This is a genomic window from Streptomyces sp. NPDC005393 (genome assembly GCF_040606675.1).
Lineage (GTDB): Bacteria > Actinomycetota > Actinomycetes > Streptomycetales > Streptomycetaceae > Streptomyces.
Genome location: NZ_JBEXFG010000042.1, coordinates 1 through 54,562, shown reverse-complemented (window position 1 = coordinate 54,562; position 54,562 = coordinate 1). Strand labels below are relative to the sequence as shown.

Annotated in this window: 56 protein-coding genes, 2 tRNA genes and 2 pseudogenes (1 of these 60 cut by a window edge); 21 read left to right on the top strand and 39 right to left on the bottom strand. The window is 71.2% G+C overall.

Going from position 1 to position 54,562, the window contains the following annotated elements:
- From ABZS71_RS27810 to ABZS71_RS27750, 13 genes are all read right to left on the bottom strand, one after another.
- Positions 1-520 carry the start of a beta-ketoacyl synthase N-terminal-like domain-containing protein gene (locus ABZS71_RS27810; RefSeq protein ID WP_356214491.1) on the bottom strand. The gene continues 620 nt to the left of window position 1, outside the view, so only the first 520 of its 1,140 coding nucleotides appear in the window; it begins with the start codon at positions 518-520; its stop codon lies beyond the left edge, outside the window.
- Between the two features lie 188 nt (positions 521-708).
- A complete protein-coding gene (locus tag ABZS71_RS27805; protein ID WP_356214489.1) occupies positions 709-1,140 on the bottom strand; it encodes a hypothetical protein in 432 nt (143 codons plus the stop codon).
- A 3-nt stretch (positions 1,141-1,143) separates the two neighbouring features.
- Positions 1,144-1,551 (bottom strand): hypothetical protein, encoded by a 408-nt coding sequence (locus tag ABZS71_RS27800; RefSeq protein ID WP_355855861.1) that lies wholly within the window; start codon positions 1,549-1,551, stop codon positions 1,144-1,146.
- Positions 1,551-1,877, bottom strand: coding sequence for a hypothetical protein (locus ABZS71_RS27795; protein ID WP_356214487.1), 327 nt, complete (start codon positions 1,875-1,877; stop codon positions 1,551-1,553). The genes ABZS71_RS27800 and ABZS71_RS27795 overlap by 1 nt, the downstream gene beginning before the upstream one ends.
- Before the next feature lie 16 nt (positions 1,878-1,893).
- Positions 1,894-2,685, bottom strand: a complete 792-nt coding sequence (locus ABZS71_RS27790) for an SDR family oxidoreductase (RefSeq protein WP_356214485.1) — start codon at positions 2,683-2,685, stop codon at positions 1,894-1,896.
- Positions 2,686-2,710: 25 nt separating this feature from the next.
- Positions 2,711-3,727, bottom strand: coding sequence for a beta-ketoacyl synthase N-terminal-like domain-containing protein (locus ABZS71_RS27785; RefSeq protein WP_356214483.1), 1,017 nt, complete (start codon positions 3,725-3,727; stop codon positions 2,711-2,713).
- Positions 3,727-4,950, bottom strand: coding sequence for a beta-ketoacyl-[acyl-carrier-protein] synthase family protein (locus ABZS71_RS27780; protein WP_356214481.1), 1,224 nt, complete (start codon positions 4,948-4,950; stop codon positions 3,727-3,729). The genes ABZS71_RS27785 and ABZS71_RS27780 overlap by 1 nt, the downstream gene beginning before the upstream one ends.
- Positions 4,950-5,942, bottom strand: coding sequence for a hypothetical protein (locus ABZS71_RS27775; RefSeq protein WP_355855846.1), 993 nt, complete (start codon positions 5,940-5,942; stop codon positions 4,950-4,952). The genes ABZS71_RS27780 and ABZS71_RS27775 overlap by 1 nt, the downstream gene beginning before the upstream one ends.
- Positions 5,942-7,042: a beta-ketoacyl synthase N-terminal-like domain-containing protein gene (locus ABZS71_RS27770; protein ID WP_356214479.1), complete on the bottom strand. Its 1,101-nt coding sequence runs from the start codon at positions 7,040-7,042 to the stop codon at positions 5,942-5,944. The genes ABZS71_RS27775 and ABZS71_RS27770 overlap by 1 nt, the downstream gene beginning before the upstream one ends.
- Positions 7,039-8,184: a beta-ketoacyl synthase N-terminal-like domain-containing protein gene (locus ABZS71_RS27765; protein WP_356214477.1), complete on the bottom strand. Its 1,146-nt coding sequence runs from the start codon at positions 8,182-8,184 to the stop codon at positions 7,039-7,041. Before ABZS71_RS27765 ends, ABZS71_RS27770 begins: the two co-directional genes overlap by 4 nt.
- The gene (locus ABZS71_RS27760) at positions 8,181-9,416 is read right to left on the bottom strand and encodes a beta-ketoacyl-[acyl-carrier-protein] synthase family protein (RefSeq protein ID WP_356214475.1); all 1,236 of its coding nucleotides are present in this window, start codon (positions 9,414-9,416) and stop codon (positions 8,181-8,183) included. Before ABZS71_RS27760 ends, ABZS71_RS27765 begins: the two co-directional genes overlap by 4 nt.
- Positions 9,417-9,464: 48 nt before the next feature.
- Positions 9,465-9,716 (bottom strand): acyl carrier protein, encoded by a 252-nt coding sequence (locus ABZS71_RS27755; protein ID WP_355855833.1) that lies wholly within the window; start codon positions 9,714-9,716, stop codon positions 9,465-9,467.
- A 266-nt stretch (positions 9,717-9,982) separates the two neighbouring features.
- On the bottom strand, positions 9,983-10,732 hold the full coding sequence (locus ABZS71_RS27750; protein WP_356214473.1) for a LuxR C-terminal-related transcriptional regulator: 750 nt from the start codon (positions 10,730-10,732) through the stop codon (positions 9,983-9,985).
- A 341-nt stretch (positions 10,733-11,073) separates the two neighbouring features.
- Here ABZS71_RS27750 and ABZS71_RS27745 point away from each other — a divergent pair, with 341 nt between their 5' ends.
- The 4 genes from ABZS71_RS27745 to ABZS71_RS27730 all read left to right on the top strand — a co-directional run bounded on the left by ABZS71_RS27745 (position 11,074) and on the right by ABZS71_RS27730 (position 15,981).
- Complete coding sequence (locus ABZS71_RS27745) at positions 11,074-12,639, top strand: MFS transporter (RefSeq protein WP_356214471.1); 1,566 nt, start codon at positions 11,074-11,076, stop codon at positions 12,637-12,639.
- A gap of 74 nt (positions 12,640-12,713) precedes the next feature.
- Positions 12,714-13,730, top strand: a complete 1,017-nt coding sequence (locus tag ABZS71_RS27740) for an alcohol dehydrogenase catalytic domain-containing protein (RefSeq protein ID WP_356214469.1) — start codon at positions 12,714-12,716, stop codon at positions 13,728-13,730.
- A 242-nt stretch (positions 13,731-13,972) separates the two neighbouring features.
- Positions 13,973-14,755: an LLM class F420-dependent oxidoreductase gene (locus ABZS71_RS27735; protein ID WP_356214467.1), complete on the top strand. Its 783-nt coding sequence runs from the start codon at positions 13,973-13,975 to the stop codon at positions 14,753-14,755.
- Positions 14,752-15,981, top strand: a complete 1,230-nt coding sequence (locus tag ABZS71_RS27730) for an MFS transporter (protein ID WP_356214465.1) — start codon at positions 14,752-14,754, stop codon at positions 15,979-15,981. The genes ABZS71_RS27735 and ABZS71_RS27730 overlap by 4 nt, the downstream gene beginning before the upstream one ends.
- A 483-nt stretch (positions 15,982-16,464) precedes the next feature.
- Here ABZS71_RS27730 and ABZS71_RS27725 read toward each other — a convergent pair whose 3' ends face one another.
- The 6 genes from ABZS71_RS27725 to ABZS71_RS27700 form a co-directional block, all read right to left on the bottom strand.
- Entirely contained in the window at positions 16,465-17,514 is a 1,050-nt protein-coding gene (locus tag ABZS71_RS27725; protein WP_355855814.1) for an ABC transporter substrate-binding protein, read from the bottom strand.
- A gap of 25 nt (positions 17,515-17,539) precedes the next feature.
- Positions 17,540-18,103, bottom strand: coding sequence for an ABC transporter permease subunit (locus ABZS71_RS27720; RefSeq protein WP_355855894.1), 564 nt, complete (start codon positions 18,101-18,103; stop codon positions 17,540-17,542).
- A 492-nt stretch (positions 18,104-18,595) separates the two neighbouring features.
- A complete protein-coding gene (locus ABZS71_RS27715) occupies positions 18,596-19,441 on the bottom strand; it encodes a DNA-binding response regulator (protein ID WP_355855811.1) in 846 nt (281 codons plus the stop codon).
- A 44-nt stretch (positions 19,442-19,485) separates the two neighbouring features.
- Positions 19,486-20,280: a hypothetical protein gene (locus ABZS71_RS27710; RefSeq protein WP_356214463.1), complete on the bottom strand. Its 795-nt coding sequence runs from the start codon at positions 20,278-20,280 to the stop codon at positions 19,486-19,488.
- 395 nt (positions 20,281-20,675) lie between these two features.
- The gene (locus tag ABZS71_RS27705; RefSeq protein WP_356214461.1) at positions 20,676-21,071 is read right to left on the bottom strand and encodes a hypothetical protein; all 396 of its coding nucleotides are present in this window, start codon (positions 21,069-21,071) and stop codon (positions 20,676-20,678) included.
- Between the two features lie 51 nt (positions 21,072-21,122).
- Positions 21,123-21,524, bottom strand: coding sequence for an ATP-binding protein (locus ABZS71_RS27700; protein WP_356214459.1), 402 nt, complete (start codon positions 21,522-21,524; stop codon positions 21,123-21,125).
- 153 nt (positions 21,525-21,677) lie between these two features.
- Here ABZS71_RS27700 and ABZS71_RS27695 point away from each other — a divergent pair, with 153 nt between their 5' ends.
- Both ABZS71_RS27695 and ABZS71_RS27690 read left to right on the top strand, forming a co-directional pair.
- Positions 21,678-22,562, top strand: a complete 885-nt coding sequence (locus tag ABZS71_RS27695) for a DUF5753 domain-containing protein (protein WP_355855799.1) — start codon at positions 21,678-21,680, stop codon at positions 22,560-22,562.
- Positions 22,563-22,579: 17 nt separating this feature from the next.
- Positions 22,580-22,795, top strand: coding sequence for a DUF397 domain-containing protein (locus ABZS71_RS27690; protein ID WP_355855796.1), 216 nt, complete (start codon positions 22,580-22,582; stop codon positions 22,793-22,795).
- 48 nt (positions 22,796-22,843) lie between these two features.
- Here the strand turns inward: ABZS71_RS27690 and ABZS71_RS27685 are convergent, their stop codons facing one another.
- Positions 22,844-23,437, bottom strand: coding sequence for a lytic polysaccharide monooxygenase (locus ABZS71_RS27685; RefSeq protein ID WP_356214457.1), 594 nt, complete (start codon positions 23,435-23,437; stop codon positions 22,844-22,846).
- Between the two features lie 166 nt (positions 23,438-23,603).
- On the opposite strand from ABZS71_RS27685, the gene ABZS71_RS27680 reads away from it, so the two are divergent.
- A tRNA-Lys gene (locus ABZS71_RS27680) sits at positions 23,604-23,677 on the top strand.
- A gap of 58 nt (positions 23,678-23,735) precedes the next feature.
- On the opposite strand, the gene ABZS71_RS27675 is transcribed toward ABZS71_RS27680, so the two are convergent.
- Positions 23,736-24,323: a choice-of-anchor C family protein gene (locus tag ABZS71_RS27675; protein ID WP_356214455.1), complete on the bottom strand. Its 588-nt coding sequence runs from the start codon at positions 24,321-24,323 to the stop codon at positions 23,736-23,738.
- Between the two features lie 436 nt (positions 24,324-24,759).
- Between ABZS71_RS27675 and ABZS71_RS27670 the strand changes: the two are divergent.
- The 5 genes and pseudogenes from ABZS71_RS27670 to ABZS71_RS27650 form a co-directional block, all read left to right on the top strand.
- A pseudogene (locus tag ABZS71_RS27670) lies at positions 24,760-25,092 on the top strand (Scr1 family TA system antitoxin-like transcriptional regulator); the annotation flags it as partial.
- Between the two features lie 138 nt (positions 25,093-25,230).
- Complete coding sequence (locus ABZS71_RS27665) at positions 25,231-25,407, top strand: DUF397 domain-containing protein (protein WP_356214501.1); 177 nt, start codon at positions 25,231-25,233, stop codon at positions 25,405-25,407.
- Positions 25,408-25,471: 64 nt separating this feature from the next.
- Complete coding sequence (locus ABZS71_RS27660) at positions 25,472-26,152, top strand: FadR/GntR family transcriptional regulator (protein WP_355855784.1); 681 nt, start codon at positions 25,472-25,474, stop codon at positions 26,150-26,152.
- Between the two features lie 133 nt (positions 26,153-26,285).
- A pseudogene (locus ABZS71_RS27655) lies at positions 26,286-27,439 on the top strand (hypothetical protein).
- 3 nt (positions 27,440-27,442) lie between these two features.
- Positions 27,443-29,410, top strand: coding sequence for a kelch motif-containing protein (locus ABZS71_RS27650; protein WP_356214453.1), 1,968 nt, complete (start codon positions 27,443-27,445; stop codon positions 29,408-29,410).
- 53 nt (positions 29,411-29,463) lie between these two features.
- Here the strand turns inward: ABZS71_RS27650 and ABZS71_RS27645 are convergent, their stop codons facing one another.
- The 4 genes from ABZS71_RS27645 to ABZS71_RS27630 form a co-directional block, all read right to left on the bottom strand.
- The gene (locus tag ABZS71_RS27645; RefSeq protein WP_356214451.1) at positions 29,464-30,507 is read right to left on the bottom strand and encodes a glycoside hydrolase family 6 protein; all 1,044 of its coding nucleotides are present in this window, start codon (positions 30,505-30,507) and stop codon (positions 29,464-29,466) included.
- 159 nt (positions 30,508-30,666) lie between these two features.
- Positions 30,667-31,389, bottom strand: a complete 723-nt coding sequence (locus tag ABZS71_RS27640; RefSeq protein WP_356214449.1) for a class F sortase — start codon at positions 31,387-31,389, stop codon at positions 30,667-30,669.
- A 5-nt stretch (positions 31,390-31,394) separates the two neighbouring features.
- Complete coding sequence (locus ABZS71_RS27635; RefSeq protein ID WP_356214447.1) at positions 31,395-31,955, bottom strand: hypothetical protein; 561 nt, start codon at positions 31,953-31,955, stop codon at positions 31,395-31,397.
- A 102-nt stretch (positions 31,956-32,057) separates the two neighbouring features.
- On the bottom strand, positions 32,058-32,840 hold the full coding sequence (locus ABZS71_RS27630; RefSeq protein WP_355855769.1) for an HAD-IIA family hydrolase: 783 nt from the start codon (positions 32,838-32,840) through the stop codon (positions 32,058-32,060).
- A 241-nt stretch (positions 32,841-33,081) separates the two neighbouring features.
- Here ABZS71_RS27630 and ABZS71_RS27625 point away from each other — a divergent pair, with 241 nt between their 5' ends.
- Positions 33,082-33,270 (top strand): antitoxin, encoded by a 189-nt coding sequence (locus ABZS71_RS27625; protein ID WP_356214445.1) that lies wholly within the window; start codon positions 33,082-33,084, stop codon positions 33,268-33,270.
- A gap of 33 nt (positions 33,271-33,303) precedes the next feature.
- On the opposite strand, the gene ABZS71_RS27620 is transcribed toward ABZS71_RS27625, so the two are convergent.
- Both ABZS71_RS27620 and ABZS71_RS27615 read right to left on the bottom strand, forming a co-directional pair.
- Positions 33,304-35,244, bottom strand: coding sequence for a hypothetical protein (locus tag ABZS71_RS27620; protein ID WP_356214443.1), 1,941 nt, complete (start codon positions 35,242-35,244; stop codon positions 33,304-33,306).
- A 144-nt stretch (positions 35,245-35,388) separates the two neighbouring features.
- Positions 35,389-36,483, bottom strand: a complete 1,095-nt coding sequence (locus ABZS71_RS27615; RefSeq protein WP_356214499.1) for an ROK family protein — start codon at positions 36,481-36,483, stop codon at positions 35,389-35,391.
- Positions 36,484-36,551: 68 nt separating this feature from the next.
- Here ABZS71_RS27615 and ABZS71_RS27610 point away from each other — a divergent pair, with 68 nt between their 5' ends.
- Positions 36,552-37,655 carry a Gfo/Idh/MocA family oxidoreductase gene (locus ABZS71_RS27610; protein ID WP_355855760.1) on the top strand — a complete coding sequence of 368 codons (1,104 nt, stop codon included), beginning with the start codon at positions 36,552-36,554 and terminating at the stop codon, positions 37,653-37,655.
- Positions 37,652-38,140 carry a heme-degrading domain-containing protein gene (locus ABZS71_RS27605; protein ID WP_355855757.1) on the top strand — a complete coding sequence of 163 codons (489 nt, stop codon included), beginning with the start codon at positions 37,652-37,654 and terminating at the stop codon, positions 38,138-38,140. The genes ABZS71_RS27610 and ABZS71_RS27605 overlap by 4 nt, the downstream gene beginning before the upstream one ends.
- Here the strand turns inward: ABZS71_RS27605 and ABZS71_RS27600 are convergent.
- Positions 38,119-39,114, bottom strand: coding sequence for an ArsR family transcriptional regulator (locus tag ABZS71_RS27600; protein WP_356214441.1), 996 nt, complete (start codon positions 39,112-39,114; stop codon positions 38,119-38,121). The genes ABZS71_RS27605 and ABZS71_RS27600 overlap by 22 nt on opposite strands.
- Before the next feature lie 174 nt (positions 39,115-39,288).
- On the opposite strand from ABZS71_RS27600, the gene ABZS71_RS27595 reads away from it, so the two are divergent.
- Positions 39,289-39,720 (top strand): hypothetical protein, encoded by a 432-nt coding sequence (locus tag ABZS71_RS27595; RefSeq protein WP_356214439.1) that lies wholly within the window; start codon positions 39,289-39,291, stop codon positions 39,718-39,720.
- Positions 39,721-39,966: 246 nt separating this feature from the next.
- On the opposite strand, the gene ABZS71_RS27590 is transcribed toward ABZS71_RS27595, so the two are convergent.
- Positions 39,967-41,298 (bottom strand): DUF445 domain-containing protein, encoded by a 1,332-nt coding sequence (locus tag ABZS71_RS27590; RefSeq protein ID WP_356214437.1) that lies wholly within the window; start codon positions 41,296-41,298, stop codon positions 39,967-39,969.
- A 278-nt stretch (positions 41,299-41,576) separates the two neighbouring features.
- Here ABZS71_RS27590 and ABZS71_RS27585 point away from each other — a divergent pair, with 278 nt between their 5' ends.
- Complete coding sequence (locus ABZS71_RS27585; RefSeq protein ID WP_356214435.1) at positions 41,577-42,884, top strand: SGNH/GDSL hydrolase family protein; 1,308 nt, start codon at positions 41,577-41,579, stop codon at positions 42,882-42,884.
- On the opposite strand, the gene ABZS71_RS27580 is transcribed toward ABZS71_RS27585, so the two are convergent.
- The 4 genes from ABZS71_RS27580 to ABZS71_RS27565 are packed head-to-tail and all read right to left on the bottom strand — an operon-like array spanning position 42,881 to position 46,250.
- A complete protein-coding gene (locus tag ABZS71_RS27580; RefSeq protein ID WP_356214433.1) occupies positions 42,881-43,621 on the bottom strand; it encodes a DUF1707 domain-containing protein in 741 nt (246 codons plus the stop codon). The two genes, ABZS71_RS27585 and ABZS71_RS27580, sit on opposite strands and share 4 nt — an antisense overlap.
- Positions 43,622-43,659: 38 nt before the next feature.
- On the bottom strand, positions 43,660-44,625 hold the full coding sequence (locus ABZS71_RS27575) for an ATP-binding cassette domain-containing protein (RefSeq protein WP_355857466.1): 966 nt from the start codon (positions 44,623-44,625) through the stop codon (positions 43,660-43,662).
- A gap of 13 nt (positions 44,626-44,638) precedes the next feature.
- Positions 44,639-45,403 (bottom strand): ABC transporter permease, encoded by a 765-nt coding sequence (locus ABZS71_RS27570; RefSeq protein WP_355857484.1) that lies wholly within the window; start codon positions 45,401-45,403, stop codon positions 44,639-44,641.
- 46 nt (positions 45,404-45,449) lie between these two features.
- Entirely contained in the window at positions 45,450-46,250 is an 801-nt protein-coding gene (locus tag ABZS71_RS27565) for an ABC-2 family transporter protein (RefSeq protein ID WP_356214431.1), read from the bottom strand.
- 279 nt (positions 46,251-46,529) lie between these two features.
- Here ABZS71_RS27565 and ABZS71_RS27560 point away from each other — a divergent pair, with 279 nt between their 5' ends.
- Complete coding sequence (locus ABZS71_RS27560) at positions 46,530-48,878, top strand: transglycosylase domain-containing protein (RefSeq protein WP_356214429.1); 2,349 nt, start codon at positions 46,530-46,532, stop codon at positions 48,876-48,878.
- 66 nt (positions 48,879-48,944) lie between these two features.
- Here the strand turns inward: ABZS71_RS27560 and ABZS71_RS27555 are convergent, their stop codons facing one another.
- Both ABZS71_RS27555 and ABZS71_RS27550 read right to left on the bottom strand, forming a co-directional pair.
- A complete protein-coding gene (locus ABZS71_RS27555; RefSeq protein ID WP_049719557.1) occupies positions 48,945-49,247 on the bottom strand; it encodes a co-chaperone GroES in 303 nt (100 codons plus the stop codon).
- A gap of 103 nt (positions 49,248-49,350) precedes the next feature.
- Complete coding sequence (locus ABZS71_RS27550) at positions 49,351-49,716, bottom strand: DUF3618 domain-containing protein (RefSeq protein ID WP_356214427.1); 366 nt, start codon at positions 49,714-49,716, stop codon at positions 49,351-49,353.
- Between the two features lie 137 nt (positions 49,717-49,853).
- On the opposite strand from ABZS71_RS27550, the gene bcp reads away from it, so the two are divergent.
- Positions 49,854-50,321, top strand: a complete 468-nt coding sequence (gene bcp, locus ABZS71_RS27545; RefSeq protein WP_356214425.1) for a thioredoxin-dependent thiol peroxidase — start codon at positions 49,854-49,856, stop codon at positions 50,319-50,321.
- 184 nt (positions 50,322-50,505) lie between these two features.
- Positions 50,506-50,589, top strand: a tRNA-Leu gene (locus ABZS71_RS27540).
- A 64-nt stretch (positions 50,590-50,653) separates the two neighbouring features.
- Here the strand turns inward: ABZS71_RS27540 and rdgB are convergent.
- From rdgB to ABZS71_RS27520, 4 genes are all read right to left on the bottom strand, one after another.
- Positions 50,654-51,289, bottom strand: coding sequence for an RdgB/HAM1 family non-canonical purine NTP pyrophosphatase (gene rdgB / locus ABZS71_RS27535; protein ID WP_356214423.1), 636 nt, complete (start codon positions 51,287-51,289; stop codon positions 50,654-50,656).
- A 22-nt stretch (positions 51,290-51,311) separates the two neighbouring features.
- Positions 51,312-51,710, bottom strand: a complete 399-nt coding sequence (locus ABZS71_RS27530; RefSeq protein ID WP_355857448.1) for a hypothetical protein — start codon at positions 51,708-51,710, stop codon at positions 51,312-51,314.
- A gap of 117 nt (positions 51,711-51,827) precedes the next feature.
- Positions 51,828-52,559 (bottom strand): ribonuclease PH, encoded by a 732-nt coding sequence (rph, locus tag ABZS71_RS27525; RefSeq protein WP_356214421.1) that lies wholly within the window; start codon positions 52,557-52,559, stop codon positions 51,828-51,830.
- A gap of 97 nt (positions 52,560-52,656) precedes the next feature.
- Positions 52,657-52,896, bottom strand: a complete 240-nt coding sequence (locus ABZS71_RS27520) for a PTS glucose/sucrose transporter subunit IIB (protein ID WP_355857443.1) — start codon at positions 52,894-52,896, stop codon at positions 52,657-52,659.
- A 225-nt stretch (positions 52,897-53,121) separates the two neighbouring features.
- On the opposite strand from ABZS71_RS27520, the gene ABZS71_RS27515 reads away from it, so the two are divergent.
- Positions 53,122-54,372 carry a PTS transporter subunit EIIC gene (locus ABZS71_RS27515; RefSeq protein WP_356214419.1) on the top strand — a complete coding sequence of 417 codons (1,251 nt, stop codon included), beginning with the start codon at positions 53,122-53,124 and terminating at the stop codon, positions 54,370-54,372.
- The last annotated feature ends 190 nt before the right edge of the window (positions 54,373-54,562 follow it).

The following is a 54,562-nucleotide window of genomic DNA, read 5'->3' as shown; positions in this document are numbered from 1 at the left end:
TGGTGTTGGGGCCCTTGAGCCCGTGCCAGATGGCGGACTGGCCGGCCGCGCAGTTCATGACCGTATTGGGGAACCGGGCCGGGTCCACGAAGAAGGGCTTCTCGCCGACCAGCGAGTCACGGGTGAAGTCCATGATGCTCTGGGCGGATCCGGTGCTGGTGCCGAGCGCGAGACCGGTGTGCTCGCCCACGCCGGGCAGCCGCTCACCGGCCCCCTCCCCCTCGCGCCCGTCGTCCCCTGGCCCGTCGCCGTCGAGCAGCCGGCGGATCGCGGTGACGGCGAGACCGGTGGCCCGGTCCATCGAACGGGTGCCCTTACGGCCCAGGATCTGCCGGATGTGGAAGTCGGGCACGAGACACGCCTCGCGGAACGGCACGGACCACTCCTCGGGATCCAGCGGCCGACCGGCTGTGCGGCCCGACCGCAGCCCGGCGGTGAAGTCCGCCCCGTGCGGTCCCAAGGGCGATACGGCGGTCCAGGCGGAGATGACCGGGCCGCCCGCGGCGGGTGCGTTGACCATGGGTCCGTGGGCTCCTTCGGTGATGGCGTCAGTGGTACGGAGGCCGCGGGCGGCAGTACGGGGGCCGTGGGCGGCAGTACGGGGGCCGTGGGCGGCAGTACGGGGGCCGCGGGCGGCAGTACGGGGGCCGCGGGCGGCAGTACGGGGGCCGTGGGCGGCAGTACGGGGGCCGTGGGCGGCGGGCGCGGTCACAGGAACCACACCTGTTCGTAGGAGGGCCAGCGCGCCGCGAGGCCGTCGCCCTCGACGACGCGTACGCCCGGCAGCAGCCGGTCTGTGGCGGTGGGCCCCAGCGCGGCCAGATCGGCCTCCTCGACCAGCACGGTGACCCCGGCGGCGAGCAGCTTCCGCACCGAGGCGCGCGGATCGGGCAGGGTGTCGAGGGTCCGGGCGCCGATGCGCAGCGACGGCGAGGCGTCGGTGCCGGTGCCGGTGCCGGTGCCGAGGGCGGTGCCGGTGCCGAGGGCGTAGCTAGCGGCGGGGCCGCGCAGCGCCAGATCGCAGCCGCCGCTCTGCCGGTGCAGATCGGGGACACAGTAGAGCGCGTCGGCGAACTGGGTCTCGATCGAGCCCCGATACGCCTTCTCCATGATCAGCAGCCAGCGCGCCTGGTCCGTCATGGCTCAGCACACCCCCATGACCAGGCTCTTGTCCGCCGCGTCGACATGCTGGGCGAAGACGAAGGGGGCGCGCGTACGGACCTGCGGGATCTGGGCGGCCACGCCCCGCTCCTCGGCGCAGAAGCGGCAGACGTACCAGTACAGCCGGTCGGGGTGGTCGGCGATCAGCTCGCGGACGACCCGGGCGGTGGACGGGTGGTCGCGGCCGAGGTCGGTCAGGTCGCGCGGTTTGGTGTCGCCGAGGCTCGCGCTGGTCAGCCGGGTGGCGTCGCCGCAGGTCCAGATCTGCACCCGGGCGCCGCGGTCGAGCAGCGCGGTGGCCAGCCGCAGCGCCGAGGTGACCAGATCGCTCTGGTGGGGGGCGCCGAAGAGGTTGAGCAGGACATCGGTGGGGGGAACGGGCCGGGGCATCAGTGCCACACCGCCCTGAGCCGGGGCTCCAGCAGCTTGGCGGCCACGTCGTCCATCTCCACCAGCCGGGCGGCGGGCAGCAGATCGGCCGCGGGCAGGGCCCGCTGGGCAGCCGAGAAGGCGTCCACCCATAGTTCGCCGCCGCCCAGCAGCAGGGTCTTGACGCCCCGCGAGGCGCCGGGCAGCGCGGCGGTCACCCCGTTCTCGACGAGGAACAGCACCACATGGTGGCCGCCCTCGGCCAGCCGTACCGCGTCGCCGAAGAACCGATCGCAGGCGGGTCCGGTCTGCGGTCCGCCGCTCTCGATGAGCAGATGGTCAGTCATGGGCCCGTCCTCGTCATCAGGTCAGCAGCTCGCCGCCGTCGACCCCGATCGCATTTCCGGTGATCCAGGACGAGTCGGTGCGGGACAGCAGGGAGACGGCCTCGGCGACGTCCTCGGGCCGGGTCAGCCGCCGGTGCGGATTGAGCTCCCGGGCGTACGCGGCGAGCCGCTCGCTGTCCGGGATGCGCTCCATGGACGGGGTCCGGGCCACCCCGGCGCGCAGGGCGTTGACGGCGATGCCCGAGGGTGCCAGCTCCAGGGCGAGTTGGCGCACATGGGACTCCAGGGCGGACTTGGCCGCGGAGACGGCTCCGTAGTTCGGCATGACCCGCGCCCCTCCGGCACTGGTCATCGCGTACACCTTGGCGCCCTCGCGGAGCAGTCCCGCGGTGAACAGGTCCTGGGTCCAGTAGACGAGCGAGTGCGCCATGACGTCGAGGGTCATGTTCATCTGGCGAGAGGTCAGCCGCCTCTCGGCGTCGGGGTCGAGGTACGGCAGCAGGGTGCCGAAGGCGAGTGAGTGCACCAGGACGCGGATGCCCTTGCCGCCGGTCAGCCGCTCGAACGCGGGCAGCAGTTCCTCGCGGGTCCGGGCGGAGGCCGCGTTGGCGTTGAAGAAGTGCGCCTCGACGCCCTGGCCGCGCATCTCCTCCCGGGCGACGGCGGCCTTCTCCTGGCCGTCGGTGGTGTCGAAGTGGACGCCCAGGATGTTGACGCCCGTACGGGCCAGCTCATGGGCGATGGCCAGGCCCATACCGCTGGAGGCGCCCAGCACCAGGCACCAGGAGCCTTCGAGTGAGGTGATCATCGGTCGCTCGCCCTCCGTCTTCCGCTCATCGGCCGCTCGCTTCCGCACCGTGGATACCGCCCGGGGTGACCAGGCAGACGGCGGTGTTCCCCTCGGCCGCCGCGGTGACGACGGCGTGTGCGTGGCCGGGCGGACCGTCCAGGGCGGCGGCGGCCCGCGCGACCGGCTCCAGAGCGCCCGCGCCGGCCGGGATCCGCTCGGTCTTCCCGTCGCTGAACGCCTTCCCGTCGCTGCACGCCTTCGCCTCGCCGAACGCCCGCTCGTCGCGGAACGTCTTCTCGTCCAGCGCCGCCGCGACCGCCTCGCCGATCGGGGAGCCGTCGAGCACGGCGGTGACGGTCAAGGGCGTGCCGGGCCGGTGGCCGAGGGCGTCGAGCGCGTCCCGGAGCAACGCGGCGGCCTGCTCGGCCCCGTGCTCCGAGGCGGCCACGCGGGGCGGCAGGAAGAACGAGCGGACGCCGAGGTGGCCGAGCGCCCGGCAGCCCCGGACAGCGACGGCTGCCGCGGGCTCCAGCACCAGGGCGACGGCACCGGCCTCCGAGCGCTCCGCCCCCGGCTCGTCCTCGGGCAGCGCCTCCTCGGTGGCCCCGGCCAGCAGCCAGCGGGCCCGCCCGGCGGCGACGGCGCGCTGCCCGGTCTGGAGCGCTTCGAGGCCCGCGACCCGGGGGCTGGTGAAGGTGAGGTTGAAGCCCTTGAGGTCGTGTTCGGTGGCCAGCCGGCTGCCGAAGAGATTGATCGAGAAGTACGGCGCGGTGACCGGGGACAGATCGTCGGCGCCGGTCCCGGTGACCGTACGGTCCATCGCATGGTGCAGGGCGACGGCCGCGCTGTTGGTGCCCACCGCCGCGGCGCGCTGCTCGGGCCCGACCGCCTCCAGGGTGTCGTGGCCGGTCGCGGCCAGCGCGCGCTTGGCCGCGGCCAGGAAGTACTGCGAGGCGGCGGGCAGATACTTGTAGCCGCGCCGGCCGAGCGCCGTACGGAAGTCGAAGCCGTCCGCGCTCACCGTACCGACGCCCGTCACCACCAGGTCCACACCGCTCATCAGGCAGCCTCCCCGAACACGAGCGAGATGTTGTTGCCGCCGAAGGCGTACGCGTTGACCAGCCCGTACCCGGCGGTCATCGGGGCGGACGCGAGCGGCAGCGACACCGGGCAGTCGGGGTCCCATGCCCCGACGGGCACATTGGGCGGCAGCGTCCTGTGGCGCAGCACCAGGACGGCGGCCAGCGCCGCGAACGCGCCCGCCGCGCCCCCGGTGTGCCCGATGAGCGCCTTGAGGCTGTAGAGGGGCGTACGGTCGGCCGACGCGCCCAGCACCGCGCCCAGGATCCGGCTCTCCACCACGTCGTTGAGCTCGGTGCCGGTGCCGTGCGGCAGCACGAACCCCAGCTCGTCGGGCGCGGCCCCGACGCCCGCCTCCCGCAGCGCCTCGCGCATCGCGCGCTCGATCTGCGCGCCGCCGGGCTCGGGGGCGGTCGCGTGGTAGGCGTCGCAGCTCCAGCCGGTGCCCGCGAGCCGCCCGTAGACCCTCCGCACGCCCCGCGCGCGGGCGTGCGCCGCGGACTCCAGGACGAGGACGGCGGCGCCCTCGCCGAAGACCGTGCCACGGCGCTCGGCGGCGAACGGACGGCAGCGCTCGGGGTCGATCGCGCCCATCCGGTTGAAGCAGGCGAGCGCGGTCCGGGAGTACGCCTCGGCACCGCCCGCGATGACCACGTCCGCCTCGCCCGAGCGGATCAGATCGGCGGCGACGGACAGCGCGTAGCCGCTCGCCGCGCAGGCGTTGCTGAGGCAGGTGTTGGGCCCCTGCGCGCCGAACCATGCGCCGACCGCCGAGGCCACCGGGAAGACGGGCGCCCAGCGGCCGGCCTTGGGGGCCTGACCGGTCCACCACCGCTCATGCAGTTCCGTGTCGCCCATACCGCTGCTGAGGGCGACGGCCACCCGGCGCGGATCGACGCGCGGGTCCGTGTCGGCCGGGCCCGCGTCGGCCGGTCCCGCGAGCCCCGCGTCCTCGACCGCCTCGCGCGCCGCCGCGAGCGCGAACCGCGAACCGCGCCCCAGCGGCAGCCCGTCCCGCTCCTCGGGCCCGGCCGGCAGATCGGCCTCGGGCACCAGATACATCCGCGGGTGGTCCATATGGGCGAGCGGGTCGGGGACGCGGGCCGGGACGGCGTCCGCCGTGTGCATGCCCCGCCAGAAGGCGTCTGTGCCCGACCCCAGCGGGGACAGCGCCCCGAGTCCGGTGACCAGTACGTCGTCCATCAGGTGCCGCTCGGCTTTCCGCCGAGCGCGTCCAGCACCCGGCGGTCGAAGGAGACCAGCCGCCAGTCGCGGCGGTTCTCGATCACCGCGTAGCCGTGGGTGATCCGGCCGGTGGCGGTGAGGGCGAGCCCGCCGTCGCGGACGACGTAACAGTCCATCCGGGCCGTATAGGTGAAGTCCTTGAAGATCTCCTCCACGGTGTAGACCGTGTAGAGGTCCTCTTCCATCAGCGCCTCGTCGACGACGCGTATCGAGGACCGCGGCACGACGGGTATCCATTTGCGGTCGTCCAGCAGGGTCTTGATGGAGATGCCGCGGTCGAGGACGAAGCGGTCCTTGGCCTCCTCCATCAGCCGCAGATAACCCGACATCTGGAGCCGCTCGGTGAAGTGGCAGTAGGGGTAGGGGATGTTCCACTTCCAGGCGTAGGCGTTACGGCCCTCGGTGAGCGCCGCCAGCACCGCCCGCTCGCCGCCGTCCGCCAAGGGCACCCGGATCGCCGTCTTCCCCTGCGCCCGCGCGTCGGCCCCCAGCCGGTCCACCGCATAGGGGGCGAACTCCGCGGGCGGACGGCCCGGCGCCTCCAGATAGCTGTCCGCGCGCAGCGAGACGCGCACGGTCGCGGTGACGGCCTTGAGGACGGAGTCGCCGCGCCCGACGCGGATGGTCACCCGGAAGCCGAGGGTGGTGTCGCCGTCGGCGGTGTCCGGCACCACCTCGGCCTCCGCCTCGTCGTCCATATGGAACGCGTGCAGGATCCGGCTGTCCAGGGCGACGATGTCCAGGCCGAGGCCGTGTTCCTCGTACAGCTGACGGGCGGGGGCCCCGCAGGCCGCGAAGTGGACCAGCACCGCCTCCTCGACCAGGTAGTTGACATGCTTGAACCCGATCCAGGTGCAGATGTTCGACCCCTCGTAGCGTGGGCGCAGCCGGACGGTCGTGGTGTCGGCCAGCAGGGTCTTGGCCGAGATCGGCGGGGCGGCGGCTGTCATCAGGGGCACTCCATCGCTGAGAGGGGGGCGTCCGGCCGGGGGCGCCGGCCGGTCGTGGGGCGCGGTGGCCCGGGATGCGGGCGCCGCTCGCCCGGTCCGCGCAGCAGCAGCCCGGCCACGGCGTCCCCGGTGTCGTCGCCGCTGGTGACCAGCGCCTCCCCGGACCCGGACCCTGCCGCCTCCCCGGCTCCGGCGGCGGACCCGGCCAGCCAGCCGACCGCCGCCGCGCACTGCAGTACGCCGAGGGCGCCGGAGGCCCGGCCGAACGCGGTGGTGAGGTCATACCGCGGCACGGTGTCCGGCACCGGTGCGCGGCCGCCGTCGGCGCCGCTCTCGTAGCGCTCGGGCGTGAACCAGACGCCCGGGGCGGCGGCGCCGGGACCGGGACACAGCGCCTCGACACACCCGGTGAGCCCCGCCCGCCGTTCGTACGGCCCCAGGACGGCGGCGGCCCGCGCCCCGCGGTCCTCCGCCCACCGGGCGCCCTCGACGACGAGGGCGGCCGCGCCGTCGAGCAGCTCGTCGGCCCGCCGGCCGAGCAGGTCTTCCACGACGGCGTTGTGCGTCTCGACGCCGATCACCAGCGCGCGGCGGACGCGGCCGGCCGCCACCAGCATCGCGCCCCAGTGGACGGCGTCCAGCCCGGACGTCGCCCCGTTGCACAGCATCAGATTGGGGCCCCGCAGACCATGGCGGATCGCCACCCAGGAGGCGATCACATTGCTGGAGGCGTTGGGCAGGCTCATGGGGCTCAGCCCCAGGGCCGACTCCTCGGCGATGGCGGCCGTGGTCAGACACGCCGTATCGAGGTTGCCGAGGTTGGAGCTGGCCACCACCCCGACGGTCTCGCCGGGCACCGTCAGCTCCTCGCCGTCGGCGGGGATCAGGGCAGCGTCCCGCAGCGCGTCGAGCGCGGCGCACAGCGCGAGCCGGCTCGCCCGGTCCTTGTAGCGGTGGCCGCGGCGGCCGATCCGGGCGGCCGTGTCGAACGGCTCGGCGGCGGAGCCGGTGGCGCCGCGCAGCAGCGCGCCGGGCGTGTCCGCACCGGGCAGGGCCAGCCCGACACCGGATATGACGACCACGCCAGGGCCTCGTGTCATCGGTCGGCCCTCTCCACGATGGCGACCGCGTTGACGCCGCCGAAGCCGAACGCGTCGATCTGCGCGACGCACAGGTCGGCCTGACCGTCACCGCGCTCGCGCACGAACCGGAAGGCCGCCGCCTCCGGCAGCGGGTCGGTCAGGCCCAGGGTCGGCGGCACCCGGCCGGACGCCAGGGACTTGAGCGCGACGATCAGGCTGAGGAGGCCGGAGCCGCCGGAGGTGTGGCCGGTCATGGACTTGATGGCGGTCATCAGCGGCCTGCGGACATCGGGGCCGAAGACCTCGGCGATGGCGGTCGCCTCCGCCGTGTCGTTGAGCTGGGTGCCGGTGCCGTGCAGCAGCAGCAGATCGATGTCACCCGGTTTGACGCCCGCCCGCCACTGCGCCTCGTGCACCGCCCGGGCGATGCCCTGGGCGTCGGGCGCGGTGACATGACGCGCGTCGCAGTTCATGCTGACGGCGCGAAGCCTGCCGAGTGCGCCGGGGCGCGTGCCGGGCTCCTCCCGGCGCAGTACGACGGCCGCCGCGCCGTCGCCCATCAGCACCCCGCGGCGCGAGCGGTCGAACGGCCGGACCCGGTCCGGCGGTTCGGCGTTCACCCGGTCCAGCAGCCCGTACATGGACTCGGTCAGGGTGTCGACACCGGCCACGACGACGGTGTCCTCGGCGCCACCGGCCAGCAGGTCGCTGCCGAGCGCCAGCGCGTAGAGCGAGGCCGAGCAGGCCCCGGCGAAGGTGTGGGTGCGGACCGCGCCGAAACGTCTCCGCAGTGCGGTGCCGAAGTGCAGCCGGCCGGCGTCGAAGGCGATGCCGTCGCGCCACGCGAGTTCGGCCGAGCGCAGCTCGCGCAGCCCGGTGCCCACGAGCACCGGCACCTCGCTGAGGTCCTCGCCGAGCCCGGCCTGGGCGGCGGCCTCCCCCACCGCGCGCAGCAGCCATTCCGTGGCCCGGCCGGGGATGTCGTGGCCCGGTGCGGGGCGGTCGTCGATCTCGTAGGCGTGGCGCGCCCGGTACCGCTCCGGGTCGAAGCCGCGCAGGGGGTTCAGTCCGCTGGTGCCGGCGCACAGGGCCCGGAAGACCTCGTCGACGCCCTCGCCCACGCTCGCCACGGCGCCCGCGCCGGTCACCAGCTGACTCATGACCAGTCCGCGCCGCGCTTGCCGAAGATAACGACGGCGTTGTTGCCGCCGAAGGCGAGGCCGTTGTTCTGGACGATCCGCAGATCGGCGTCCACGGCCTGATTGGGCACGCAGTCGAGCCCGCACTCGGGGTCGGTCTCGACATGGTTGATGGTGGGCGGGATGAAGCCTTCGGTGAGCGCGAGGGCGCAGGCGATGGAGGCCAGCGCCCCGGCGGCGCCCATGGAGTGGCCGATCATCGATTTGATGGAGACCGTGCGCGGCGGGGCCGCGTCCCCGAAGACCTGGCGGATGGCGCGGGCCTCGGTGATGTCGTTGGCCCTGGTGCCGGTGCCGTGCGCGGAGATGAAGTCGACCTCCTCCGCCTTGACCCGGGCGTTGTCGAGGGCGAGCCGCATACAGCGGGCCACGCTGTCCTGATCGGGGGCGACGGGGTGGTCCGCGTCGCAGTTGAGGCCGTAGCCGAGGACTTCGGCGTAGATACGGGCGCCCCGGGCCAGCGCCGACTCCAGGCTCTCCAGCACCAGCATGCCCGCGCCCTCGCCGGTGAGGATGCCCTTGCGGTCCTTGTCGAAGGGCTGGCAGCGCTCGGGCGCTATGGTGCCGAGGCGGTAGAAGCCGGTGAAGGTCTTACGGCACAGGGCGTCGGCGCCGCCGCACAACGCCACGTCCACGTCCCCGCCGCGGATGGCGTCGAAGCCGTAGCCGACCGCGTAGTTGCCGGCCGCACAGGCGGTGGGGAGGGTGACCGCCTCCACCCGGGTCAGCCCGAACTCCTGCGCGATCGCGGCCGACAGCCGCCCCGCGGGCACCCGGCGGGCGACGGCGGGCTCCATCAGCTCGGGCCCCAGATCCACTTCCACCTCGACCAGATGGTCCAGGTCTCCCGACTCCCCGTCGGTCGTGCCGACGGAGACGAGACAGGGGGCGTCGCGCAGCGCGCTCTCCTGGAAGCCGGCGTCGGCCACCGCCATCCGGGCCGCCGCCACCGAGAACTGGCTCGCCCGGCCCAGGCTCCGTAGCTCCAGATTCCGAATCCACCGCGCCGGGTCAAAATCCTTGACCTCGCACGCCATCGAGTGGTCGAAGCCCTCGGTGTCGAAGGCGGTGATCGGCCCCGCCGCGCTCTGCCCCGCGCGCAGCCCGGCGAGGAATTCCGCCGCGCCGATGCCTATGCCCGACACCACCCCGAGGCCCGTGACGACGACCCTGCGACCCGGCTCACCACGCATATCGCCCTGCCTTCCGAGGAGTACGAGGAGTACGCCGAGAGCTGCCCGTCACCAGCCTGCCGCGTCGGAAACCGCCTCGTAGACGCCTCGGAGGTGCACCATCCGGCTGAGCTCGGACTGGTCGATGACGACATTGAACGTTTTCTCCAAGGCCGCCAGAATTTCAATGGCCCGCAGTGAATCCGCGTCGTGCTCTTCCTTGAAGAGACTGGTCTCGCTGACCTCGTCGGGGTCGATCTCAAGGATATCCGTCACGATTTCCTTGATGGTTTCCCGACGCTCTTCGACGATGGCGGACATTACCGCGCACCTCCATTTTTGGCATGGGCAAAGCGGCGAAGCTGCCGTTGACGCTATGCGCCGGTTCCGGAGCCGACAACCCCAGAGTCCACTACCTGTCACACACCCCGTTCGCACAACCGATCAACAACCACGGCTGTCATAAAGCTGCAATGGACAGCCGCTTACCGAGGCGGCAGTGCATGGAATGTGCAGGAAGCTGCCAGGAAGACGGCAGGCGGACAACGCCGAGTCACCCGGAAACGGACTGCCCAGCCGTGCGGCGGCTACTCGGGATCGGCCTCCATGAGCCCGGCGCGCACGGCGCGCACTCCGGCCTGGAACCGGGATTCGACGTTCAGATCGCGCATGATGTCGGCTACATAGCGACGGTACGTACGCACCGAAAGGCCCAGTTTCCGGGCCGCCGCGTCGTCCTTGTAGCCCTCCGCCATCAGCGTCAGCACCTCACGCAGCACCCGGCCGCGCGCCCCGCCCTCGAAGGACAGCGGCCGCGTCGGGCGCTGCGCGGTGTCCCACATACCGCACAGCAGTCGGTGCAGCATGTCGGCCACGGTGGAGTTCTGGATCATCGAGGCGCGGGAGCCGCCGGGCTCGCCCGGCGAGGCGTCGGGCGCGATGACCGCCGCGCCGTCCACGACCACCAACTCCTGCCGCACCCCCTCGAAGACGCGTACTTCCAGCCGCGCCACCGCCCCCACCGAGCGCTGCCAGGCGGCCCCGCGGATCACTCGCGGCGGGCAGAGCATCCGGGTGCGCACCCCCTTGCCCGCGAGCTGGGCGAGCGTCTGCGCGATCAACCGGGCATGCTCCTCGCAGGTCACCTCGGGCAGGCTCCAGATCACATCCCGCTCGGCGCGCAGCACCAGCCGCGCCACCCATCCGGCCACCGCCTCGCCGGACACCGGCAGTTCGGCGGTCGCCGAGGCGAGCACGCTGCGCCGGTGATGGTGCACGGCGGACTCCAGGAGGCGTAACGCCTGCCCCAGAGCCTCCTCCAGATTGTCCGACCTCACGTCCGGCTCCTTGCGAACCGCTCCCCTCGCGCCCGCCTCCCCGTCGAAACCGTCAATAGGCGCACGGTCATTTGGTTGAATTCCGAAATGGCTCAAAGAACACCCCCGGCTGCCTTTACGGAACAGTAACGAGCCACCTGCCGGACGGCAAGGAAGATCGTTCCGAAGAGGACAGTTCTCGCCGTGAAATACACTCGCGCTCCGGCCGCCGAACAGCCCCGTGTCGCAAGGGGCTGCGCCTCGGCTCGACCGATTGGTAACTTCCTCTTGAGCCAGCAAGCCGTCCCTCGCCGTACGACGCGGACCCCCACACGCCCGTGGTCCCGAAAGGCGCCGCCCACATGGCCGCACAGAACACCGCGACGACCGATGCCACTCCGGCTGACCCCGCGCGGTCTCCGACCGGCCGTCAATGGCTCGCTCTCTCGGTGCTGGTCCTGTCCCAACTGGCGGTGTGGCTCGACAACACCGTGCTCAATGTCGCGCTCAAAACCCTGGCCGACCCCGACCGGGGGCTCGGCGCCACCCCCAACCAGCTCCAATGGAGCATCAGCTCCTACACGCTGGTCTTCGCCGTACTGCTGTTCACCGGCGGGGTGCTGGCCGACCGCTACGGCCACCGCCGGCTGCTGCTGACCGGCATGCTCGTCTTCGGCGCAGCCTCCGCCTGGGCCGGATACGCGGGTTCGGCCCCCGAACTCATCGTCGCCCGCGGGGTGATGGGCATCGGCAGTGCCCTGATCATGCCCGCGACCCTCGCACTGATCGCCCAGGTGTTCGACGAGCGGCATCGCGCGACCGCCATCGCCATCTGGTCGGGCTCCAGCGGAATCGCGATCGCGACCGGACCGATGCTCAGTGGAGCGCTGCTCGACCACTTCTGGTGGGGCTCGGTCTTCCTGGTCAATGTGCCGATCGTGGCGCTGTGCGTGGCCGGTTCGTTCGCCTTTCTGCCCGGTGTCGTCACCCGGGTGCGGCAGAAATTCGACCCGCTCGGTGTGGTGCTCTCCACCGCCGGTCTGTTCGCGATCGTCTGGGGCGTCATCGAGGGCGGCCATCGCAACGACTGGACGGATCCGGCCATTCTCGGCGCGCTCGCCGGCGGCGCGGCCCTCGTCGTGGTCTTCGTCCTCGTCGAGCTGCGCGTCGCCAACCCCAGCTTCGACGTCCGGCTGTTCCGCGACATCCGCTTCACCGGCGCCAGCGTGGCCGTCATGCTGACCTTCTTCGGGCTCAACGGCTCGATGTACTACACCAGCTTCTATCTGCAGGGGGTCCACGGCCAGACGCCGCTGGAGTGCGGGCTGTCCATCGCCCCGGTCGCCCTGGGCGTCCTGGTGGGCGCGCCGCTCTCGGCCAGGCTGGTCCGGGCCCACGGCGTACGCCGCGTCGTCACCGCCGCCATGCTGATCACCACGGTGGGCTTCTTCTGCTACGTCTTCCTCGACGAGCACAGCGGACTGCCGCTGTTCTGGGTCTTCCTCGTCCTCCAGGGGCTCGGCATGGGCGCCGCCGTCGCCCCCACCACCGAGGCCATCATGGCCGTCCTCCCCGCCGAGCGGACCGGCGCCGGCTCCGCCGTCAACAACGCGATGCGGCAGATCGGCGGCGTCCTCGGGGTGGCGGTCCTCGGCTCCGTCCTGGTCAGCGTCTACCGCGACCGGATCACGCCGAAGCTCGGCGGACTGCCCCCGCGCGCGGCCGACGCCGCCGAGGAGTCGCCCGAGGCCACCCGGCTGCTGAGCGCCAGGCTGCGGCTGCCGCGGCTGTCCGACGCCGCCGACCAGGGGTTCGTCCACGCCATGCGTGTCGCCTCCGTCGTCGGCGCGATCGCCGCCGCGGCCGGGGCCCTGATCATCTGGTGGACGTTCCGCCGGTCGTCCTCGAAGCCCGGCGCCGGCCTCTGATCCTTTCCTTGCCTCCGTCGGCGACCCGGCATAGCCTCCGGGCACAACGCCCGTCATTCGGAAGGCAGTTCCCGATGCGTACAGCTGTCATCACCGCGGCAGGCCAGGTCGAGACACGACGCATACCTGTGCCCGAGGTCGGCGACTCCGAGGTGCTCGTACGCATCGCGGCGTGCGGCATATGCACCATGGAGGCCAATCTGTACGCCGGGCGGATGACCGTCTACCCCGCCGCCGCCGGACACGAGATCTCCGGCTGGGTCGAGCGGATCGGCGCCAAGGCCGCCGAGCTGGAGGACATGCCCCCCGCCGGCTCCCTCGTCACCCTCGACGGACTCCCCCGCTGCGGCGCCTGCCGCAGCTGCCGCCGCGGCCAGTCCGCCATCTGCGTCTCGCTCCAGGGCCAGATGCGGGAGGACGGCGCGATCGCCATGGGCGCGGGACTGGCCGAATACATCACCCTCCCCGCCTCCCGGGTGTGGTCGGTCGGCGACACCGACCCCGCCGTGGCCGCCATGGGCGAGCCGCTCGCCTGCGTCGTCCACTCGCTGCGCCGCGGGGGCTTCCGCGCCGGGGACCGGGTCACCGTCATCGGCGCCGGATACATGGGCCATCTGCACCTGGCCGTCGCGGGGCATCTGCAGGCCCGTAGCGTCGCGGTCGTGGAGCGGGACGAGCAGCGGCTGGCCGCCATCGCCGCGGCCGGCGCCGACGCGGCCGTCACCCCCGAGAACGTCGCCGGCCTCCCCGCCGCGGACGTCGTCTTCGTGACCATCGCCTCCAAGGAGTCCATCGCCTCCGCGCTCTCCGCGGTCGCCGACGGCGGCACCGTCGTCCTCTTCGGCGGCGGCCCCGGCGGCCCGCCCGCCGAGGTGCCCGGCTACGAGGTGCACCGCCGCCAGCTGACCGTCACCGGCTCCTTCAGCCATGAGCCCGACGACTGGCGCGCCGCCGCCGAGCTGCTGCGCGGCGGGCAGCTGACGGGGCGGCTGGAGACGCTGATCACGGCGCGGTACGCGCTGGACGAGGTCGAGAAGGCGCTCAAGCAGGCCGCCGAAACCCCGGTGTACCGCGTCGTCGTCACCCCGTAGCCCCGCCCGGCGGCCCCTCCCCCGCCCCGCCCCGCCCCTTCCCGAGACCGCGGGCCCGGGACGCCCTCCCGGAGTGTCCTCGGATCAGCGGAACCAAGCCCTCCTGCCTTCGGCGATCGAGGAGCGGGGTCCGGGCAGAGCCCCGGCAGGCCCCGGCCCAGGGCGGAGCCCGCCGGGCTCCTGGAAGCGCCCCGGTTCCGAGGACGACCGGGGTGGGGAACCGACAACAGAAAGGACCACCCGTGTCCCTGCGCGTAGGCGTACAACTCCATCCGCAGCACACCGGCATCGCGGAGCTGCGCGCCGCGTGGCGCGAGGCCGACGCCCTCGGCGTCGACTCCCTGTGGACCTGGGACCACTTCCTCCCGCACACCGGCGATCCGGCCGGACGCCACTACGAGTGCTGGTCACTGCTGTCCGCGATGGCGGTCGAGACCCGGCAGGCCACCATCGGCCCGCTGGTCAGCTGCACCGCCTTCCGCAACCCCCACGTCCTGGCCGATGTGGCCCGCACCGTCGACCAGCTCAGCGGCGGACGACTGGTGCTGGGCCTGGGCGCGGGCTGGTTCGAGGCCGAGCACACCGCGTACGGCATCCCCTTCCCCGGACCGGCCGCGCGCATGGACGCCTTCGCCGCCTCGGTCACCGCCGTCAAGGAGCGGCTGGCCACGCTCAACCCCGGGCCCGCCGGGCCGCTTCCGCTGCTGATCGGCGGCGCCGGGCGGCGGCGCACCCTGGAGCTGGTTGCCCGCGAGGCCGACTGGTGGAACTGGTACGGCTGGGCCTCCCAGGACCCGGTGGCCGAGTTCCGCGAGCTGAACGGCGTGCTGGACCAGTGGTGCGAGCGAGTCGGCCGCGACCCCGGGCGGGTGGCCCGTACGGTCATGGTCAACGTGGACCAGCTGCCGCTGGTCGAGGGGTTCGCCGAGGCGGGTGCGGTCCATGTCGTGCTGTCCCTGCCCGCCCCGTACGACCTGCGGGCGGTCGAGGAGCTGCTCAAGGTGCGCGCCGCGCTCACCACATGACCCGCGGCGCACCTCTGGGGCGGCGCTTTTGCCTGCTCATGGGCGCCCTGCTGCTCTCCTGCCTCGGCAACGGCCTGTGCTTCCCGTTCACCTCGATCTACATCAGCCGGCTTCTGGGGCTCGGCTCCCGGGCCGCGGGCGGCTACTTCATTGCGATGGCCGCGGCCAGCTTCGCCGCCGCCCTGATCGGCGGTCCCCTGGCCGACCGCGGCGGCCCGCACCGGGTGGGCGCGCTGGGCGGCGCGGCGCTCGCGGCCGGGTACGCGCTGCTGGCGCCGGCCGACGGGGTGGCGCTGGTGCTGGTCTCGGGCGCGTGCGTCGGGATCGGCTTCGGGCTCTTCTACGCCTCGATCGTGGGCGTCGTCGACGCCGCCGTACCCGAGAGCGGACGCCGTACGGCCTTCTCCGTCCGCCATATCGTCAACAACGCGGGGATCGGCGTCGGCTCAGTCGTCGCGGGGCTCGCGCTGCACGGGGGCGACACCGCGGCCGAGACGCTGCGCCGGCTGTATCTGGCCAATGGGCTGGCGGCGGTCCCGCTGGTCGTGGTCATCCGGGCGCTACGCCCGCGTATCCAGCCCGAGCGGCGAAAGGCCGAAAACAGTGGCACGCCGAACGGGCCGACCTACCGGACGCTGCTGCGGGCGCGCCCCATGGCCCTGCTGATCCTCGCCCAGGCGCTCTTCGCGATCGTCGGCTTCACCCAGATCGAGGCGACCGTCCCCCTGCTGATGCATGACCATATGGCGGTCACGCTGGGGTGGGTGAGCGCGGTGGTGGCGTCCAACTCCTTCGCCCTGGTCGCCCTGCAGCCGCTGCTGCGGCGCCGGCTGGAGCGGCTGCCGGAGACCGTCTCCCTGGCCGCCGGTCCCGTCCTGTGGGCCGGGGCGTTCGGCTGCGGTCTCGGCGCCGCGCTGACCGGCCCGTCGGCCCCCGCGGCCGTGCGCTACGGGCTGCTCCTCGCCTTCGCGGTGGTCTTCGCGGCGGGCGAGCTGACGTACTCCTCGGCCTTCTATCCACTGCTGCTGCGCCGGTCGGGCGAGGCGGCCGTGGGCCGGGCGAGCGCCCTGGCGTCCCTGGCCTGGAACCTGGGCACGGCCTCGGGGCCGCCCATCGGGCTGTTCGTGGTCGCCCAGACGTCGGCGACGGGCAGCTGGGTCGCGCTCACCATCGGCGCCACGGTGGCCTTCGCCGTCGCCGCCGCGCTGCACCGCTCCTCTCTTTAGGGCTCGGTTCGCCTCCGGGGCGCTCAAGCCACTGTCGACGGTCGACCGTGCTCGGCCCCCCTTTTTTTCGGGGCTCGGTTCGCCTCCGGGGCGCTCAAGCCTCTGTCGACAGTCGACCGTGCTCGGCCCCCCTTTTTTCGGGGCTCGGTTCGCCTCCGGGGCGCTCAAGCCACTGTCGACAGTCGACCGTGCTCGGCCACTCGTTCCTCGCGGCCTGCGCGCGCTCTCCCTTACGACAGCGGCGCGCCCCTTCGGCTCACTCGCCGCCGGGCACCCCAAACCGATGGGAGCCCGAGGGGTCTCCGCGCGCCCTCCCTTACGACAGCGGCGCGCGCCTTCGGCTCGCCCCCAGCTACCGCTGGGAGGTGCCCCCAGCCGGAACACCGGCGCGGGGTCGAACGCACGGCTCGCCCCCAGCTACCGCTGGGAGGTGCCCCCAGCCAGGGGCGGCGGACGCCTGAGCGCCCGCCGCCGCGACCGGGGTCACGACCTCGGCAGGTAGCCGTTGTCGTAGGCGTCCTCAGGGGCGACGGTCTTCTCCAGCAGCCCCTGGTTGTACATGAAATCGGCCATCCGGGCCCAGGTCTGTGGGTCGTTCACGCCCACCTCGCCCTGATCGGTCTTGAGCAGCGGCGTCGTGGCCTTGAGCACCGCTCGTGCGTTCTCGCGCTGCTTGTCGCCGCGCAGCCCCGGCACATACTTCTCGCTGAGCTTGATGGCGTCGTCCGGGTGGTCCATCACATAGCGCAACCCGCGCAGCGAGGCGTCCACGAACTTCTTGATGTCGTCGCCGCGCTTGTCGAGCGTGTTCTCCTTGGCGCCCAGACCCACTCCCACCAGCGGATCTCCGGCGTCACCGGAGTCGAGCACGATGGACCGGACCTCCTTGCCGGCTTCCTTGAAGGAGATCGCGTCATTATTCAGATAGCCCATCACGCCCTCGACCTTGTTTCCGGTCAGGGCCGCCTGCTGGGTGAAGCCGATGTTCTGCACCTTGGCGTCCTTGGCGGAAAGTCCGCCCTCCTTGAGGAGCGCCAGCAAGCCGAAATAGGTCTCGCCAAAGGGACCGGGTGTGCCGATCTTTCGTCCCTTGAGGTCGGCCGGTTTCCGGATGTCGGAATCCTTCGGCACGATCAGGCCCACCGGGTATTTCTGGTAAAAGGTGGCGATGTCCACGACCGGCACATTCTTGGCGCGGGCCTGCAGCATCTCGTCGCCGCCCGCGTAGACCACATCTTCCTTGCCCGACTTGAGGGCTCCGAAGAGGTCTTCGGCCGCGCCGTGATGACGCAGGGTCACCTTCAGTCCGGCGTCCTTGTAGTACCCCTTTTCGGCCGCGGCATAGAATGGCGAGAACTGAATGTTGGGCGTGTACGTCAGCCCCACGGTGATGCTTTCGCCGCCCTTGCCTCCCGCGTCCTTCGGCTCCTCGGCGCATGAGGTCAGGGTGGTCAGTGCCACCACCGACGCGAGAGCCGCCCCCACGACCCGGTGTCTGCCAGCACGCCCCATGGACGTCTGCACGAATCGCACGTACTTCTCCTCTGAGTGAAAGATGTCAGTCGCGCTGAACGAGCCGCTCGACCAGGCGGATCACGCCGTAGAGGCCGGCGGCGAGAAGGGCGAGCATGACGAGCGTCGAGAACAGCCCGATGGTGTCGGCTTCCTGGCGCTGCACCGACAGCAGCTGCCCCAGTCCTTCGCCGCCCATCACGAACTCGCCGACGACCGCGCCGGTGATGGAGAGCGTGAGGCCGTTGCGCACCCCCGCGAGGACGCTGGGCAGGGCGAGCGGAAGCTCGATGTACCAGAGCATCCCCCACCACCCCACGCCGTCCACCCGCGCGGCCCCCATCACATCCGGATCCAGTGAACGCAGACCCAGCACGGTGTTGACGAGAATGGGGAAAAAGACCAGCAGCGCGCACAGCACCGCGATCGGCAGCAGCCCGTATCCGAGCCACAGGGCCAGCAGCGGGGCCAGCGCCACCGCGGGCACGGCCTGCGAGGCGGCCACATACGGCTGGAGCGCCGCGGCCGCCAGGTCGCTGCGGGCGATCAGATATCCGAGCGGCAGCGCCACCCCGATCCCCATGCCGCCGCCCGCCATGGCTTCCCACACCGTCTGCTTCGTGTACTCCACGAGGTCACCGTGGAGCAACTCATCGGTGAAATGCCGCGCCAAGTCGACCGGAGCCGGCAGATAGAACTCCGCGACGGCTCCGGTCCGGGTGACGATGTCCCAGACGGCAAGCAGCAGCAGACCGAATGCGAGCGGCGGAGTGACGGCGCGCAGCCATCTCGGACTTTTGCCGTTCTCGCTCTTGTCGGCGGTCTTTCGCGCAGGTCCCAGCCGGGGTGAATGCGACGGTGCCGTGCCCGGCCCGCCGTCCGCCACCGCCGTGGCGGTCGCGCCCCTTCCATACCCCTCGATCATCCCCAAATCCCCTTGCATTACCGGCTGTTGCCAGTTCGCGGCACGCCCGCGTTGCAACCTATCGCCAGCACGCTCCGGATCACAATGTCGATCGGGAAAACGAAATTATCACCTCGCTGGATTTCCACGTTTACGCGCGGGCGGGGGCGCATGGTTGGTGCGGGCGGCCGCCGGCCGTCAGCGGTCGCCGAGGATGCCGAGCTCGGTGGCGCGTACGCCCGCCTGGAAGCGGGAGTTCGCCTCCAGCAGTTCCAGGATTCCGGTCACATAGCGGCGGTACGTACGGACCGAGATCGCCAGATCGCGGGCCGCCGCCTCATCGGTGACCCCGTCCCGCAGCCGGGCCAGCACCCGGCGCACCATCTCGGTGCGGGCGCGGTTGCCGAAGTCGAGCGGACGGGCGGCGGGCACCGCGCCGCCCCAGATGGAGCCGAACATGCCGTGCAGCGAGGAGACCACCACCCGGTCCTGGACGACCGAGGTCTGCCGCCCCTGCGTCGTCTCCGTGCACACCAGCGCGGTCCGGCCGTCGGCGATCACCACCGTGGGCAGCGGCACGGCCGCGATCCGCACCTGCGGAAGGTCCGGGGCGGGGGGCGTGGCGGGGGTCCGCGCTCCGGCTGCTGCGGCCGCCGGCCCCGGGATGGGCATGGGCGCGGGCCCCGGCGGGGGCACTGCGGCGGGGGCCGGGCCGGGTCTGCCGCGCAGCACCCGCACCCGGACGCCGTCGTCGAGATCCTCCAGCAGCGCGGCCAGCGCCGCGTGCGCCGCCGCCATCCGGGCCGAGGGCTCCGGGAACACGGCGTCCACGCTGTGCCCCGCCTGGCTGATCACCTGCTCGGCGGCGGCCAGGAACGCGGCGTCCTCCCTCCCCACCTCGGTGAACTGCGCGTTCCGCGAGCGGCGGGCGCGGTGCTGGACCACGGTGGACTCGATGAGGGCGCGCACCTCCCGCAAGGTGTGGTCCAGCGCGTCACCCGTGGGCGCTGCCTTCGGCACCGGATCGCGGCCGCGGTCGTCCATGTCCCCATTCCTGCCCCGTGACGCAGTCCACGTCTCGAGCGCCGTCAGTGACCGCCGGACAGCAGCCCCATTTCCACTGCCCGTACCCCGGCCTGGAACCGGGAGTTGGCCCCCAGCCCCCGCATGATCTCCGCGACATAACGGCGGTAGGTGCGCAGGGAGACCTGCATATCGCGCGCCGCGACCTCATCGGTGTGGCCGGTGCGCAGACATTCCAGAATCCGCCGGGCCGACTCCGGGCACAGCCGCCCGCCCAGCCGCGGATATTCCGCGAGCGCCACGGCGTTCCCCCAGGCCCCGGCGAACATCAGCTCCAGGGCCCGCACCGTGGCGGGGTCCTCGACCAGCGACGCCTGCCGGCCGCCCCGCACCGGGTCCGGCTGCCCGTTCGTCACATAGACGATCTGGCCGTCGACCATCAGCGCCTCGGGTAACCCGCCGTCGCAGACCCGGGCCTCGCAGCGCGGATCGGTGCGCGCGAGCGTCCGTATCCCGCCCGCGGCCGCCGCCCGCTCCATGCACAGCAGCCGGACGGCGACGCCCCGGCGGCCGCCCTTGACCCGGCGGCCGAGCGCCGCGCACACGGCCCGCGTCTGCTCCTCGCCGCCCGACAGGATCACGCTCACGGTCCGTTCGGCGCCGTCGATCAGGGTGTCGACGACCTCCGCGAGCGGCACCTTCCCCAGAGCCGTCCCCGCCCAGGAGTCCTGGGTCAGCTCCCGCCGGTGTCTGGTGACCGTCGACTCGATCAGGTCACGTGCCGCCAGGAGCGCACGCTCGACGTAGTCGATGGCCGCTGCCGAGGGAGCGGCCGCGCTCTCAGGAGAAAGCTCGGACATCCTGACAAGACCAACCATGACTTCCCCTGCAGGGCGACAGTGACCTAGTTTTTCAAATACCGGCCTGGTTCTCGTCATGTCACTGCCTCACTCTGCGCGGGCAGCATGGTGCGAAATCCCTGACGACAGTAATTCGCGCACAGCGACGACGTCAACGCGCGGCGTGAGGTAAAGAGTTGGCCAAACGCCGCATGTCAGGGCGCGACGGGCCGTCGTACCGCCGGTACGCCGGGTGCGTGTGTCAGCAAGTTACGGGAGCACGCACCGTAGATCCCCCGTGCGGACACGGAGCGCGACGGAGCGACTACACCCGACGACAGCCCGTGCACGGCGGTGTCCGGTAGCTGCCAAGCCCTCTACTCCCTCTGCCCGGAGGTGGTGCCACCGGCGCGCGGTCACTGCGGACCGAAGCTCATCGGCCCATGGAAGTCCCGGCCCTGGATGACCGGGCCGGTGATCCGGGCGTCGCCGGAGACGGAGTTGTGCACGGCGCCCGCCTCTGGTGCCGCACCGCCGTGCTCGCGCATCCACGCGGCGAGATCGCGGCCGAACTCCGGGTCCTGCCGGGCCCGTTCGGCCAGCAGCTCGGCCAGCTGACGCAGCCGCTGGGGGTCGTCGTACGGAACGGTGACCGGCTCGGGCCCGCCGGCCGGGCCGCCGTCACCCCGCCGCAGCACTCTGCGGGCCAGCGCGCCGAGCGACTCCACCGCCCGCCGTCCGGCCTCTCCCCCGGCTCCCGAGACCGCCGCGTTGACCGCCGCGATCACCGCCCCCGCCGTCACCGGATCCATGGCCCCTCTCCCGTCCGTCGACCGACCGCTCCACGCTACCGGCGGCCCGGGTCACGGTTCCACCGCTTCGGCGTGGAGGGTGAACCAGACCGTCTTGCCGGTCGGCGTGAGGTCCGTGCCCCACTCATGGGCCGTCTTGCTGAGCAGGAACATCCCGCGGCCGCTCTCGGAGAGGAAGTCGGGCTCCTTGGCCACCGGCAGCGCGGACTCGGTGTCGCTGACCGCCGCGTATATCCCGTACCGAAGGTTCTCCAGGGTCAGCACACACTCGGGAGAGGCCGTGTGCTTATGGACGTTGGACAGCAGCTCGGTGACGCACATCCCCGCGGCGGTGATCAACTCCCCGCGCCCCCACAGCCGTAACCGCGCGCCGACGGCGCGGCGTACCTCGGCGAGTGTCTGCGGATGGACATGGAGGCGCAGTTCGTATCGCTGCGGGATGTTCTCAGCCATATGGTCCGGGGCCCCTCCAAAGCACGGCGCACTGCCGTGTCGCCTCAGCGATCCTGGCTGATGTGCGTGCTACTCGCAATGTTTCGACCCAGTCGGGAAAGACTGGCATATGCCGCCTGGTAGGCGTAGTTGGCGATACGACAGACTGGCGACATGTCCTACCAGCCAGTGCCCACCGTTCGGCGCAGGCGCCTGGGGTCCACGCTGCGCAGGCTGCGCACCGAAGCGGGGATGACGCTGGACGCGGCGGCCGAAGCCCTGAACGCTGCCGGGAACGGATCCTCGGACACCCGCCGCTGGACCGCGCCGAAGCTCTCCCGGATCGAGAACGCCAACGCGACGATCCGCATCACCGAGGTCGAGCCCCTGCTGCGGGCCTACCGGATCACCGACGGCGACATCCGTATCGCGCTGGAGGGCCTGGCCAAGGACGCGGGCAAACGCGGCTGGTGGCAGACCTACCGTGGCGTCGTCGGCCCCGCCTACGCCGACTACATCTCGCTGGAGTCCGACGCCGACTCCGTCCGCGACTACGCCCCGCTGGTCGTCCCCGGACTGCTACAGACGCCCGACTACGCACGCGAGACGATCGCCGCCAACGCCGTGGCCCGCAGCGCCGCGGAGGTCGACGCCCTCGCCGAGGTGCGCCTCGCCCGCCAGGCCGTCCTCACCCGCCCGGCCGCCCCGCTGAAGCTGTGGGCCGTGATCCACGAGGCGGCGCTGCGCCGCCGGTTCGCCGGCCGCCCGGCCATCATGACCGCGCAGCTGCGGCGGCTGCTGGCCGTGACGGAGTGGCCGACGGTGACGCTCCAGGTGATGCCGATCGACGCGGCGCCCAACCCCGGGGACGCGGGCGCGTTCACAGTCGTGGGTTTCCCGGGTCCGATGCCGGATGTGGTCACCCAGGAGAACCTGCGCGGCCCCCTATACGTCGAAGGAGTCGATGACGTGAACGTCTTCGCCGACGCCTTCGGCCATATCGTGGACAGCGCGCTGTCGACGGATGCGACGAAGGCCCTCATCGCTGGTCTCGTATGAGAAAGAGGGCCCCACATATGAACACCTCTGACACCACCGGGAACCACCACCGACGACCGCACTGGCGCAAGTCCTCGTACTCCGTGGGCGAGGGACAGTGCGTGGAGGTCGCCGCCTCGGCCGGCCTCGTCCGCCTGCGCGAGAGCGACGACCCCGATGTCGTCCTCACCACCGGCCCGGCGGTCCTGGCCGCCTTCCTCCGGAGCGTGAAGGCGGGCGCGTTCGACGCGTGACGTACGTCGGTGCGGTGCCGTCCCGGGACGGCACCGCACCCACCGGCGTCAGAACTGGACGTCCGAACAGGCGTAGAAGGCATTCGAGGTGTCCGCGATGGTCCACACGGCGAGGATCAGATGCCTGCCGGTCTTCCCGCCCGGGATGGTGCCCGTGTGGGAGAGCGTGGACGGCGGACGCTGACCGTTGTAGGGGACGGTCAGGAAGGGCTGGGAATCCAGGCTCGCACGGGTCAGCTTCTGGCTCGGGCTCCAGCCGTTCTTGGTGATGTAGTACCTGAAGTCCGTGGTCGCGTGCGAGGCGGTGAAGCGCCAGTTGAAGGTGTAGCTCTGCCCGCCGGTGACCTTCGTCGCGGGCCACTGCCCACCCCTGGGGTCGTCGAGCTGGGCGAACCGGCTGTTGCCGCCCGCGCAGATCGTCCCGTCCGCGGGCCCGCCCGACGGGAACCCCTTGGGCCCCTCGACGCTCTGCGGCTCGTACTGGATGTCGCCGCAGCCGGTCACGGTGCCGTTGGCACACAGCTTCTGGCGGCTGATGGGCGAGTCGGTGTAGCCGTGGCTGGAGGCGCTGCCGCCGGTCGCGAGGACGGAGACCGCCGCGAGACCGATGCCGATGACAGCAGCGCTGATCTTCTTGCGCATGCTTCGCTCCTGAAGACGTGGGGAGTGCTTCGATGAGCCGTGCACTGCGGTCTAGACCAACTCGAGAGTAGCCAGCACGGTTAGTCATGTCCATACCAATGGACCGGGCTCCCGGGCGCCGGTCCGGAGCACCTTTCGAGGTCGGGTAAGATTCATCCGTCAGCAGGCGCCGCTAGCTCAGTTGGTTAGAGCAGCTGACTCTTAATCAGCGGGTCCGGGGTTCGAGTCCCTGGCGGCGCACAAAAAGCGAGCCCCGGCGCAGTTGCGCCGGGGCTCGCTTTCTGCTTTATGCCTATGGTCAGCAGGAGGGACACGGTGTGCAGTCGCGCACCATGACGTCGTCGATGACCGGTCCGGCGGCAGTGTTGGTGGTACTGGCGAACGCCAGGGTCGTGGAGGTGCCGGTGGCAACGAAGGTCGCCTCCCGGGTCACATAGCCCATGTTCGTCGTCGACTTGCCCGTGGTGTCGAAGGTGAAGTCCTGGAAGTTCTGCCCGTTGACCAGGACCTTCCCGGTCTTCACGGCCGGACCGCCCCCAGGGTTACCGGCGAGGGAGTACGTCACCGTGTACTTCTTCCCCGGAACCGTCGTAAAGGTCTGGGCCACGGTTCCCGCGCCCTGGCCGCTGAGGTCGACGGACTGGTCACCCTCGGCAGCCTGCCAGTACCCGGCCCCGATCAGGTCGACGCTCCCGGCCGTGACCTTCCACGGGCCGATGGAGCCCCCCGTCACCACCGTCTGGAACGAGTTGGCCGACACCGTGGGCGTCTCGAAGCTGCCGTCGTCGAAGCGGCTGACGGCGGCAGCTGCCGCGGCACCGATACCGGTGCCGGCAAGGGCACCGGCGGCGGCGACGGCCACGAGAAAGGTACGAATGAGCGACATGTTCCCCTCCTGAATGAAAGATGCGCATGGGTCCGGATTGACCCGCTGATGAATTTCCCGCATCCCGGGCGGACCGCCAAGGCCGAGCCCCCGGCGTATCGTGGCGCGGTACGGGCCACTTGACTTCGGCGCGCCGGGCGGCCGATCCAACCGCCCCTCCCCTTCGAGCAGGACTCAAGCCCTGGGCGCCTTTGAGCATGGGTCCGGGGCCGGGGCCCGGCACCGTCGCCGTCCTCCGGGCCGGCGGAGAGGCACCCCTCCGAAAAACGCTTGATCTAGCGCAACTAATTTGTCAAACGTATTCAAGGAGGCACCCACCTCCCGCCGTCCGGATCGGTCCAAGCCCCCGATCACAGGAGCCGCCGCCACGCCCACCCCCACCAGCCCGGCAGCCGGCGACGCGGCCCCGGCCCGGCACCCCCGGCCCCATGCTCAAATGCGCCGAAGGCGCGAAACGAAAGCCGCACCCGGCCACGGCCCAGCTCCCGGAAAGCTCGCCGCCCGCCCCGGTGGCAGCCCGCCTGGCCAGGCAACGGCTGTTTTCAGAACGGCCGAACACCTCGTTCTGCTTCCTCCTCGAACAGGCTCTGCTGGGAAGGCACTTCGGGGGCTCGCGGTCACAACGGCACTTCTCGACCACATGCTTGAGCAGCAGAAGCGCCGCAACGTGGAGATCCAAGTCATGCCGCTGCGGCAGGAGGATCACTTCGGCTTCGAGGGGCCCATGTACCTCGCCGAAACGGTTGACACGCAGTGGATCGGCTACATCGAAGGACACGAGAACAGCCTGCTGATCACTGACTCGAAGGACGCCAGTGCCATGCTTCAGCGCTATGGGCAGGATGCGCTCACAGGCTCTGAGCCCACAGGACACCACGAGCCTGCTGGAGCAGATGCAAGGAGCGCTATGAGCAGCAGGGAACTCCACTGGTTCAAGAGCAGCTACAGCGGCGGCGGGGGCGACAACCGCGTCGAGGTCGCGATACGCCCCGGCACCGTCCACATCCGCGACTCCAAGGACCCCCAGACCGGCCAACTGACCGTCTCACCCGAAGCCTGGTCCGCCTTCATCGCACGCCTCTGATCACCGCGCCGCTGCCGCTAAGCTGTTCGGATCGGAGGTGGCGGTGGCGGCGCACACGGGTGGAATGGCGAGCGACATCCAGGAACGCATCAAGCGGCTGATCGTCGACCGGCGGCTTCCGTCGGGGGCCCCGCTGCCCACCGAGACCGAGTTGATGGAGCTGCTCGGCGTCAGCCGTAACTCCGTGCGCGAGGCGCTCAAGGCGCTGCAGGCGATGGGGATCGTGGTGATCCGGCATGGCTTCGGCACGTATGTCGGGCCCATGTCGATGGCGCCGATGATCGAGGGGCTGATCTTCCGCACCGTCGCCGGGCACTACCGCGGCGAGGACAGCCTGCTGGAGCTGCTGGAGCTGCGCGAGGCCGTGGAGACCGGGCTGATCGCCCGGCTGGCCGGGCGGATACCGGAGGCCGATCTCGCCGAGCTGGACGCGATCGTCCGGCGGATGGAGGCGGAGGCGGCCGAGGGTTCTGTGCGGGCCGAGACCGACCGGGCGTTTCATGCCGCGCTCTATGGAAGTCTGGACAATTCGCTGCTGAGCGAGGTTCTGGAGGCGTTCTGGGACGCCTTCCACCGGGTGCGTACGGATCTCGTCGACATCCCCACCGATCCGAAGGTCACGTGCAAGCAGCACCGGCAGATTCTGGAGTCCGTGCGCTCGGGCGACGCCCTGCGGGCAGAGGAAGCCATCCGCGACCACTTCGGGAACATCCGCATCCGGCTGCGCTCCCCGCACCACGAGTAGGCCGATCCCACGTCCCGTCGATCCGGAACGTAGCCGTTCTATGTCCGGATGATCCGCTGCCTCCACTATCGTTCCTATACGGCCGCGTGAGGGCCCGGGGGGGCGACAGGACTTGAACGGCACGCAGCCGGCCTTGCGTGCGCCCAGGATCGGCACGAGTCCCGGCGGCGGCCCCTGCCGACGTACGACTACGAGCACTACAGCAGGCTCGCCGGACCGCTCACCCAGCCCGATCCGACACACGCCTACCGGGTGCGCTACCGCAGCCTGCTCGCCGACGAGCCGCACCGCGTGCGCGCGGCGCTGCTGCTCGGCGCCGCGCCGCTGGTCTCGCTGGGGCCGCTGGTATGGCTGATGCAGCCCGCGCACTGGACCAGCCGGGAGGGGGCCGGCCCGGTCATGGCCGTCATAGATGTGGTCATGCTGGTCTCGATAGGGCTGATCGAGTTGTTCCGCACGATGAACGTCGCGTCCAACGCGCATGCGACGCTCGTCGCCCGCGACCCCGTCCCCGTCGTGCCCGAGGCCGGCACCACGGTCGCCTTCATCACCACCTTCGTGCCCGGCAAGGAGCCGCTGGGGATGGTCAGGAAGACCTTGGAGGCCGCGCCGCGGTCAGAGTGCGGCACCGCGGGGTGCTGCATGTCTGGTTGCTGGACGAGGGGGACGACCCGGAGGTCAGGGAGGCGACGTACTCGCGGTCGGCGAGGGGCCAAGCGCCTGGACCGACTTCCTCACCCAGCGGCTGCGCTGGTCCCGTGGCACCTACGAGACGGTCCTCAAGCAGTTCTGGAGGGCGCCCCTGTCGCTGCCGCCGGGCAAGCTCTTCAACTCCACGCTGATGGGGACCTTCTATCCGATGTAGGCGCTCAACTGGATCCTGGCCGCGCTGAGCTGCGCGCTCTTCCTGGGGTTCGGGGCCTCCGGCATCCAGTCGACCCGGCCATCTGGATGATGCTCTACGGCAATGCCTCCGCGCTCGCCGCGCCCGTGTACGCCCGCTCGCTGTGCGATGCCCCGCTGCGGCGCGGGAGCCGCTTCGTGGTGACTCCCGAGGGAGACTCATCGAGCCCCGACACCCTCTTGGGTACGTTCCGGATCCACCTTTTCTTCCTGGCGGTCTTCGGCGGGTCGCTCGCCTCTTCCTTCTACTTCGGCCACAGTCATCCAGCGATGACCGTTTGGGCATCACTTGCCCTGGCTGTCACAGCCGCGCCGATCATCGCCTGGCGGTGGACCGTCCGCCAGGAGAAACGGAACCCGCAGCCCGCCCTTGGGGGACGATAAGAAGTGAAGTACCGACCGAGTCGCCGCACCCGCCGCTTCGGGATCGGTGCGGCGTCTGTGATTGTGCTGGCCGGGATGAACGGCCCGGCTCTCTACCGCTTCAGTTCGAAGCAGTACCACGCGTACAAGATCGATCAACCGGAGTACAAGGCCGAGAACGGCCACTGGGATGTGGTGAACGTCCCCGAGCGCTACCGGATCAATACGATCCACGCCGCCCTGCTGCACACCGGGAAGGTGCTGCTGGTGGCCGGCTCCGGGAACAACGCCAAGAATTTCGCCGCCAAGTCCTTCCGCAGCGTTCTGTGGGACCCGCGGAAGAACACGTACAAGAACATCCCCACCCCCAAGGACCTCTTCTGCGCCGGGCACACCCAACTCCCCGACGGAAAGCTGCTGGTGGCGGGCGGCACCCAGCGCTACGAAAGACTCAAGGGCGATGTCGAGAAGGCGGGCGGACTGATGTTCGTCCACAACGAGAACCCCGACAAGCCGAAGACCTTCCCCGCCGGCACCCGCTTCACCGGCAAGGAGAGCGGCAAGAGCTTCGAGTCCAAGGACCCGGTCCTGGTCCCGCGCGCCAAGAAGACCAAGAACGGCAAGAGCGACAAGATCAGCGTCAGCGCCAGCACGGCACGGGTCTACGTCGAGGCACTGCGCAAGGGCAAGAAGTACCAGACCGGGACCGAGGACAATTACCGGATCGCCGGGCTGAAGGGCAAGGACCGGCAGAACTTCTACGGCATCGCGCAGAAGCTCTCGTTCGACAAGAAGGACTTCCAGGGCATCAAGGAAGCCTATGAATTCGACCCGGTGGCCGAGCGCTATCTCACGGTCGACCCGATGAACGAGGCCCGCTGGTATCCGACCCTGACCACCCTCCAGGACGGCAAGGTGCTCTCGGTCTCCGGTCTCGATGAGATCGGTCAGGTCGTGCCGGGGAAGAACGAGATCTACGACCCGAAGACGAACACGTGGACGTACCTGCCCAAGCGGCGGTTCTTCCCGACGTACCCCGCGCTCTTCCTCACCGAGAAGGGCCGGATCTTCTACACCGGCTCCAACGCCGGATACGGGCCCGACGACAAGGGCCGCACCCCCGGTGTCTGGGATCTGAAGAGCAACAGGTTCGATGTGGTGCCCGGCATCAGCGACCCGGGCGTCCTGGAGACGTCGATGTCCGTACTGCTGCCCCCGGCGCAGGACCAGCGGTACATGGTGCTCGGCGGCGGCGGGGTCGGCGAGGACTCCACCTCCACCGCCAGGACCCGGATCGTCGATCTGCACGACGCCGAGCCGCGCTTCGAGAACGGCCCCGATCTGTACGCGAAGGTCCGCTATCCGAGCAGCGTCATCCTGCCCGACGACACCATCCTGACCACCAACGGCTCAGGCGACTACCGCGGGCGCGGCGCCAGCAATGTCCTCAAGGCCGAGCTCTACGACCCGAGGACCAACACCGCACGCCCGGTCGCCGACCCGCTGGTGGGCCGCAACTACCACTCCGGCGCGCTGCTGCTGCCGGACGGCCGGGTCATGACCTTCGGTTCCGACTCGCTCTTCAGCGACAAGGCCAACACCAGGCCGGGCGAGTTCCAGCAGCAGATCGATCTCTACACGCCGCCGTATCTCCACCGCGGCTCCCGGCCGCAGCTGGATGACATCGCGCCCAGGACCGTGAAGCGCGGCGCGGAGGCCGCGTACCGGACCTCCTATGCGGCGGCGATCAGGAAGGTGCGGCTGATCCGGCCCGGCTCCTTCACCCATGTGACCAATGTCGAGCAGCGGTCGATCGCGCTGGACTTCACCCGGACCAAGGACGGGACCGGCATCACGGTGACCGTGCCCAAGGACTCGTCGCTGGTGCCGCCCGGCTGGTACATGCTCAACGTGGTGGACGAGCGGGGCACGCCGTCGGAGGCGGTATGGGTGAAGGTGCCCGCCGGAGCGGACACCCCCGCCAAGGACTGAGGCCATTCGACGTCACGGATCATTCAGCGTTACGGATCACTCGGCGTTACGGATCACTCGGCGTTACGGGCGAGATCGAGCGCGTACCGCGGCCACCACTGACCCGCCCTGGGGCCGCCCTTGCAGGTGCCGTCCGACTCGCCCGGACGCTTGATCCACAGATACGCGTCGACCAGCTTGTCGCCGGTCTCGGTGGTCGGCCGCTCGCCCAGCGCCCGGCCCGTCGGATTGCACCACGCCTGCGGGTCGTTCTTGCCGGGGGCCGGGCCATTGCCGTTACGGCTGGTGTCGATCACGAAGGGCTTGCCGCCGACCAGCGCGGACAGCCTCTTGCCGTACGCCGTGTTCTCCTCGGTGCTCTGGTAGTTGGATGTGTTCAGCGCGAAGCCGTCGGCCTTGGCGATACCGGCCCGCTTCAGCGGCTGGACCATCCGGTGCGGGTCCTTGATCCAGTGCGGATTTCCGGCATCCAGATAGACCCTGGTGCGCGGCAGCCCCTTGAGCTTGTCCACGGCCCCGGTCAGCAGGTCGTACCGCTCCTCGTGGAACTGCCTGGGCGTACAGCCGTCCACCACATGCGGCAGCGCGTCGGGCTCCAGGATGACCGTCGCGGGGCGGTCCCCGATGCCCCGGACCGCCCTGTCGAGCCAAGCCCGGTAGGCATCGCCGTCCGCCGCGCCGCCCTTGGAGTACTGCCCGCAGTCACGGTGCGGGATCTCGTAGAAGACCAGCAGCGCATCGCGGTTCACCTGGGCGGCGGCCTCGGTGAAACCGCGCGCCTGGCCCTCCGGATCGTCCACCCCCAGCCACTCCGCGACCGGCTGTTCGGCGATCTTCTGTATCAGCTGGGCGTCGTCCTCCTCGCCCTTCTTCCGGTACGCCGCGACCTGCTCGGCCGCACTGCCGTCCGGGTTCACCCAGTACGGCACGGTCGACTTGGGCCGCTGCTTCGGCCGACCGGCCGAGGCGGCGTGATCGCTGTCGCTGCTGCCCGAGGAGCCGAAGCAGCCGGACAGCGTCGCGAGCGCCAACAGGGCTCCCGCGGCCGAGATCGCGCGGGCAACGTGACGTCGACGGCCGGTGTAACTGCCGTACATCCACTCCCCCTTGGGTGCACGCTCCGGAGAACCACGCGCGGTGCCCCGGCGGGACAAGACCGGTCGAATCAATCCTTACACACCATGCCGGGATGACGTGGACGCATCTTGGGCCTGCCCGCTGGTTTTCGCCCGTACGCCATGCCGGCCACGGCCCCCCTAACGGCTGGCCTGACCGCCGGCGGACACCGGGTGGGACGGACCCGTCGTGCCCGTCAGGTAGGCCGAGACGACGACATTCGCCGCGTACGTCCGCGTCGCCCGGTCGAACTTCCCGCCGCACGTGATCAGCCGCAGCTCCGCCCGGTCCGGCGACCTCGCCCCGTACACCCGTCGAGCGTCAAACCGCTTGGTGGTCACCACCTCGACGTCCTCCACCGTGAACTCCGCCGTCGTACCGTCCGAACGCGCGACCCGCACCCTCTCACCCCGTTTGAGGTCGCTCAGCCCGTAGAAGACCGCGGGCTTGGACTTGGTGTCGAGGTGACCGACCAGCAGGGCCGCGCCCGGTGAACCCGGTTCGGGGCCCGCGCGGTACCAGCCGACGGTGCCGGGGCGGCTGAAGGGGGGCGGCTTCACCGCGCCCGAGCGGTCGAGGCCGCTCGCGACGATCGGGGCACGTACCCCCGCCGCCTTGATCATGACGCTCTTCGGCTGAGCGGCCGTCAGCGGGGCGTGCGCCGGGGGCAGCGGGTGCGCCGGCGGGCGCCCGACCGCGGCCACGTCGCCGGTCATCGGCACCGGGCCGCCGGTCCCCTCGGTGGTGTCCCGGCCCCACATCCACAGACCCAGCAGCAGCGCCGCCCAGGCGACCCCCATGGCCAGCCGTCCGAGACCGGCGAAGCGCTTTCCGCACTCGTACCCGTACTCGTACTCGTCCATCGCGATCAGCCCGCCCCCGTACCGGACGGGCGGCGTCGGCGCCGCTGCACCGCGAGTCCGCCGACAGCCAGCGCCGTACCGCCCGAGAGCACCAGGCCGTACGCCTCGGCGCCGCCGAAGTCATCGCGCAACCGCGCATCGGCGGGCGAGGTGCCGCCGCCGCCCGCGTGGACGGGTGCGACGGGCGAGGGCGGGCGCTCCACGGCGATGGACACCTTTCCCTGGCTCCCGTCACCCTCCTCGTACGCCGGGACGCCGCCGCAGTCGACGGTGACCCGGTGCGTGCCCACCGTGGCGGTCGAGCGGATCGTCGCCTCGCTGAAGAGCCCGTCCCCGTCGGGCGTCAGCTCGGCGTCATCGACGAACACCGGCGACGAGGCCGTGGCCGCGTCGCTCGGGCAGCCGAAGACCCGGACTTCGACCTCGGCGCCGGGGGCGAGGGCGTGCCGGTTGATCCGGATCGTGGCGGTGCCGGAGTGCCGCTGCTCGGCGAGGGCCGGGGCGGCGACACACAGAGTGGCCGTACTCAGTGCGACAGTACAGAGAGTGAGGGCGACTGAGCGCATGGTGAACCTCCTGATATCACGAGGCTCACGCGCCCGGCCGGGGCCCGCATCCGCTGCGGACCCCGGCTACGCCATACGGGTCAAATGAGGATCGGGCCCCGGTCAGACGATGCGCTCGACGAGGTCGGCGATGGAGTCGACGACCGTGGACGGCCGGTACGGGAACCGGTCGACCTCCCGGGCCTGGGTCACCCCGGTGAGCACCAGGAACGTCTCCATGCCCGCCTCGAGACCGGCCCGCACATCCGTGTCCATCCGGTCGCCGATCATCGCGCTGCTCTCGGAGTGCGCGCCGATCGCGTTCAACCCGGCCCGCATCATCAGCGGATTGGGCTTGCCGACGAAGTACGGCTCCCGGCCGGTCGCCTTGGTGATCAGCGCGGCCACCGACCCGGTGGCGGGCAGCGCGCCCTCGGCGGACGGCCCGGTCTCATCGGGGTTGGTGGCGATGAACCGCGCACCGTCGTTGATCAGACGGATGGCCTTGGTGAGCGCCTCGAAGCTGTACGTACGGGTCTCGCCGAGGACGACATAGTCCGGCTCGACATCGGTGAGGACATAGCCGATGTCGTGCAGGGCGGTGGTCAGCCCCGCCTCGCCGATGACGTACGCGGTGCCGCCGGGGCGCTGCTCGTCCAGGAACTGGGCGGTGGCCAGCGCCGACGTCCATATGTTGGTCACCGGCACGGCGAGGCCGATCCGGGACAGCCGGGCCTGGAGGTCGCGCGGAGTGTAGATGGAGTTGTTCGTGAGCACGAGGAAGGGCCTGCCCGACTCGCGCAGCCGCTTGATGAAGGCGTCGGCACCGGGCACCGGTATGCCCTCGTGCATCAGCACCCCGTCCATGTCGGTGAGCCATGACTCGATCGGCTTGCGCTCTGCCACTGGTTGCTCTCCGCTCGGGTTGACCATCTGGCGACGATCTCAGCCTAACCGGGCCGGCGGCGGGCGGGACCGGCTCGTCTTCGGTGCGTCCTGGCGGCGTCTCCGCCGCGTCTTCGGTGCGACTCCGCTGCGTCTCCGCTGCTCGCGGCGTTCCAGCGCGACAGACCAGCACACCTGTCCGATCCTGAGGGGAGGGGTGGCTTCCGCCCCTGCAACGAGCCGGACCCGTAAGGAGACCCCCATGGGCATCAAGGACAAGCTGAAGGACGCCTTCGGCAAGAACCCGGAGAAGCGCCGGCACGCCGCCCGCAAGGGTGCCGACACCGCGGACAAGAAGACGGGCGGCAAGTACTCGGAGCAGATCGAGACCGGCTCGGACAAGCTCGACGACGAGCTGCGCCGCCGGGGCGAGGGGCCCCGGGGCCAGTAACCGCCGCGGCTGCCCCCAGCGCCCCGGGCCTCTTCAGCGCCCCGGGCGCCGGGACTTCACCACGAGGACGGTCCCGCCGGCCAGGAGCGCGACGCTGAGGACACCGAGCCCGGCCAGCAGGGCGCCGTGGCCGCCCGTCTTGGCGAGCTCGGGCGGCATCCGATCGGAACGATCGGAGTCGGAGTCGTAACCCTCGTCCTGATGGCTGCCGTCCTCGTGGCCGGCATCGGCGTTGGGCTCGGTGCCGGTGCCGGTGCCGGTGCCGGGATCGGTACCCATGTCGGTGCCGGGGTCGGTACCGGTCTCGGTGCCGGCGCCCCCGGTGCCGGTGCCGGGATCGGTACCCATGTCGGTGCCGGGGTCGGTACCGGTCTCGGTGTCGGCGCCCCCGGTGCCGGTGCCGGGATCGGTACCCATGTCGGTGCCGGGGTCGGTACCGGTCTCGGTGCCGGCGCCCCCGGTGCCGGTGCCGGTGCCGGGATCGGTGCCCATATCGGTGCCCAGATCGGTGCTGAGATCTGTGCCCAGATCGGTGTCGGGCGCGGGATCCGTGCTGGTGTCGGTGCCGGTTTCGACGCCAGGAGCATCGCTGTCGGCTTCGGTGGCGTCGCTGGGGTCGGCGCTGGCTTCGGGGTCGCTCCCCGCCTCGGTGTCGGCGCTGACTCCGGTGTCGGAGCTCGGGGCGGCGCTGGGCACGGCGCCGACCTTGGTGTCGCCTTGGGCGTCGGCCTCGGTGTCGTCGCCGGGAGCGGTGCCGACGCCGCTTTCGGCCTCGGCGTCGGTGTCGGTGTCGGAGCTCGGGACGGCGCTGGGCACGGCGCCGACCTTGGTGTCGCCTTCGGTGTCGGCCTTGGTGTCAGCTTCGGTGCCGTCGCCGGGAGCGGTGCCGACGCCGCTTTCGGCCTCGGTGTCGGTGCTCGGGGCAGCGCTGGGCACGGCGCCGACCTTGGTGTCGCCTTGGGCGTCGGCCTTGGTGTCAGCTTCGGTGCCGTCGCTGGGGGCGGTGCCGACGCCGCTTTCGGCCTCGGCCTCGGCCTCGGCGTCGGTGTCCGTGCTGGGAACCGGACTAGGGGCGGCGCTGGGGGCCGCCGCGGCGGGGTTGCCGTCCTTGTGGCCGGCGCCGGGAGTCCGGCTCGGCGCGGCGGGCTGCTCCCGGACCGTCCCGCTGTCGGCGGTTCCGCCCGTGCTGTCAGCGCTGGGCGCGGCCGTCGGGCCGGCCGTCGGGCCGGTTTCCCGGGCGGGCGTCCCGCCCGTATCCGTGTCCGTACCGGCGTCATCCGTACCGGCATCCGTTCCCGTCTCCGGCTCGGTCTCCGCCGCCGTCTCCGCGTCGTCGATCCGGAAGTCGTAGTCGTTCGACTGCCCGACCCAGTCGCCGTCGTCCGCGTGCCGCTGTACAGCGATCACATTGGCGGTGACCTCGCCCTGGGGCGCGTCGGCCGTGAAGCTCGTCCGCACCCGCACATCGACGGTCTTCCGCGCGGGCACGGTGAAGCCCTTGAAATGGTCGTCGAACACCCCGATGTTCTCGTCCTCGTCGGTCGTCTCGAAGGAGACGGGCCGCCAGGTGCCGCCGTCCGCGTACGGGTCGAGGAACTCGAAGCGGATGTGGCGGGGCTTCAGCTCATGGCCCTTGTCGACGAGGACCGCGATGGGGTGGATCGCACGGCACCCGGTGTCCGTCGTGTTGCGCAGCTCCAGGTGCCAGCCGGACCAGCCGCTGCCCCGCGCGTAGTGGTCCGGCCCGTCGCGGAGGTGGGCGTCGATCGGGAAGTCGGAGGCGTTCCGGTCCCCGCAGACCGGTTCGGCCGCCTCGGCCGCATCGGCCGGCTCGGCAGACCCGGCCGGTGCGGGAGACCCGGCCGGTGCGGTCGGCTCGGCCGCGGTGGCGTGCGGCGCGACCCCGTACAGAGCGGGAGCGAGCGCGAGCGCGGCCGCCGGCAGGGCGGCTCGTAGGGAAAGTGCGGTGGGCAAGCGCATGAGTGACCTCTGCTGTGCTGCGGCGTATCCCCGAGCGCTCCGCTACATTCCACGTCCGCATGCCGACACACCGCCGGGGCGGCCGATTGACCCCGACTGGCCGTCAATAACCCCCTCGATCGGCCCAGCCCCGCCCCGTCACCCCAGGGCGAAGAGCGGCGCGAGCACCAGCTGCGCCGCGCCCTCCACCACCGCCCGGCCGCCCCGCTCCACGACGTCCACCGGGACCGCGGGGCGGCTGGCGCGCGCCGCGTCCTCGGCGAGCTGCGCGGCCACGCCCTGGACGTACGGTCCGGGGTCGGCCAGTACCACCCGGCCGCCGAGCAGGACGCGGTCGATGTCGAGCAGCCGTACGAGGTTGGCCGCGCCGACGCCGAGCAGCCGCGCCGCCCCGGCCCCGTCGCCGCGTGCGACGGCGGCGAGACACAGCGCCTCCAGACAGCCGCGGTTGCCGCAGCCGCAGGGAGGCCCGTCCAGCTGGATCACCTGGTGCCCGAACTCCCCCGCGTCGGTCCGCGCCCCCCGGTACACGCCCCCGCCAAGCACCAGACCGGCGCCCAGACCGGTGCCCAGATGCAGATACGCGGACGACTCGGCGGTCGCCAGCCCCAGCGCGGCGGCGTTGGTGTCCTTGTCGAGGACGACGGGCAGGCCGAGCCGCTGGGCGAGCGCGTCGCGCAGCGGGAAGCCGTCCCAGTGGGGGAAGCCCGTGACGCGGTGGAGCACTCCGGAGCCGTGGTCGAGCGGTCCGGGCGCGGCGACGCCGACTCCGAGCAGCCCACCGCCCAGCGGGCCGCCGCCGGTCCCCGCGTCCTTGATGAGGGCCTCGACCTCCCGTGTGGCGGCCGCGACCGCCTCGTCCGCCGCCGCCCCGAAGTCGAAGGGTGCCGTGCGCGCGGCCACAGGTATGCCCGCGAGGTCGACGAGGACCGCCGTCAGCTCGTCGCGGTCGAGGTGCAGCCCGATCGCGTGGCGCGCGCCCGGGACCAGGCGGAGCACGGTGCGGGGCTTGCCGCCGGTCGAGGCGCGGTGGCCGGCCTCGGTCGCCAGGCCCTCCGTCCGCAGCCGTGCCGTGATCTTGCTGACGGCCTGCGGGGTGAGGCCGGTGTGGGCGGCCAGCTCCAGCCGGCTGACGCCGTCCGCGCCCGCGTCCCGCAGCAGGCGCAGGACGAGCGCGGCGTTATGGCTGCGCAGGGCGGACAGATTGGCGCCGGGTCCGGCCGCCCCCGTCATCGTGGTGTTCACCCACCCATTGTGGTCATCACTTGCGCTTTGGCAACAGCGTTGTCAAAGTAGGCGACATGGACGCCACCTACGACAGCACCGCCGCCCGGGTCGGGCTCATCGGCTACGGCCTGGCGGGTTCGGTCTTCCACGCCCCCTTGATCGCGGCCACCGAGGGACTCGTCCTCGACACCGTCGTCACCTCCAGCCCCGAGCGGCAGCGGCAGGCCCGCGCCGAGTATCCCGACGTGCGGCCGGCCGAGTCCGCCGACGAGCTGTGGGGCCGGGCCGATGAGCTGGACCTGATCGTCATCGCCTCCCCCAACCGCACCCATGTCCCGCTCGCCCGCGCCGCCCTCGAAGCGGGGCTGCCGGTCGTCGTGGACAAGCCGCTCGCCGCGACCGCCGCCGAGGCCGAGGAGCTGGCCGCCCTCGCCGACGCCCGCGGGCTGCTGCTGAGCGTCTTCCAGAACCGCCGCTGGGACAACGACTTCCTCACCCTGCGACAGCTGATGGCCGACGGCGCGCTCGGCGAGGTGCAGCGCTTCGAGTCCCGCTTCGAGCGCTGGCGGCCCCAGCTCAAGGGCGGCTGGCGGGAATCCGGCGACCCGGCCGAGGCCGGCGGGCTGCTGTACGACCTGGGCAGCCATCTGGTCGACCAGGCGCTCACCCTCTTCGGGCCCGCCGTCTCGGTCTACGCCGAGGTCGACGTACGCCGCCCGGGGGCGCAGACCGACGACGACACCTTCGTCGCCCTCACCCACGCGAACGGCGTCCGCTCCCATCTGTGGATGAGCGCGATCGCGGCCCAGCTCGGCCCGCGCTTCCGGGTGCTGGGCAGCCGGGCGGGCTATGTGAAGTACGGCCTCGACCCCCAGGAGGCCGCCCTGCGCGAGGGTCTGCGCCCCGGTGACCCGGCCGCCGAACCGTGGGGTGCCGAGCCCGAGAGCGCCTGGGGCCGTCTGGGCGCGGGCGAGTCCCCGCTGACCGGCGGCGGCGTCCCGGTCCCGACCCTCCCCGGCGACTACCCCGCCTTCTACGCCGCCATCGCCAGCGCCCTGCGCGAGGGAACCCCACCCCCGGTCACCGCCGCCGAGGCGGCGGCCACCCTGCGCGTCCTGGAGGCGGCCCGCCAGTCGGCCGCGGAGGTCCGTACGGTCCGGATCGAGGAGGCGGCGTGAGCACCCCCACCGACGACCTCGCCGGCCTGATCGCGCGCCTGGAGGACCAGGAGCGCCGGCTGCGCCTCCCCCACCTCGACAACGACGACGCCTGGCGTCTCGGCTCCCTGATCGCGCATCTCGCCAAGGAGCGGGGCGCCGCCGTCACCATCTCGGTGCGCCGCGCCGGCCAGCGCCTCTTCCACCGCGCCCTGCCCGGCACCTCTCCCGACAACGACGCCTGGCTGGACCGCAAGTGCCGCGTCGTCGAGCGCTACGCCGCAAGCTCCTATCTCGTCGGCACCCGGTTCCGGGCCAAGGGCACCACCTTTGAGGCGTCCTCCCGTCTCGACCCCGACCTCTACGCCGCCCACGGCGGCGCCTTCCCCCTCCACGTCGAGGGAACGGGCGTCATCGGCACGGTCGCGGTCTCCGGCCTCCCCCAGGCCGAAGACCACGCCCTGGTGGTGGAGGCCCTGGAGCGCTATCTGTCCACGGCCTCCTGACGCACCGCGCCGCCGCCGGCGCCGCCTGAGCCGGCGAGGAGGTCCAGGCCGAGGGGCGTGCAGGAGTGCCGGACGGCCTTGCCGTCCCGTTCCGTGGTGATCAGACGGGCCGCGCGCAGCGCTTTGGCGTGCTCGGACGCCGAGGACTTGGCGATGGACAGCTCGGCCGCGAGGTCGGTCGTGGTGCGCTGCCGGGTGAGCAGGGTGAGGGCGGCGGCGCGGGTGGAGCCGAGCAGGGCGGCCAGGGGTTCGGCGTCGGCCGGCCGGTCGAGCAGCGGAAGCTGGCTCACCGCCGGGTAGACGAGGATGCCGGGCTTCCCGGGCCGTACGGCGAGCAGGGGCCAGCCGGGCCACACCATCGACGGCAGCAGAATCAGCCCCCGCCCCTCCAGCGCGAACTCGGCCTCCCCGGGCCAGTCGAACTCCAGCGTCGTACCGCACCACCTGGCCCCGGGGACCAATCCGGCCAGCGCGGTGCGGATGCCCTGCTCGGCCAGGAGCCGGGTGCGCCAGGCACGTTCGGCGTCGAAGGCGGACTGCACGCCGCTCCACGACCCGGCCAGCACGGTGTCGTACGCCGCGCGCAGGGCCTCGGCGAGGATCCGCCAGGCGCCCCCGTCCTGCTCGGCCAGGTCACGGAGCCACCCCGTCACCGGCCGGCGGTCGGCCGCGCACACCCGGTCGAGCTCGGAGCGGACGAAGCCGGCCGGGGTCGACAGAACCTCCTCCAGCCCGTCGTCCAGCCCCCGGCTGAGCGGATCCAGGAACAGCGGCCCCCGCCCCGAGGGCGGCACCAGCTCCAACAGCGGCCGCACCGCACGCGGCAGCGTGCGCCGCAGCGACTGCTGCCATCTGCCGAAGACGGGCGGCAGATCGCACCGCCGCAGCGCGGCCAGCGCCAGCCCCAGCTCCATCAACGGCGCCGGCTCGCGGGCGAACGTGACCCGCAGCAGGTCCTCAGCCGTACAGCGCACACGCAGCATTCCGCCCGCCCCCTCGCCCCGTCCCCCCCGGTGGCGTGTCCGCGACGGTCACGGTTCGGTCAGGGCCGAAACCATCGCGGGCGGGGGGGATCGCCCCGATTGTTGGCCGTGTGACCGGTGACGCGTAAGGAGCGAACCGGACAAGCCTTAGGAAAGGTAAGCCCAGTGACGCACGCAACCAGCCGCACCCGGCTCCGCCGCACCGCCCTCGTCGCGGGCGCGTTCCTCGCCCTGGCCACGGCCACGGCCACGGGCACCGCCCAGGCCGCCGCCTCCGCCGCCGCCTCCACCTCCGCCGCCGCCCGGCCCGCCTCCGGCCCCCGCATCGCCGCGGCGCCCTCCAGCTGTCCGAAGTACTACTTCTGCGGCTATAAGAACGCCAACTACAGCAATCTCTCGTTCAAGTTCAGGGACTGCTACCTGCAGGCGATCCCGACCGACCTGATCAGCGGCGGCTCCTGGTACAACAACCAGTCCAACGGCACCAAGGCGAAGATGTACGACTACTACAAAAACCTCATCTACACCACCCCGGGCGCCCCCTACGGCGACGCGCACGGCGACTGGTCCAAGGTCTGGTACGTCGACGCCTGCTGACGACCCATCGACCATAAGGGGCGGCCCCCACCGGGGCCGCCCGTACATCACGTGCGGCTACAGCCGCCCCAGACGTCACCACCCTCCGCGGCTCACTCCTCGCGGAGGACTCCATAGACGATGGAGTCGCGCCATTCACCACGGACGTGGACGTGGCCGCGGATTCGCCCCTCTTCTGTCATGCCTGCGGGCCCTGCGGCTCGCACCTTCCAGACAAGCGCCGGGAGATTCGAGAGGAACGCCGCGCTAGGCGCCCAGCGCCTGCGAGACCGTATAGATCACCAGCCCGGCCAGGGCACCGACCACGGTGCCGTTGATCCGGATGAACTGCAGATCCCGGCCGATATGCGCCTCGATCTTCCGCGAGGTGTGCTCCGCGTCCCAGCCGGCCACCGTCTCGGTGATCAGCGAGGTGATCTCGTCCCGATAGGTCGTCACCACATAGACGGCGGCGTCCTCCAGCCAGCCGTCGACCTTCCCGCGCAGCCGTTGGTCCGTCACCATCCGCGTGCCCAGCGACAGAATCGCCGCCCGCGCCCGCAGCCGCAGCTCGCTGTGCTCGTCCTCGGCCGCCGAGACGATCATCGCCCGCACCGAGGCCCAGGCCGAGGCGATCAGATCCTGCACCTCGCCGCGCCCCAGCACCTCGGCCTTCAGCCGCTCCACCCGGGCCCGGGTGTCCGTATCGGACTGGAGATCCCCGGCGAAGTCGGTGAGGAAGCGGTCGACGGCACCGCGCGCCGGATGGTCCGGCATGTCGCGCATCTCGGTCACGAACCGCAGCAGTTCCTTGTAGACGCGCTCGCCGACCCTGCGGTCCACGAACCGCGGCGTCCAGCCGGGCGCGCCACCGGTCACCGCCTCCATGACCGAGTCGTTGTGCTCGGCCAGCCAGTCGTGGGCGCGCAGACACACCAGGTCCACGGCCCGGCGGTGGCCGCCGTCCGCGACGACGCGCTCCAGCAGCTTGCCGAGGCCCGGCGCGATCTCCTGGGTGTCCGCACGGCGGGTGATCGCCTCGCCCACCACCGCCTGCACATCGGAGTCGCGCAGCACCGTGAGCGCGCCGCGCAGCGCGGTCGCCAGTTCGGCGGTCACCCGGTCGGCGTGCGCGGGCTCGGCCAGCCAGGCGCCGAGCCGGCTGCCGATGCCGACCGAGCGCAGCCGCAGCCGTACGACATCGCCGGACAGGAAGTTCTCCCCGACGAACTCCCCGAGGCTCACCCCCAGCTGGTCCTTCTTCGTCGGGATGATCGCGGTGTGCGGAATGGGCAGCCCCATCGGCCGCCGGAACAGCGCGGTGACCGCGAACCAGTCGGCCAGCGCGCCGACCATGCCCGCCTCGGCCGCCGCGGCGAGATAGCCGGTCCAGCCGCCGACCCCGGAGGACCGCCCCCATATGGCGAGTACGTAGACAAGGGCGACGGCGAGCAGCATGCCGGTGGCGAGCGCCTTCATCCGGCGCACCCCGCGCCGCCGCTCCTCGTCGAGGGGGCTCTCGGCGGAAAGGCCGCCCGCCACGCCCCCTGGCGGCGCGGGCGGCGTGCCCGCCGTCTCACCCGTCGTTGTCCGGTCCATACGCTCCACCCGGTCGAGCCGTCTCCTTATGCATTGTCTCTTTCCTGTCTCACTCGCCCACTTGTGCAACGAACGGCGAGTTCCCGTCGTCTGTCCGGGGGAGCGACCCTGCACACTGGGAGCAGGCCGACGGGCGGACCCGTATCACGCCATGGGATCATGGAGAACCGACCGGACCGCATCGGCGCTGCTGAAGCACTCGTCGCAGTTCCCGTCCACTCTCGGAGCCACGGGCTCCGTCCGCCCGAGGAGAAAACCCGCCCATGAGCATGCCCCCTATGCCCAGACGCACGGGTTATGCCGTGCTCGCTGCGCTGGCGGCTGTGGTGATCCTCGTCTCCACCGCGATATTCATCGGGGTCGGCGGCGACAAGGGCGGTACGGATGAGAACGCGCGGGGTACCCGCGGCTCGGCCGCCCCGGCCTCGGCCGGATCCTGGGTCGGCACCTGGTCCACCTCGGCCGCCGCGGCCGAGCCGAACACGCTCCGTGGCTTCTCGGGCATGTCGATACGGAACGTCGTCCACACCAGCATCGGCGGCACCGGCGCCCGGATCCAGCTCTCCAACTTCTACAGCACCCGCCCGCTGACGATCACGCACGCCTCGATGGCGCTGGCCGCGGCCCCCAGCAACCCCACCGCGGCGGCCGGCACCATGCGCCGGCTGACCTTCGACAACCGCCCGTGGGTGACCATCCCGCCGGGCGGGGCCACCACCAGCGACCCGGTGCGGCTCACCCTCCCGGACGCGGCCGATCTGCTGGTCACCACCTACACCCCGCAGGCGTCCGGCTCCGTCACCTACCATCCGCACGCCCGCCAGACGTCCTATCTGGCGCGCGGCGACCGTACGGAGGACACCGCCGGCGCGGCGTACACCGAGCAGAGCCCGTACTGGCGCTATCTGACCGCCGTGGACGTGTGGTCCAAGGAGGCGCAGGGCGCGGTCGCCGTGCTCGGCGACTCGATCACCGACGGCATCACCTCCACCGCCGGGGCCAACCACCGGTGGACCGACTTCCTCGCCGAGCGGCTGCGCACCGAGCCCGGGGCGCCCCGCTTCGGCGTGCTCAACCAGGGGATCAGCGGCAACCGGGTGCTCAGCGACGGCACCCAGTTCCCGCCCAACAACCCCAGCGCGCTGTCCCGCTTCGACCGCGATGTGCTCTCCCGTACGGGCGTGAAGGCCGTGATCATCGAGCTCGGCGTCAACGACATACTGCGCATTCCCCATGTGACCGACCCGACCAAGATCGTGTCCGGGCTGAAGCGGCTGGCCGAGCAGGCGCACGCGCGCGGCCTGCGGGTCATCGGATCCACCGTGACGCCCTTCTACGGCCACCGGGGCTACACCCCCCTGCTCGACGCCGTACGCGAGCAGATCAACACGCAGATCCGCGCCGGGAAGGTCTTCGACGAGGTCGTGGACTTCGACAAGGCGCTGCGCGACCCGATCAGCCCGCTGCGGCTGCGCCCGACGTACGACTCGGGCGACCATCTGCACCCGAGCGACGAGGGCTACCGGGCGATGGCGCGGGTGCTGGACCTGCAGGACCTCAGGGGCAGCGCGGCGGCGACGCTCTAGTCCCGCAGCTCACGGCGGTCCCGGCGAGCGTCGCGCAGCCGCTCCCGGCGCTCCGCCCTCAGCCGGCGCCGCTCCGCCTTGAGCCGCTTGTGCTCGTCCTTGCGCAGCTTGCGCTCGACAGTGACCCCGCCGAAGAGCGCCAGGCCCGTGACGGTCACGCGCGGCGCGCCGGGCTCGCCGTCGGCGGTACCCGAGTGGTCGAAGCCGCCCATGATGCCGATGCCGCCGACATGCGTCTCGATGTCCGGCGGCACGATGACGTTCACCCCGCCCATGAGGGCGAAGCAGCGGATGACCGTCTCCCGGGCCTCGAAGCGGGCCTCGCGCAGATCGATCTCACCGCCGCCCATGCACGCGAAGGCGGTGAAGGCGCGCGGCGCGGTCCAGGTGCCCTTGCGCTGGAAGCCGCCCAGGATCGCGATCCCCATCCGGGAGGTCGGCGCGCCGCCGATCCGCTCCCGCCGGCCGGTGCGGTCGCCGACGGGCGCGGACAGCGCGCCCAGGGCGGCCGAGCCGGGCACCGGGAGGTCCCGTACCAGCGGCTCCAGCTGGGCGTGGGTGCGCGCCTCGTACGCCGCCTCCAGCCGCTCCTCGAACTCCTCCATGTCCAGGCGGCCCTCGGCGACGGCTTCCCGCAGCGCCTCGGCGACACGCTCCCGCTCGGCGTCGGAGGCCCTCATCCGGGCGTCGCCGGGAAGGTCGGGGCTCGCCCCCTGGGAAGAACCAGCGCTCGTCATACGGACAGACTAATAGCGGCCGCCCGCCCTGGGCCGTCTCACATCCCCGGCCGCCGCGAGAAGAGCATTCTGGCGATGACGTCCTCGATGTCCGGCTCACGCACCGACAGATCCACCAGCGGATAGCCGTCGGCCACCGCCGCGACGATCGGCGCCGCGCTGCTGGTCGCCGGGAACGCCAGCCACTGCCGGGGCCCTTCGACCTTCACCGTCCGCGAACCGGGGATCTCGATGGGCGGCAGCTCCCGCTCCAGATCGACGACGAGGGTGCGCTCGCTCTCCCCCACCGCGTGCAGCCCGCCGAGACCGCCGTCGTAGACCAGCCGGCCGTGGTCGATGACCATCACCCGCTTGCAGAGCTGTTCGATATCGGTCAGATCGTGGGTGGTGAGCAGCACGGTGGTGCCGCGCTCGGCGTTCACCTCGCGCAGGAACTCCCGCACCTTGGCCTTGCTGACCACATCGAGCCCGATCGTCGGCTCGTCGAGATAGAGCACCTCGGGGTCGTGCAGCAGGGCGGCCGCGATATCGCCGCGCATCCGCTGGCCGAGCGAGAGCTGACGGACCGGCACGTCCAGCAGCGCGCCGAGGTTGAGCAGTTCGACACAGCGGTCCAGGTTCTCCCGGTAGCGGTCGTCCGGGATCCGGTACATCCGCCGCACCAGCGCGTACGAATCGCGCAGCGGCAGATCCCACCACAGGGTCGTCCGCTGTCCGAAGACCACGCCGATCCGGCGCGCGAGCCGCGTCCGCTCGCGTGAGGGGTCGATTCCGGCGACCCGCAGCCGCCCGCCGCTGGGCACCAGGATGCCGGTCAGCATCTTGATGGTGGTGGACTTCCCGGCGCCGTTCGGGCCGATGTAGCCGACCATCTCGCCGCGCGGCACCCGGAAGCTGATGCCGTCCACGGCGCGCACCTCGCGCCGCTCACGGCGCAGCAGCCCGGCCCTGCGCCGCACCTCGAACACCTTCTCGACGCCGTCGAGTTCGATGAAGTCGTCCATCTCGCGGTCCCCCTCAGCTCCCGGTGCTCTGGTACGCGCGCAGCCCCGCCCGCCACGCCAGCCCCGCGACCGCGCAGCAGCCGGCCGCGACCAGCGGGGCGGCGAAGCCGAGCCACCCCGGCAGCCCCAGCGGATTCGGCCGGCCCAGGATGTGCAGCGCGGGCAGCCAGTTGACGAAGGCCAGCGGGATCACGAAGGTGACACCGCGCAGCAGTTCCTTCCCGAAGACCGTCGGCGGGTACTCCAGCAGCGTGGTCCCGCCGAACGTAAAGGCGTTCTGCACCTCAGAGGCGTCCTTGGCCCAGAACTGGAAGGCGCCGCCGAGCACGAACAGCGCCCCGAAGATCGCGCCCCCGCTCAGCAGCATCACCGGCATCAGCAGCACCCGGTCGGCCGTCCAGCCGATGTCCAGCCGGGTCAGCGACCAGCCGAGCAGCAGCGCCCCCTGGCTGACCCGGCCGAGCCTGCGCAGCGCGAAGCGGTCGGCGGCGACCTGGGCGAGGATCGGCACGGGCCGTACCAGCAGGGTGTCCATCGTCCCGTCACGCACCCGCTGGCCCAGCCGGCCCATGGTGCCGAGCGCCAGGTCGGCGAGGCCGAAGGCGGTGCTGGTGGTGCCGTAGAGAAAGGCCACCTCGGCGAGGGTGAAGCCGCCGAGCGTACCGATGTGAGAGAACATCAGCGCGATCGCCACGAAGTCCAGCGCGGTCGCCGCGAAATTCCCGACGGTCATGATCAGGAACGAGGTGCGATACGCCATCGTGGAGCGCACCCACATCGCCACGATCAGGGCGTAGGCGCGCAGTCCCTGCCCCAGGGCGGAGTCAGCCACCTTGGACGACCACCTTCCGGGTGGCGACCGACTGCAGCGCACGCCCGGCCGCGAACAGCGCCACCGCCCACCCCACCTGGAAGCCGAACGCCCGGAGCAGCCCCGTCCCCCGGCGCTCCTCCAGGAAGATGTCCGCGGGCACCTGGAGCATCGCCGCCCACGGCAGCGCGCGGGCGATCTCGCCGAGCCGCCCGGGAAACACATTGAGCGGCAGGATCATCCCCGAGAAGAACAGACACAGCAGCCCGCTCATCATGGCCAGTCCCGAGCCGTCGAGCAGCCAGAAGGCGGCGAGCGCGACCAGATAGCGCACCGCGAAGCCGACACACACCGCGAGCACCACCGACAGCAGAAAACACAGCCAGGTCAGCGGGGAGGAAGGCAGGCTGAGTTCGAAGACCAGCGCACCCAGCGCCATCGGCACGACACCGCGCCCGAGCAGCTGGAACAGGGCCCGGCCGAGCTCTCCGGCCAGCCACCACAGCTGGAGGTCGACGGGGCGGTAGAGGTCGACGGCGATGTCACCGGAGCGGATCCGCTCCTGCAGCTCCTCCTGGAAGCCGCCGCCGAGCAGCGCGACGGCCGCGAGCAGCGCCTGGCCGAGCCAGACGAAGGTCAGGGCCTGGGAGAGCTCATAACCGCCGAGATGGGGTCGCTCGTCCCACAACGCGGTGTAGGTATAGGCGACGATGAAGCCGAAAACGGTATTGGTGAACACCCCGGCCACGGTGGCGACCCGGTAGGTCGCGTAGCGTTTGAACCCGCTCACCGCGACGGCCATATACAGCCGCATTCGCCCGCCTCCCTCCCCGAAGACCCGGCGACCCGACCGGCGCCAAAGCACAGGAGCCTAGTCCGACGGCCGATCAGACGGCCAGGCATTATTCACCGGATGGTGTGAGGGAAATCATCCATTCGGCCGGTCACAGACCAGTCACAGGTGCGCGCCACAGCCCCGGCCCGGAACGGATGATGCGACAGTGTTTTATGGGGCGTACGACGCGAATCGCCCGACCGTGCACGATTCCGCCGCGGCGCAACCCTCGACGGCGGCCGAGGAGTCTCAGGAGACATGAGCGACGAGCCCCAGCTGATCGACGGCGACGCCGCCGCAACGGGCGACCGGCACAGCACCAACGACACCAACGGTGACACCCCCGCCACCCACGGCATGGACGGCGTGGTCGGCATGGACCGCGCGGACGGCAAACCCGCCAAGGGCAGAAAGGGCCGGCCCCGGCGCACCGGTTGGCGCCGCCTCCTCCCCACCTGGCGCCTGGTGCTCGGCGGCTTTCTGCTGATCGTCCTGCTGGTCGCGGGCGGGCTCGTCACCGGCTATCTGCTCGTCGACATCCCCGCGGCCAACAAGGCCGCCATCGCCCAGAGCAATGTCTTCCTCTACTCCGACGGCTCCCAGCTGGCCCGCGAGGGCCAGGTCAACCGGGAGAACGTCCCGCTCAGCCAGGTGCCCAAGCGCACCCAGCACGCGGTGCTGGCGGCCGAGGACCGGGGCTTCTACTCCGAGTCGGCGATCAACCCCGAGGCGATGGTCCGCGCCGCCTGGAACACCGCCACCGGCAAGGGCAAGCAGTCCGGCTCCACCATCACCCAGCAGTATGTGAAGAACTACTACCTGGACCAGGAGCAGACGGTCAGCCGCAAGGTGAAGGAGTTCTTCATCGCGATCAAGCTGGACCGCGAGGTGAGCAAGGACAAGATCCTTGAGGGCTACCTCAACACCAGCTACTTCGGCCGCAACGCCTACGGGATCCAGGCCGCCGCCCAGGCCTACTACGGCAAGGACATCGGCAAGCTCAACACCGCGCAGAGCGCTTATCTGGCGACCCTGCTCAACGCCCCCAGCGCGTACGACATCGTCTCCCATCCGCAGAACAAGCGGCAGGCGGTGGCCCGCTGGAACTATGTGCTCGACGGCATGGTCAAGAAGGGCTGGCTGAGCCGGGCCGAGCGCAACAAGATGACCTTCCCGGCGCCCACCGAGGCCAGGGCCCCCTCCGGCATGTCCGGGCAGCGCGGCTATCTCGTCGAGGCGGTCGAGGACTACCTCACCAGCAACGGGATCATCGACGAGCAGACCCTGGCACGCGGCGGCTACCGCATCACCACCACGATCGACAAGAAGAAGCAGGACGCCTTCACCGAGGCCGTGCGGGACCGGCTGATGAGCAAGCTCAGCAAGGACCGCAAGGTCGACTCGTACGTCCGGGCGGGCGGCGCCTCGATCGATCCCAAGACCGGGAAGGTGGTCGCCCTCTACGGCGGGATCGACTACACCAAGCAGTTCGTCAACAACGCGACGCGCCGTGACTACCAGGTGGGATCCACTTTCAAGCCATTTGTCTTCACCTCGGCGGTGCGCTATGGGGCCACCACCCAGGACGGACAGACGATCACCCAGGACACGCTCTACAACGGCGACAACGAGCGTGAGGTCATCGGCCCGGACGGCCCCACCGGCTACTCCCCCGCCAACGAGGACGACGTCGACTACGGCGACATCGACGTCACCACGGCCACCGACAACTCGGTGAACTCCGTGTACGCGCAAATGGCCGAGGACGTGGGCCCCGCCAAGGTCAAGCAGACCGCCATCGACCTCGGCGTCCCCAAGAAAACCCCCGATCTGCACGCCTCCCCCTCCATCGCGCTCGGCCCCGCCACCGCCAGCGTGCTGGACATGACCGAGGCCTACGCGACCCTCGCCAACCACGGCGAGCACGGGAAGTACAGCCTGGTCGCGGAGATGACCAAGGACGGTGCGCAGATCAAGCTCCCGGCGCGGGACAGCCGGCAGGCCATTCCGCGGAGCGCCGCCGACACCACCACCTCGATACTGCAGAGCGTGGTCGACGGCGGCACCGGCACCGCCGCCCAGGCCGCCGAGCGCCCCGCGGCCGGCAAGACCGGCACCGCGGAGGAGGACAAGGCCGCCTGGTTCGCGGGCTACACCCCGGATCTGGCGACCGTGGTGGCCGTGATGGGCCAGGACTCCAACACGGGCGTACAGAAGCCGCTGTACGGGGCGACGGGCCTGGACCGCGTCAACGGCGGCGGCTACCCCGCCGAGATCTGGGCCCAGTACACCGCGGGCGCGCTGGACGGAAAGCCGCCGGCCGACTTCGACCTGCGGCTGGAGGACGGTACGGACACCCCGTACGACCCGCCGGCCAGCCCCGAGCCCCCCGCCCCCCTGCCGCCGGTCGTCACCACTCCCCCGGCCACGGTCCCGTCGGACCCCTCGATCCCGACGGAGCCCACCTACAGCCCGCCGGCCGAGCCGACGACGGAGCCGCCGACGACCCCGCCGACCGACGGCTTCCCGACCGATGACCCGACCTTCGATCCCGGGGGCGGGGGGCCGGGCGGACCCGAAGACCCGGGAGACCCGGAGAGCGGCTGACGCACGGCAGAGGGTGGTGACGCGGAACGTCACCACCCTCTGTTCGTCTGCTGCGTCTGCTGCGTCCTACAGGTACAGACCCGTGGAGTCCTCGGCGCCCTCCAGCCGCTCCGCGGCCACCGCGTGCAGATCGCGCTCCCGCATCAGCACATAGGCCACCCCGCGGACCTCGACCTCGGCCCGGTCCTCCGGGTCGTAGAGCACCCGGTCGCCCGGCTCCACGGTCCGTACGCTCTGCCCGACCGCGACCACCTCGGCCCAGGCCAGCCGCCTGCCGACCGCCGCGGTCGCCGGGATGACGATGCCGCCGGTCGACCGGCGCTCGCCCTCCGGAATGTCGGTACGGACCAGCACCCGGTCGTGCAGCATCCGGATGGGCAGCTTGTCATGGGACGTGTTCGCACTCACATTACGACCGTACCTGGCCGGGCGGCGTACCGGCGCCCCAGGGCAGCCACAGCCCCCGTCGGCCCTAGGACCGACGCCGCTTCGAGCACTTCGGGAACTTCGAGGACTTCGAGGACCTCGACGACTTCGAGGAGAGCGCGAGCAGCGCGACCAGCCCCACCACGACGAGCGCGGCCGGCACGATCCGCTCCATCCGGGGCGCCCCCTCCTCCGACACGAACTGGCCGCGCACATTCGTGACCACCCGGTTCGCGGACACATACGCCCGCCCCGCGGTCCGGTCCACGGCCGACGCCGCCTTCGCCTTCGCGTCCCCCATGATCGTCTTCGGGTGCACCCGCACCCCGATCTCGTCGAGCGTCACGGCGAGCTCCTGCCGTCTGCGGGCGATGTCCGCCTCGATCTGCGCAGGGGTCCTGGCATCCGACACCGCGCTGCCTCCGTCAGTCTCGATGATTCGTAATGGACAGTCTGTCAGCTCACCCTCATCTGCGCCCCACGGCACCCCCGGTCGGGAAGCTGGCTAATGTCGGTATGTACCCCCGAAGCCACGAGGAGCACCAGATCATGAGCGAGCGACTGCAGCCCGGCGGCACCGCCCCCGCCTTCACCCTCCCCGACGCGGACGGCAAGCAGGTCTCGCTCGCCGACCACGCGGGCCGCAAGGTCATCGTCTACTTCTACCCCGCCGCCCTCACCCCGGGCTGCACCAAGCAGGCGTGCGACTTCACCGACAACCTCGAATTCCTCTCCGGCCACGGCTACGACGTCATCGGCATCTCCCCCGACCAGCCCGAAAAGCTCGCCAAGTTCCGCGAGCAGGAGTCCCTCAAGGTCACCCTCCTCGGCGACCCCTCCAAGGAGGTCCTCGAGGCCTACGGCGCCTTCGGCGAGAAGAAGCTCTACGGCAAGACGGTCACCGGCGTGATCCGCTCGACCGTCATCGTCGACGAACAGGGCAAGGTCGAGCGCGCCCTCTACAACGTCAAGGCCACCGGCCACGTAGCCAAGATCATCAAGGACCTGGACCTCTGAGCCCACCCTTCCCCGACAGGTCCCGCACCGCCTCGGTGCGGGACCTCTCGCATGGTGGGCCAACTGCCACGCCGTCACGAGCACCTGGTGTCGAGGCGGTAGACGCCATGGAGAGCGCCGGGTCGGCGCCTGAGCCGTACTCGTGTGTCACGGAAGCTGTCAGACCGCTAGGATGGCTTGCCTGGCGGCCGTTGCTGAATTGGTATAAGCGAGGGTTTTAGGTGCCCTTGGGAGAAATCCCATGTGGGTTCGAGTCCCACCGGCCGCACTGACCTTGGATGCGAAGGGGCGGTCCGCTGAGCCAGCGGACCGCCCCTTCGTTGTCGCTCCGCTCACCCCAGCAGTTCGCGGACGATCGGGGCGATCGCCCGGAAGGCCTTGCCGCGGTGGCTGATGGCGTTCTTCTCCTCGGGGCTCAGTTCGGCGCAGGTGCGGGTTTCGCCGTCGGGCTGGAGGATGGGGTCGTAGCCGAAGCCTCCGCCGCCGGTGGGCTCGTGGCGGAGGGTGCCGGTGAGCCGGCCGGAGACGACGCGGTCGGTGCCGTCGGGGAGGGCGAGGGCGGCGGCGCATTCGAAGTGGGCGGCGCGGTGTTCGTCGGGGACGTCGGCGAGCTGGGCGAGCAGCAGGTCGAGGTTGCCGCGGTCGTCGCCGTGCCCGCCCGACCAGCGGGCGGAGAAGATGCCGGGGGCGCCGCCAAGGATGTCGACGCACAGGCCGGAGTCGTCGGCGATGGCCGGGTGGCCGGTGGCCCGGGCCAGGGTGTGGGCCTTGAGGAGGGCGTTTTCCGCGAAGGTCACACCGGTCTCCTTGATGTCATGGACCTCGGGATAGGCGTCGGCGCCGACGAGTTCGACGTCGAGGCCGGATTCGCCCAGGATCGAGCGCAGCTCGGTGATCTTGTAGGCGTTGCGGGTGGCGAGGATCAGGCGGCGGGGGTGCGGGAGGTGTCCCTCGGAACGTTGCTGCATGGCTCTGATTATCAAGGGGACGTCAGGGGGTGCAGACGTTGGTCAGCTCGCCCGCCGCGTCCTTGACGGGGGTCAGATCGGGGTTCTTGCCGCTGTCGACGGACTTCTGGACGTTGTCCACGGCCTTTTGGAGGTTGTCAACGGCCTTGCCGACGTCCGCGTTGTCGGTGCGGTCGCCCACCTTGGCGATGTCCTTGTCGAGGGCGTCGAGGATCTTGTCGGCGTCGTCCGGGTTGACGGCGGCGCCGGTCACGGCGTCCTGGAGGTTGTCGACGTCGTTGGATATCTCGACGGCGAGCTGGGCGCAGTCGAGGGCCTTCTCCACGGCGCTGCAGCCGACGGTGATCGGCACCGCGAGCGCGACGGCGGCGAGTGCGGTGATGGCGGTGGTGGTGCGGCGGCGGTAGTGGCGCGGCGCCATGGAACGGGTCCCCTCCCCGGTGGACCGGCCGCGGGGCGCGATGCGCGCTCCCGCGGCCGGGTGTCGGTACGTACCTGTTGGTACCTGACTAAACGCCAAGCGCCGCTCGCTGGTTGCTCACAGGACCGTGTCGAGCGCCGCGCGCTGGATGACGGCCAGCGCGCCGCAGCCCGCGACGGCGAGGTCCAGCAGCCCGTTGAGCTCCTCGCGGGCGAAGGGCTCGCCCTCCGCGGTGCCCTGTACCTCGACGAAGCGGCCGTCGCCGGTGCAGACGACGTTCATATCGGTCTCGGCGCGCACGTCCTCCTCGTAGCAGAGGTCGAGCATGGGGACGCCGCCGACGATGCCGACGCTGACGGCGGCGACGGTCCCGGTCAGCGGCTGCCGGTTGGCCTTGATCAGCTTCTTGCCCTGGGCCCAGCCGATGGCGTCGGCGAGGGCCACATACGCGCCCGTGATGGCGGCGGTGCGGGTGCCGCCGTCGGCCTGGAGGACATCGCAGTCCAGGACGACGGTGTTCTCGCCGAGCGCCTTGTAGTCGATGACGGCGCGCAGCGAGCGGCCGACGAGGCGGGAGATCTCATGCGTACGGCCGCCGATCCTGCCGCGGACGGACTCGCGGTCGCCGCGGGTGTTGGTGGCGCGCGGCAGCATCGCGTACTCGGCGGTGACCCAGCCCTCGCCGCTGCCCTTGCGCCAGCGCGGTACGCCCTCGGTGACGCTCGCGGTGCACAGGACACGGGTGTCGCCGAAGGAGACGAGGACGGAGCCCTCGGCGTGCTTGCTCCATCCGCGCTCAATGGTCACGGGGCGGAGCTGATCGGGGGTGCGGCCGTCGATACGAGACATGAGATGAGCCTATCGGCAACACGGAGGGCCCCGGTCCGGTGAGGATCGGGGCCCTGGGCCGGCGGCGTCCCCGGGGGACGGCCGATGGCTCAGCAGGTCACATGAGGTCTTCGATCTCGGCGGCGACGGGGTCCGCGTCGGTGCCGATGACGACCTGGATCGCGCTGCCCATCTTCACCACGCCATGCGCGCCCGCGGCCTTCAGTGCGGCCTCGTCGACGAGGGAGGGGTCCTTGACCTCGGTGCGGAGCCGGGTGATGCAGCCCTCGACCTCAATGATGTTGTCGATACCGCCGAGCCCCGCGACGATCTTCTCAGCCTTGCTGGCCATGTCCACTCCTGTCGTATCGCCAAGTGGTCTACACCATTATGCGGGTTGGATGAACGGACGGCACCCCGGCACCCGCTCGCACCCCCGGGTCATCAGTGGTTCAGACCACATGGAACGATGGATTCTCTTATCGGATCCTCACGTGCTACAACAGGTCTACACCACTTGTGGTGTAGACCATATCGCGGGCCACCCCCATTCCCGAGAGCCCGCCTCACCAGGAGGAATCCGATGAGTACGGCCACGGCCTCGGCGGCGCCCGCCCAGAAGCGGGGTGCGGGTCTGATCAAGGGTATGCAGAAGATCGGACGCAGCCTCCAGCTGCCCGTCGCCGCCCTGCCCGCCGCGGGCATCCTGAGCCGCCTCGGCCAGGACGATGTCTTCGGCAAGACCGGACTCGGCTGGAACAAGCTCGCGGAGATCTTCGCCCACGCGGGCGGCGCGCTCTTCGACAACCTGGCCCTGCTCTTCTGCATCGGCGTGGCCATCGGCTTCGCGAAGAAGTCGGACGGCACCACCGCGCTCGCCGCCCTCGTCGGCTTCCTCGTCTACAAGAACATCCTGACCGGCTTCGTCAGCGATGTGACCGGCAAGCCGGAGGACCCGGGCGTCCTCGGCGGCATCGTGGTCGGGCTGACCGCTGCCGTGCTGTGGGAGAAGTACCACCGCACCCGGCTCCCGGACTGGCTGGGTTTCTTCAGCGGCCGCCGCTTCATCCCGATCCTGATGTCCTTCGCGGGGCTGCTCTACGGCGTCGTCTTCGGCTATCTGTGGGGCCCGATCGGCGATGGCCTCAACAGCTTCTCCGAGTGGCTCTCGGCGAACGGCGCGGTCGGCTCCGGAATCTTCGGGGTGGTCAACCGGCTGCTGATCCCGGTCGGCATGCATATGCTGCTGAACTCGTTCGCCTGGTTCCAGTTCGGCGACTTCAGCTCGGGCGGGCAGACGTACCACGGTGACATCGCGCGCTACTTCCACGACGACCCGTCGGCCGGAATGTTCATGACCGGCTTCTTCCCGATCATGATGTTCGCGCTGCCGGCCGCCGGTCTGGCGATCGCGCACTGCGCCCGTCCGGAGCGGCGCAAGGCCGTGATGGGCATGATGATCTCGGTCTCGCTGACGGCCTTCGTCACGGGTGTGACGGAGCCGATCGAGTTCTCGTTCATGTTCATCGCGCCGGTGCTCTACGGGATCCACGCGGTGCTGACCGGTGTGTCCATGGCGCTGACCTGGGCGCTCGGGATACGCAGCGGCTTCACGTTCTCGGGCGGGCTCTTCGACTATCTGCTGGGGTGGTCGCACAGCGAGAAGGCGTGGCTGATCATCCCGATCGGGCTGGCGTTCGGCGTCGTCTACTACCTGCTGTTCCGCTTCGTGATCACGAAGTTCAACATCCCCACGCCGGGCCGTGAGCCGGAGGACACCCTGGACGACGCGGCGACGGCGACGGCGACCGCGACGGCGGGCAAGAAGAGCTAGCGTCGCGGATCCTCGTACGCCATACGACAAACGACATACGAAGCGCCGGGCCGGCGGACCGGCCCGGCGCTTCGCCGATCAGACCTCGTAGACCGCTAGACCCAACGCCGTTCAGTTAGGCGTGGGGACTGTTCGTCAAGGCTGGTGAACGAGGCAGCGGAGCTGCTGTAGAAGAGGTTTGTCCTCCAAG

Coding starts and splice junctions, on each gene's coding strand:
- rph (WP_356214421.1), bottom strand. CDS start 52,559: ATGTCTCGTATCGACGGCCGCACCCCCGATCAGCTCCGCCCCGTGACC.
- ABZS71_RS27730 (WP_356214465.1), top strand. CDS start 14,752: ATGACCCGCGGCGCACCTCTGGGGCGGCGCTTTTGCCTGCTCATGGGC.
- ABZS71_RS27695 (WP_355855799.1), top strand. CDS start 21,678: ATGTCCTACCAGCCAGTGCCCACCGTTCGGCGCAGGCGCCTGGGGTCC.
- ABZS71_RS27700 (WP_356214459.1), bottom strand. CDS start 21,524: ATGGCTGAGAACATCCCGCAGCGATACGAACTGCGCCTCCATGTCCAT.
- bcp (WP_356214425.1), top strand. CDS start 49,854: ATGAGCGAGCGACTGCAGCCCGGCGGCACCGCCCCCGCCTTCACCCTC.
- ABZS71_RS27780 (WP_356214481.1), bottom strand. CDS start 4,950: ATGGACGACGTACTGGTCACCGGACTCGGGGCGCTGTCCCCGCTGGGG.
- ABZS71_RS27570 (WP_355857484.1), bottom strand. CDS start 45,403: ATGTGGGTGCGCTCCACGATGGCGTATCGCACCTCGTTCCTGATCATG.
- ABZS71_RS27770 (WP_356214479.1), bottom strand. CDS start 7,042: ATGACACGAGGCCCTGGCGTGGTCGTCATATCCGGTGTCGGGCTGGCC.
- rdgB (WP_356214423.1), bottom strand. CDS start 51,289: ATGCAGCAACGTTCCGAGGGACACCTCCCGCACCCCCGCCGCCTGATC.
- ABZS71_RS27785 (WP_356214483.1), bottom strand. CDS start 3,727: ATGAGCGGTGTGGACCTGGTGGTGACGGGCGTCGGTACGGTGAGCGCG.
- ABZS71_RS27530 (WP_355857448.1), bottom strand. CDS start 51,710: ATGGCGCCGCGCCACTACCGCCGCCGCACCACCACCGCCATCACCGCA.
- ABZS71_RS27575 (WP_355857466.1), bottom strand. CDS start 44,625: ATGGACGACTTCATCGAACTCGACGGCGTCGAGAAGGTGTTCGAGGTG.
- ABZS71_RS27755 (WP_355855833.1), bottom strand. CDS start 9,716: ATGTCCGCCATCGTCGAAGAGCGTCGGGAAACCATCAAGGAAATCGTG.
- ABZS71_RS27615 (WP_356214499.1), bottom strand. CDS start 36,483: ATGACGGGGGCGGCCGGACCCGGCGCCAATCTGTCCGCCCTGCGCAGC.
- ABZS71_RS27760 (WP_356214475.1), bottom strand. CDS start 9,416: ATGCGTGGTGAGCCGGGTCGCAGGGTCGTCGTCACGGGCCTCGGGGTG.
- ABZS71_RS27805 (WP_356214489.1), bottom strand. CDS start 1,140: ATGACGGACCAGGCGCGCTGGCTGCTGATCATGGAGAAGGCGTATCGG.
- ABZS71_RS27800 (WP_355855861.1), bottom strand. CDS start 1,551: ATGCCCCGGCCCGTTCCCCCCACCGATGTCCTGCTCAACCTCTTCGGC.
- ABZS71_RS27515 (WP_356214419.1), top strand. CDS start 53,122: ATGAGTACGGCCACGGCCTCGGCGGCGCCCGCCCAGAAGCGGGGTGCG.
- ABZS71_RS27705 (WP_356214461.1), bottom strand. CDS start 21,071: ATGGATCCGGTGACGGCGGGGGCGGTGATCGCGGCGGTCAACGCGGCG.
- ABZS71_RS27690 (WP_355855796.1), top strand. CDS start 22,580: ATGAACACCTCTGACACCACCGGGAACCACCACCGACGACCGCACTGG.
- ABZS71_RS27740 (WP_356214469.1), top strand. CDS start 12,714: ATGCGTACAGCTGTCATCACCGCGGCAGGCCAGGTCGAGACACGACGC.
- ABZS71_RS27715 (WP_355855811.1), bottom strand. CDS start 19,441: ATGGACGACCGCGGCCGCGATCCGGTGCCGAAGGCAGCGCCCACGGGT.
- ABZS71_RS27685 (WP_356214457.1), bottom strand. CDS start 23,437: ATGCGCAAGAAGATCAGCGCTGCTGTCATCGGCATCGGTCTCGCGGCG.
- ABZS71_RS27580 (WP_356214433.1), bottom strand. CDS start 43,621: ATGACGAGCGCTGGTTCTTCCCAGGGGGCGAGCCCCGACCTTCCCGGC.
- ABZS71_RS27635 (WP_356214447.1), bottom strand. CDS start 31,955: ATGCGCTCAGTCGCCCTCACTCTCTGTACTGTCGCACTGAGTACGGCC.
- ABZS71_RS27775 (WP_355855846.1), bottom strand. CDS start 5,942: ATGACAGCCGCCGCCCCGCCGATCTCGGCCAAGACCCTGCTGGCCGAC.
- ABZS71_RS27745 (WP_356214471.1), top strand. CDS start 11,074: ATGGCCGCACAGAACACCGCGACGACCGATGCCACTCCGGCTGACCCC.
- ABZS71_RS27565 (WP_356214431.1), bottom strand. CDS start 46,250: ATGCGGCTGTATATGGCCGTCGCGGTGAGCGGGTTCAAACGCTACGCG.
- ABZS71_RS27640 (WP_356214449.1), bottom strand. CDS start 31,389: ATGGACGAGTACGAGTACGGGTACGAGTGCGGAAAGCGCTTCGCCGGT.
- ABZS71_RS27590 (WP_356214437.1), bottom strand. CDS start 41,298: ATGGACCGGACAACGACGGGTGAGACGGCGGGCACGCCGCCCGCGCCG.
- ABZS71_RS27790 (WP_356214485.1), bottom strand. CDS start 2,685: ATGATCACCTCACTCGAAGGCTCCTGGTGCCTGGTGCTGGGCGCCTCC.
- ABZS71_RS27625 (WP_356214445.1), top strand. CDS start 33,082: ATGGGCATCAAGGACAAGCTGAAGGACGCCTTCGGCAAGAACCCGGAG.
- ABZS71_RS27665 (WP_356214501.1), top strand. CDS start 25,231: ATGAGCAGCAGGGAACTCCACTGGTTCAAGAGCAGCTACAGCGGCGGC.
- ABZS71_RS27795 (WP_356214487.1), bottom strand. CDS start 1,877: ATGACTGACCATCTGCTCATCGAGAGCGGCGGACCGCAGACCGGACCC.
- ABZS71_RS27675 (WP_356214455.1), bottom strand. CDS start 24,323: ATGTCGCTCATTCGTACCTTTCTCGTGGCCGTCGCCGCCGCCGGTGCC.
- ABZS71_RS27710 (WP_356214463.1), bottom strand. CDS start 20,280: ATGTCCGAGCTTTCTCCTGAGAGCGCGGCCGCTCCCTCGGCAGCGGCC.
- ABZS71_RS27555 (WP_049719557.1), bottom strand. CDS start 49,247: ATGCTGCACGACCGGGTGCTGGTCCGTACCGACATTCCGGAGGGCGAG.
- ABZS71_RS27645 (WP_356214451.1), bottom strand. CDS start 30,507: ATGTACGGCAGTTACACCGGCCGTCGACGTCACGTTGCCCGCGCGATC.
- ABZS71_RS27610 (WP_355855760.1), top strand. CDS start 36,552: ATGGACGCCACCTACGACAGCACCGCCGCCCGGGTCGGGCTCATCGGC.
- ABZS71_RS27560 (WP_356214429.1), top strand. CDS start 46,530: ATGAGCGACGAGCCCCAGCTGATCGACGGCGACGCCGCCGCAACGGGC.
- ABZS71_RS27660 (WP_355855784.1), top strand. CDS start 25,472: ATGGCGAGCGACATCCAGGAACGCATCAAGCGGCTGATCGTCGACCGG.
- ABZS71_RS27765 (WP_356214477.1), bottom strand. CDS start 8,184: ATGAGTCAGCTGGTGACCGGCGCGGGCGCCGTGGCGAGCGTGGGCGAG.
- ABZS71_RS27585 (WP_356214435.1), top strand. CDS start 41,577: ATGCCCAGACGCACGGGTTATGCCGTGCTCGCTGCGCTGGCGGCTGTG.